Origin of the sequence: Bradyrhizobium genosp. SA-4 str. CB756, assembly GCF_000473125.1 — a bacterium.
Lineage (GTDB): Bacteria > Pseudomonadota > Alphaproteobacteria > Rhizobiales > Xanthobacteraceae > Bradyrhizobium > Bradyrhizobium arachidis.
The window spans coordinates 2,304,399-2,362,069 of record NZ_KI421499.1 but is presented as its reverse complement, the minus strand read 5'-3'; the positions used below and the strand labels follow the sequence as shown (position 1 = coordinate 2,362,069).

Here is a 57,671-nt window from a genome sequence, read left to right as displayed (position 1 = left end):
CCTGGGCCGACGCGGGAACGGAAAGCGCAAGCAGGATAGCTGCGGTTCCCGCGAGCTGTCGCTTTGTCATCTCTGCACGCCACATAACGTCAACCCTTCTTCACTCTCAAACCCGTTTGCGCGGACGGCTCTCCGTTCCGCGGTCTTCTCAGCCCGGACTGCGCGCCGTGACCTGCATCACGATCGGCATCGGCATTTCCCTCGGCGGCGGCTCGCGCAAGGTCATGCCGCTGAGGACTTGATCGCGGATCACCGCGTCGAGCTCGCTGTTGCCGGTCGAGGACACCAGCTGAACGCGGGTGATCCGGCCGGTCGCATCCGGCCATAGCCGGACCCTGACCCGCATCACGGCGTGACGCGTCTTGTCGTTCGCGCGCAGCGCGGCCTCGATCTGCGCCTGCACGATGCTGGCGTACCAGCCCCATTTGCTGCTTCCGCCGCCACCACCGCCGCCGCCTCCGATGAGGCCGCCCTTGCCACCCTTCAGCGTCCCTGGACCCGTGGTGTTGGCTTCGAGCGATGGCGGACTGTCGTTGGCATCGCTCGGCGCATCCGGCGGTGCTTCCTTGGGGATGTCGATCGGCTTCTCCTCGATCATCTCCTGCTTGACCGGCGTCTGCTCGACCATCTTCTGTTCGGGCTGTTGCTCCGGTGGAGGCGGCGGCGGAGGCGGAGGTGGCGGCGGCGGCAGGATCATCGTGACCTGAAGCTCGTTCACCTTGCGCGGCGGATTCTTGTCGCCGCTCATCAGCACCATGATGCCGCCGACCATGAGCGCAACGACGAGCAGACCGCCGCCGCCCAGCAGCGGATAGCGCCGCCAGGCCGGTCCCTCGCTCTCGTTGCTGTTGTCGCGCTGGTCCATCGGCGTCACATGCAACCGGGTTCACCGCGCCACCGGCTTCGTCGCCATGCCGACCTGGGTGAAGTTCAGGCGGCCGAGCATATCGAGCACGTCGACGACGTTCTGGTACTGGGTCTGGGCATCGCCGCGCACCACGATCGGAAACTCCGGCGTCAGCGCGCGCTGTTGCACCAGCCGTTGCTCGAGCTCGGGCAGCGTCACGGGGATGGTATCGAGGAACAGCTTGCCGTCATTGGCGACCGTGATCGCCTTGGTGGTCTGCTGCGCCAGTGACGGCGCTGCGCTCGCCTTCGGCAGGTTCACCTTCATGCCCTGCACCGTCGCCGTGGTCATGATGATGAAGATCACCAGCAGCACGTAAGCGAGATCGAGCATCGGCGTGATGTTGATGTCGTCGTACGGCTTGCTCTCGGATTGGACTTGCATGGTTTCACTCCGCCGCCTGCTTCACCGGCTCGTCCGGCAGTTCATAGGACTCCGCGATCCGCGTGATGAACTCGTCGACGAAGACCTGCATCTCGCTGGAGACGTCCTTGATGCGGATCGTCAGGTAGTTGTAGGCAAACAGCGATGGGATCGCGACGCCGAGGCCCGCGACGGTGGCGACCAGGGCGGCTGCGATGCCTGGCGCAATGGCGTTGACGTTGACGTCGCCGCTGGCCGCGATCGCCGCGAAGGTGATCATGACGCCGACGACGGTGCCGAGCAGGCCAAGGAACGGGCCGCCGGAGATCGCGATGGTGAGCATCACCATCAACCGGTTGAGGCGCTGACTCTCCCGCACGAAGCCGCTGTCGAGCACGGCGCGGATCGATTGGATCGCCTGCGGCGACAGCCGGCGGTAGCCACCACCCGCAAAGCGCTTGCGAATTTCCTGCGCGCCGGCCGCGAATATGCGATAGAGCGGCGCGGCATGCACCCATTTGCGCTGCTTCTTGCCGAGCTCGCCGCCGAAACTCGGATCATTCTCCTGGCTGTCGAGCTGAAGCAGACCGCTGATGTCGGTCGAGGTCTCGCGGAAGTGCTTGAGAAAGATCTCGTTGCCGCGCGCAACCCTGTTCAGGTACGAGACGCGGTCGACCATGACGTACCAGCTGATGAACGCCATGATCGCGAGCAGGCCGATGACGACCCAGCCGTCGAGCGTCACCGAGCGCAGGATCACGCCGAAATAGCCGCCGCTGAACCAGCCCGAGGTTTCCTCATCGACGCTGAACGAGATCAGCTTGGCCTGCTCCGGCCCCTGCCCGATCGCCGCGAGCTTGATGAAGCCGGCTGGGCGCGCAACCTTCGCGATCTGGAATTCATCGACGTCGCCGGCAAATCCGGCAGCCGCGCTGACCGGAGCCGGCGCCGGCGTCTGAGCAGCATCGCCTGCGGGCGCGGCCGGATTGGCCGCCGCATCCGCAGCGGGAGCCGCGCCCGCCGCGCTGGCGGCGGCACCGAGTTGCGCCACACCGGTCATGGTGGGCAGGCCAGCTGCGAGCGCTGCGGTCTGATTGCCGTCGACATAGAGCGTGATCTGGCCGCCCTTGGCCGTGAAGGCGACATGGTGCCAGGTCGCGGCCGCGATCGCGGCGCCGCCGGCGGCGCGCTGGGTGTTGCCGCCGTTCGCGACCTCGACGAACGCGACGCCGTTGTCCAGTCCGACCGTCAGCCCGTTCGCGCCCTCGGTGCGGGCGAACAACACGGCGCCCGGCTGCGGCGCGGTCATCTTGACCCAGATCGACCAGGTGAGCTCGCCGCCCTCGGCGACGACGAGCGACGGCGAGCCTGGAAGCGTGAGCGCAGTCTGACCGTCAAGGCGCGCGCCCTGCCCGATGATGGCACCGTCGGCCGCAAGCACCGCGTTCTGCGCGGAGTTCGCCCAGGCCGTGATGTCCTGCGCCGGCGTCGCGCGGTCGTTGAAGTGATAGACCAGCAGCGTGTCCGGATCGTAGGTCCCCTTGGCATCGACTGCGGCCGGCGCCTTCTGGTTTCCGTAGTAGAGCCAGATGTCGTTCTTGGTCCCCGGCTTCAGATCGGGAACGCTGACCCACACCAGTGCCTCGCCGAGCAGCGAGTCGTATTTCTCGACATGGTGCTTCAGCGGTGTCTTGTCGTCACCGGCGACGAAGCGGAGGTCGCCGCCGTCCTCCTTGGCCGCGCCAAAGCGGAAATTGCCGACGTGGAGCCGGACCAGGATCGGCGTCGTGCCGATCGCGTCGCTGACGCCGGCACCGGACTGACCGGTGTCGATGGTGATCTTCTTGCGCAGCGTCCACTGGTCGTTCCACCACGCCGATGCCGGGCTCGGCCACAGCGCCGCGAGGAAGACGAGAGCGAGCATCACCGGCGCGCTCAGGCGAAATCCGGGACGTGATCCAAAACGAAGGAGCGACATCTAGAATTCTCCCCAGACCCGAAAGCTGAACCGCGGATGATTGGCGACGGTGACCTGCTGGCTGGTCAGCGGAACGCCGACGAAAACGATGCTGTTGAGATAACGAAGCGTCTTCATGCGCATGCCGACGCCATAGCTCGCCAGATCGAAATGCGACTGCTGGTCCGTCAGCGGCTCGTGGATCCTGGCATTGCCGCCATCGACGAACGCAAAGAAGCGCCAATCGTCGAACGCGTTGTACTTGATGGGATCGCCGAGCGGATTGGGCAACTTCTGCTGCATGTACTGCGCGAGGTTAGGCGTGCGCAGCTCCAGCGTTCCGGCGACGCCATAGTCGCCGAGCACCTCGGATTCGAGATAGCCGCGCACTGTGTCCTGGCCGCCGAGGCTAAACTGCTCGCTGGATACCAGCGGCTGATCCGCCGCCTGGCCCTGGAGCTTGGCGTAGAGCTGGAAGCCGCCGGCGAAATCCTGGGTGTGCGAGATGTCGGCACGCAGCGTGATGAAGCTCGCGGTCGCGTCGAAGCGCTTGGCGTCGAACTCGTCGCGGTTCGAGCCGATGCCGCGCAAGCCGGTGGTAACCGTCGCATTGAGCTGCGTGAGATGCCCGTCGCCCTGCCAGGTCGCGCCGTAAGTGCCGACGAGCGGCACATAGGTCACGGGGGAGCTGAAGGCATCGCTGCCGAGCTGGAGCGTCTGCTTGAAGTCCTTGTAGTCGACGCCGAGCGACAGCGTCTGGAACAGATCGCCCCTCGACGGCAATGTCAGGACGGCGCGACCACCGACGACCTGGCCGGGACCAACGACGTTTGCGCCTCCGACCGTCGCCACCGAGCTGTCGGAAACGAGGCCATAGACGAGAACGCTGAGCCAATCGATCTCCGTGCGCGCCAGATACGAGCCGGAGACGACCATCGCGTCCTTCGGATTCATCGGAGCGACCTGGTAGGTCCAGGTCATGGAGTGGCCGAGCTGCCAAAGGTTGTCGTAGTGCATCGAGACGCTGGCCCGCAGCGGAGTGGTGCTCGGGCTCTGCTTGTTGTTGAGCTCGATGCTGCCATGCAGCGGATAGGTGTCCTCGATGTTGAGATCGACATCGACCGTTCCCGGCGCGACACCCGCCCGCAGCGCCGGCGTGACGCGCCGGTCCGACCAGCGATTGAGTGCGACGATGTCCTTGGTCACGTCCTGGAAGTTCGGCAACGTTCCTTCCTTCAGCGAAGGAGCGTTGTCCTTGATGTTCTTGAGGTCGAAATAGCGGGAGCCCTTCACGCGCAAACGTCCGACCCGGTTCTCGGCGACCTTGAGCACGATGAAGCCGCGCTGCGCATCCTGCTGGGGGACGGCCACGGTCACGGTCTGAAGACCCTTATCGTGATAGGCCTTCTCCACCGCGGCGCGCGCCTTCTCGACGTCCTGCGCACTCTTGTGCGGGCCGAGAAAAGGATAGACCGCGGCCTCGACCTCGATCTGCGGCAGATTGTCCGCTTCTTCGATGCGAAACTCGTCGATGTCGAAACGAGCTTCCGGAGCTGCCGGCTTTGCGGCATCGGCGGCACCTTTGGCCGGCGCGGTCTCTGCCGGCGCGGCCGCAGGCTTTGCTGCAGCAGGCTTCCCGGCATTGGCCTCGGGCTTCGCCGCCGCCGGTCTCGCACATGTCGCGCAGATCACCAGACCGCAGATTGAGAGCCGCAAGACGCATGCGACGACCGCCCGGCCTCTCCGTGCGGCGCGCAACCGAAGCGGCGTATGGCGGCGTGCGCGCCTCTCGTGCAGATCACGCGAATTCACCTAAGCCTCGATTTCATGCTCGCATTGCGGCCAGCTCGTCGCTGCCGCATAGATATTCGGACAGCCCGAACCAACCGGGACAGCCAGTCGGCCGGGCCTTACCCGATAGACGTCGCGCTCGCAGTCGCCGCGAAAAGATTCTCGCGCTCATCGCACGACGCTTCGCTTGATGTGATGATTCCTCGCAACATAACGCAACTATCGTGAGATGATCGATACTCAATAACAGCTCGTCACATTATCGTTGTGCGGCCTCACTACGGTCCCGCAAAAATTCGGGGCTTAATAAGTGGGGCGTAACATGACTAACGATAGCATCTCGAGCCTGCGCAGCTTGCTGCTCGCCGAATATGTCGATTTCGATCGGCGGCTGACGCGCCGTCTCGGCTCGCCCGACCTCGCCTCCGAGGCGCTCAACGAGACTTATCTCCGTCTCTCCGGCATGCGGGAAATCGGACCGGTGCGCAGCCCCAAGGCCTATCTGTTTCGCATCGCGCTCAACATCGCCACCGATCGCCGCCGCGCCGAAAAGCGCCGCCTCACCGCGGACGAGGTCGACAGCCTGCTCGAGATTCCCGATGACCGGCCGGACGCAGCTCGCGTGATCGAGGACCGCTCCGAGGTCGAACTGCTCAAGCGCGCGATTGCCGAGCTTCCGGAGCGCCGGCGCCGCGTCCTGATAATGTCGCGCATCGAGGGATTGCCGAACCGGGAGATCGCCGCACTTCTCGGTGTGACGGTTCGGACCGTCGAGACCGATCTCAAGCAGGCAGTCGAGCATTGCGCCGACCGCCTCAAACGTCCCGCCCGCAGCAAATTCGGTTTTCAGCGCGTTGCATCGTCTCACCTACAGAGATATGTCGATCGGGGCCATCCGCTCATGACCGGCATGGGCGGGAAAGCGCTGGATCGTGACGAAGCGAAACCATCAGGTCGATCACTTAGATCCCTTAATCCGTGAGGCACTGTCGTGGATCCTGCGCCTCAAGTCGGGCGAGGCCACGATTGCGGACGCCGAGCAACTGATGGATTGGCGCGGCAAGAGCTCTGCCCACGAGCACGCCTTCCGTGATGCCGTGAAATGCTGGCAGGCCATCGGCCAGGCGCTGGCGACCAGCCGCCCGGCCCCCGCCGCCGTGCGGCGTCGGCGTCCATCGCGAAGCAAGAAGCGCGCATGAGACGACAGGCCTGATTTCCAAGCCGCCGGTCGTCTTCAGCAAATATCCTGTTCGGCAAATATCCTGTCAGCGCAGATCGGACGGCGACTTTCGCTCGGCCGCGCTGCGCAGGCGCGTATTGAGCTCGGCGAAGTTGATAGCGCCTGTCCCCGACAGCATGCGACCGCGCGTGGCTGCCCTGGCGGGAGCCCGGCCGAGCGCAGGGGATCCGCCGAATGTCGGCTGCGGCACGGAGCCGGTGACCGGAACGCCGTTGGCGGTCAGATGAGCGCGGACACGCGTGCAGTACTCGACCGACAGAAACGAAAAGCGCGTCTCGCCATGGCCGGCGCGATACTTCATTGTCGCGGTGCAGAGATCGCCGTGAGCGAGACGCCAGGCTCCCGCGAGATAGCGGACGCCGTAATGCACATTGACGTCGGGCGTGGCAAGCTCCGCTGACGTTCCGGTAAAGCCCATCATCCGCGCGGTCGGCAGCATCACCTGCATCAATCCGACCTCGCCATCCATTCCGACCACGGCTGTATTGTAGCGGCTCTCGACCGCCATGACGGCATCCACGAGGGCGGGCGGAAGGCCGAAGGCGAGCGATTCACGCTCGATGAGCTGGCGGTATTGCGCCCGGCCGGCGCGCCAGTCGCGGCCGAACAGTGCGCTCGTCCGATACGTGGAATTGGCGTATGTGGAACCGGCGAGAAGCGGATTTACCGGCGGAAAATCGGCGGCCGTGAGCGGTCGCGGTGCAAACGGCTCGAGCATCAGGGGTTCGAGTACGCTCTCGTCCGTCTCCGTTGGGGAAGCCGTGACTTCGCTGATCTCCTGCTTGTGGCCACTTTCGTCGTCTTCCGCCCTCGCCTGCCCGTTCAGAGCGATGAGCAGACACAGCGCGGCCGACGACCACAATCGGCATGTGGCCCCAATCGACGTCGCGCGCGGAGACGGCTTCGACATCATCGATGCGGCAGCACGTTCGAAATCGGCGGCGGACGATAGGGAATGACGGAGCGACCGTAGTTCGAGCCGTATTGCTGGCGCACGGCTGCTTCATTCGCGTTGCCGACCCGCACGTCGGACGAGCGCGCGTCGATCGGCGGCAGGTTGAGCGTCGGATTGACCTTGTCCACCTCGCGCCGAAGCTTCTCGTTCAGACAGCCGAACGCGCTGTCGCCTCCGATCTGCACATCGACGCAGCGATGAAGCGTCGAGCCGCTCGGCTGGCCGCCGATGACCGTGCTCTCACGCCGTTCAGCCGGACCAGGCGACTGAGCCATCGCCGAGACCGTCATGACGGCGACGACATAGGCGACAAGCCCGCTACCGCTCGCAAATCTGAACCCTGACATAGCATCGCCCATGCTGCGAAGCCTCCGATAGCCAGCGCGCATTTCTCTCGTCGCCCCGCGTGGGGACAACATTGCCGACCAGCCGATACCGTATAAGAATCCCACATTATCATAACTCGTCGAAACCGACTTGTCTCGATATGAAACGAGGCACTCCCATCTGTACCCGCCGTCGCTCAGAGCTTGCTTCGAACCACCTTGATGTCATTGACGAGGGTCACTCCATCGTCGGCGGTCACGACGGCGGTGTTGATGAAGTTCAGGACCTTGGTGATGTCCACCGCCGGTGCATTGGCGGCGTAGAGCACGTCAAACGGACGCATCTGCATCTTGGTGGCGACAAAATACCCCGCCGGGTCCTGGAAATTGACGTTGAACACGACCGGGACGGTATCGCCGTCGTATTTCGAGCAGTCGATCCCGAGCTGCTTTGCCACGTCGCGCGGCTCGCGGCGGTAGAGGAAGACCGAGGCAGGGTCGGCCTGCAAGTCGAGCAGCCCGCCGGCCTTCGCGACCGCCTGGGTGAGATTGATGCGCCAGGCGTCGAAATTGAACTCGCCCTGCTGGCCGGTCGCGCCAAAGGCGACGAATTTCATCGGCTCGCGATAGAGATAAATTCGATCGCCCGGCTGCACGAAGATGTTGCTCGCGGGGAAATAGACCAGATTGCCGAATGGCACCGTGGCGCGCTTGCCGTTGCGCTCCAGGACCACCCAGGTCTCCCAGCCGGCGCCGCTGATGCCGCCGGCGCGGGTGATTGCGTCGGTGATCCGGTCCTGCGCACCGGCCGCCGGCATGGGGAAGCGCACCGGCGTCCTGACCTCGCCGAACACGCTGACCAGCGACGACCGCTGCTGGCTCGATGTGACGACGACCTGCGGATCGATTGCACGCTTCTTGATCTGCGCCAGGATGTCATCCTGGATCTGCACGTTGGTGCGTCCCGCCGCGCGTATCCGGCCGGCATAGGGCACCGTGATATTTCCGTCGTTATCGACGGCCTGATCGGGGAGGCTCACGAAATTGCCCGGTCGCACGCCGGCCTCGAGCGGCACGTACAAGCCGCCGGCGGAGGCTTCGAAGATCGTAACGCTGACGATGTCGCCGATGCCGAAGCGAATGCTCGAGGGAGGACGACTGTCGGACAGAGCTCCAGGCAATCCGCTGGGTTCGAACTTCTCGAGCAGATGCACGATGTCGGGCGTCAGCTTGACGACGGCGAACGGCAGCACGGTCGTATTCTCGGCCTTGACGTCGATGCTGGCCGGCCCTGACATCGAAATGAATCCGCAACCACCGAGCAGAGGGGAGCAGATGAGACAGCATGCGATCGCCAGGTAGTTTCTCAATCGCATGATCGTTTCGTACCCAGCCGAAGTACCGTTCGCCGCGCGTGCACGGCGCGACGGCACGCCCTCCGCAGAGAAGCGCGGATCAGAATGTGGTTCCTGCTTCATAGACGCCGCACGCGCAGCGACCACGAAAACAAGACGCACAACATTGTTCGAAGGGTGCGTGCGGGACGTCCCGCATGGAGCGGCCGCAAAGGAAGCCGCGAGCGCGGCACACAAGGACGCGGGCGGTTGGGCCCGCCTATCGGCGAGCGCCAATCCGATCAGGGTCGCTTGGCTGTCTTGCCTGCCGGTCGCCGCGGCGGCCCATGCGGCCGGCGGCGCGAATTAGCCGACCAGAAAAGTCTCGGCGGTCACACCGCAGACAGCAGCTCGCGCAGGCGTGCGATGTCGATCCGGGTTTCCTCGACCATGCGCATCAGTAGCGCGTTCTCGAGCTTGAGGTTTTCGATGCGGCGAAGTCTGCTGCTTTCGTCCTGCTTCAGACCGAGGCTGTATACGTTCTCGTTCGACTCTGAACACGCGGACTTTAGGCAAGCCAAATCGATCGCATTTGTCGCGCGCATTTCAACCCCCAAAAACTACAAACACAGACTCGGCTTTAAACGCCTGCACAAGCAGCAGCCCACTGCCCGTTACGCGATGCCTATTTCTCATCCTTGTAAGAATGTTTCTTATCGTTGCTGTGACCAACATTAAAAAAATGACTTCAAATTTAAGATGGAAAGCGGCCGTTATGTTGGGCGAAAGGCGGTCATTACGTGGCAAGCGCAACAATGTCGGACGAGCTGGCTTTCGCGTCCCGGCAGCATTACGCGGCCGTTGGTCGCACCAGCGGCGCAGCTTTCGATGGCTCCAGCATCGCAATCCTGCATTCGCCTGCGTCGAGCTGTTTCGTGCGCATCGCTCAAAGGCGCGGGTCTGCGCGTCAACCCGAGTTTCACCTAGCGAGGCCTCTGCTGCGTGCCCGGACTTCCAGGTGGTTGGGGCACCTGTAGTGCGCGTTGAACGCCAGCGCTCGTCAATGTTTGAAGCGAGCCTGTCGCTTTGATTGCGTTGACGAGAGCCGCTGGCGGCGACGATGCGGCGGACGCTGTCATTGCCGTTCCCGGAGCGGCCATTGGCGCGGCCGTCCCGGCAAGCATTGGTGCGGATGGCCCTGGTTTGAGATCGGGGGGGGCCAAATCGAGGATCGCATTATCCAGCCCCTTCGCCAGTTCGACCTGACGGGGGCGGACACTACGCAGCGTCCATCCCCGATGGTCTTCGCCCGCCTTGAGGCGCAGAACTTCCTTGCTTGCGGAATCGATGAACAGGCCAATCCGTTCGCGCGACCCTGCAACTGTGCCAAGCAAGGAGAGCTCGGGCTTCTCAGGTTCTGGCGGCTTGGGGGGTGGACCGACCGGCGCCGCCACGGACCGGATCATCTCCAGCGGCGGCGCCGGACGCCGCGACGGTGCAAACAATGGCTGGTCGCGCGAAGCCGTCAGACGTGCGAGAGGAATCGCCCATAGCGGATTGCCGCTCGTGATGTGCTCGACCGGAGGCGCAGTCGTAACAGCAATCGCACTCGGCTGCGACGCTGGCGGCGCAGTGCTGGCGGGTGCCGCCACAACCGGCCTCGGCGCGAACAAATCGCCGCCGCTCTGATCGGTGGTCTGGGCATCGACCGTCAGCGGCGCGTTCGTGGCCAGCGCTTCGGCGTTACCGATCAGCACCAAACCAATCAGCAAGGCCAGAGCGCGCATTTCCGCGCCTTTCTCCAGGGGGAACATGGAGGCGAGCAATAACGTTTGCATCTCTCGGAATTGTGACATTATCATCATAGCGCTAACATGACGATCCGATCAAGCGGCATCGAAATGCGACATCCGACAGATAACGAGCGCGCGCCGGGCGTCTGCTGAGCCCCGCATTATTCATTTCTGGCCCTGCCACTGTCCGGACACACCAAGCAGCACACGCAGCTTGCCGCCCTGCGTCGACGCTGATGACGCCTGCACGACCAGCTCGTCAACAAACAGAAACGGCATTCCCGCTTCGAGATCGTACAGAAGCGGCTGGAGCTGGGCGGGATCGATCTCAAAGTTCGAGGTCGCCGTAATGAAGCCTGCCTTGGATTTCGAGCCCTGAACATCGACCTGGGACGACAGCGTGTCGCCGTTCACCCGCTTCGTCGCCGTCACGAGGCGTTGCAGCAGCGCGGCGCCGGCAAGCGAGGCGGTCCCGCCCTCGATGAATGGCGAGCCCGGCGGGACACTGACGGCAGCCTGGGCCGCCGGGGCACGTCCCGGACCGCGCGCGTCCAGGCGCTCGAGGATTTCCAGGGCGGCCCCTGCCGCTCCACGTCGCTCCAGGACGTCGAGCGTCGTGCTGATCGTGATGAAGAGAAACATCACGATCAGGGCGACGTAGGCGGCCGCCGCCGCGATCGGAAATCGTACGAGAAGGGATTCAACCCGCGGCATGCTGATCATGTACCGGACCCGAAATAAGGCTTGAGCTTGGCTTCGATGTGAAAACGCTCGCCAGACTCGTTGGTGGCGTGCGTCGTCGGCGCGAAGAAACCCGCGCTGGAAAAGTGTGGTGACTGCTCCAGGATCGAAATCAGCGATGGCGCGTCGCGGGTGACGCCAACGATCTGCAGTTTGTCGCCCTCGATCCGGACCTCGGTCGCGTAAGTATCCTGAGGCAACAGCGCCGACAGCGCTTCGATGACGAGCACGCTGGAGGGCGAGCCCTGCTTGCGCCGGATCAACAGGTCGAGCGGGCTGCCGCCCGAGCCGGCCTGATTGCCGCGCATCACCGCGCGCCGTTCCGCGATCCGCTGCTGGGTTCGCTGCTGCTGCGCGTCGTAGGAGTCGGCGACGAAACCGCCGAACCCGAGCGACAGCATCGCCAGCAGAGCAGTCGCTGCGAGACCTGCGACCAGGGCGGTGCGGACCCGGCGATTTTCCGCCTGCTTGCCGCTCCGCTGATCGAGGACCGTAATCCGGCCGTGCTCGGGTGTCCCGGTCACGATCTCGACGCCTGCTGCTCCCAGGTCGGAGAATGCCTGCACGAGAGACGAGGCCGCGGCGCGTCCGGTGGCCACCACCGTCGTTTCGATGCGGTCGCCGGCAATGCCTTGAGGGGGCGTCCAGTGGAAGAGCGCCTCGCTGGGGGCCCAGGGCGTGATACGATCAATCTGAGCACGAATGATACCGTCGAGGAACTCGGCGGCGCGGCTCGGCAGCTCGATGGGGCGGAAAACAAAGCGGGACGGCTGCAGCCGCAACTCGACCACGCCCCCCCGCACCGCGGCCGCCCATTGCGGCGAAAGCGGACCGCTGACGGTGCCATCGCTGACGTCGACGCGGCAGGGGGAGAGATCGCCGTCTGCAACCTTCGTTCTCGGCGCAAGACGCATGGAGAAGGCGCCGGATTCGTCCTCGGCGACTTCGATCCGGCGAACCGGTTTCACATTGACGAGCCGCGCGCTTACGACAGCGGCAACAGAGTCGATCCATAACGACAACGCTGCCGTGATTTCACTGACGACGCTCATCTCTGCGCCCCTCCTGTCGACGGATCGATCTCGTCTCGCCATGTGAACACCCGGTAGGCGCTCTTCGTGCCCCGATCGGGAAGCATGATGACCCCTTCCGACCTGCTGTCCCGGCCGTCGGGAAGAATGATGCGCATGCGAATGCGGTAGGCATTGCCTACCGCCACCGTGGCGCCGGCCACCCTGCCGCCGAGAATACCCAGGACGAAATCCGGATCCTTCGAAGACAAGGAGTCGCGCTGATTGAGGAATGCATCGGCCTTCGCGGAGGTCATGTCGGGAAGCGCGGCGAGGACTTCCGGAGCGGCCTCCAGGACGTTGATTCCGGCAATGCCGCTGTACAATGTCAGGTACGGCCGCGCGCGCTCTACCAGCTCCGGAGGCATTCCCATGACGAGCGAGAGCTCGTCGATATTGCTGAAGGCTGCGTGGCGCGGCCGGTACTTCAAGCCGGCAGCGGCGTAGCGGGAGTCCTCTTCGTCCTGGAAATTTTGCCTTGGCGGATTCCGCCACGCCGCCACCCGATCGGCAAGCTGGCCGGCCGCGTCCGACCCGACGCCGAGGGCTGCAAACAGGCCCGCGATAAAGGATCGAGGCGCCATGTTCAGATTGATGCGCGCCGCCTCCGACTGGTACTCGACCGCTACCCTCGCGTTCGCGAGCCGGAAGGTGAAGCTGCCCCGAGATGGGCGTGCCTCCGGCGCAACACCGGAGAGCTGGTACGCAGCCAGCTCGACGCCTCCCGTCGATATCATTTGCAGCTGCGTGGCTGCATCGAACGCGCTGAGCGCGATCGCCGATTGCGTCATGTACAGCGAGCCCACCAGGATCAACCCGGCCAGGGCGGCGAGCAGCCAGAGCGTCGCCACCACGATGAAACCGCGCTCGCTCATCCTCGAGCCGACCTTTGAACGGTTCATGGTCACCTGACCCCGATGGCGCTGTTATTTGCCGCCTGGCTATCGCCAGGGCGAGCATCACTGACCGGCTCCGACTGAGGTGCCGCCGTGTTGGCGCGGACGCGCGTTGCGGTCGAAAGCACGATCGCTCCTTCGGCGTCATGAAGGTCGAAACGCACCGTCGTCGGCAGGCCTGCCCAGGCAGGCCAATTGGCGAACCAGTCACCACGAGGGCCGGCGTAGGCGAAGGTGATACGAAGCGGCGCGCGCAGCAACACGACGGGGTCCCTGAACGGTATCGGATCGACCGCAGGATCACCGCTCGGCAGCAAGACGAAGGGCGCTTGGGCCCGCACCAGCGCCCGCCCGGTGCGATCGGCCGTCTCGGCAATGCGCACGATCTCCAGGCCCGGACGGTTGTTCGGGCCAAGCGCCGAGCGCACGAACACGATCGAGGACTCATCGCCACGGAACAAGGCGGCGGTGCTGTCCCGGTTCGGCGTCACAAACTCGGCCGCAGACAGGTCCGCGGCCAGGCGATCGAGCGCGATCGTGACCTGCTCATTGCGCTGAGTCTGGAGCAGGCCACGATTCCAGGGTGGCAACCATCCTCCTGTCACGCTTGCCAGCACGCCGAGAACCAGCCCCATCAGCGCCAGGGCGACAAGAGCCTCGAACATGGTGAAGCCCGCATTCGACCTCCACATCCGAACAAGCGATCGGCTCATTGGCGCCCGTCCCGATATTGCAGGCGCACGGTCTCGAGCGCGACGATCGCCCCGGTTGGCGATTGCACGCGCAACTCGACTCGCTGCGGAACGAACGGCGAGTCCGGAATCGCCGTGTCCGCATCCACGAACGGCGATATCCGCATCTGCCAGCGATAGCCGGCTTCCCTGCCCGCCAGTTCAGTCGGAAGCGGTTGACCCTCCTGCGGCAGACGGGACGCGATCAGACGCGCCGTCTGCATCAGCGCGGTGTGCTGCTCGAGCTGCTGCGCGCCGCGTACGTTCCGGGCCACCAGCGAGCCGATTGCCGCCAGCACGATGGACAGCATCGCGAGCGCAACCACCGCCTCGATCATCGTGAAGCCGGCCTCACTGTGCCGCCTGGACGACATCCTGCGCGACAATGTCCACCCCTCCCGTCAACCAGTTCACCCGCACGTCGAACCCACTGCCGAACCGCGTCAGCCGTATGACTCCGCCGCAAGACATTCCGCTCGGCAGAAACGTAATGGCCGAGGCAACTTCCCGACCATTGCAGCGCTGCGGCAGCAGCGCATCGAACACGACGTCGTCCGGCACCTTGACAAATCCCGCACGCGAACCGGCCCGAACGGTTCGCCCGGGCGCATCGACCACGGCGCGGACCGAAAGCCGGCGTCCCATCGCCGCATTGCGGTCGGCCTTCAGCAACGTTGCGATCTGGATCGCGTAAGCTTCCAGCTTGGGACGCGACGTAGCCAGCGGCATTCGCGGAAGCGAGATCGCGACGAGCAGCGCCGTGATCGCGAGAACGCAAACCATCTCGAGCAGGGTGAACCCCGCTTCCCCGCTGTCGAAGCTACTTCGCCGCCGAGGAGATATCTCCAGCCGTTCCCGTGCCGCCTTCCTGGCCATCTGAGCCGAGCGAACGAATTTCGTAAGGGTCCCTCTCGGCGGGTTGCTTGTAGACATAAGGGTTGCCCCATGGATCATTGGGAACGCTGCCGCCCTTGACGTAAGGTCCATTCCAGGACGCCACGCCGCTCACCGGATGCGCGAGCGCGCCCAGCCCTTCCGAGCTGGTCGGGAAGCGGCCGGCGTCGAGGTAGAAGAGGTCGAGCGCGCTGCTGAAACTCTGGATCTGGATCTTGGCCGCCTTGACGCGTGACTCGCTGAGATAGTTGAGCACCCGCGGGCCGACCAGCGCCATGATCATGCCGATGATGGTGATGACGACCAGCATCTCGACCAGCGTAAAGCCCTCCTCACCGCGACGGCGCCGACGCCGCCTTGGAGGAGCGAACAGGCCCCTCCTCGAAAAGCCGATCATGCGCCTCCTCCCCTGCTCATCCGACAACTTGAGTGACCGACAGCAGCGCCGTCATGACCGACACGATCAATCCGCCGACGACGACGCTGATCAGGACGATCGCCGCGGGACCGATGATGGCGACGACGCGATCGAGCTGCCGCTGCAGCTTCTCTTCGTAGAATTCCGCGACGCGGCCCGAAAGCGTCGGCAGCTGGCCGGTCTCCTCGCCAAGCCGCAGCATGCGCACCGCGACCGGTGGCAGGACGGCCGAGGCGGCCAGTGCATCGGCGAGCCTGCCGCCGTGGCGGACACGGTCAGCCATCGCCGCCCATGCCGGCACGTCGCCCGTTGCTGTCATGATGTCGACCAGGATGCGAAGCGTTGCCGTCAGCGTCACGCCGCTGCCGAGCAGGATGCCGAGATTGCGCGAGAACAACGTGGCACGATGAAACTCCACGACGGTCGAGATGACCGGCAGTCGCGCCAGCTGGGTCACGACGCTGGCGCGGACGGCGGGCCTCCGCCACGCCAGCCATCCGCCGATGACGGCGATGCCGACCACCGCGCCGACCTCGAAACCATGGCCGCGCAAAATGTCGGAAAGCGCAAGGAAGACCTCGATCACGGGATCGGTCTTCGCGTTGAAGTCGCGCAGCACCGCGGAGAACTGCGGCAGCACGAAAGTGACGAAGAAGATCAGCACGCCGCCGGCCGCGAGCAGCACGAACGCGGGATATTGCAAGGCTCCCGTCACCTTGCGGCGCAAGGCTTCGGCGCGCGTGCGCTCGGCCCCGAGCGTCTCCAGGATGTGGTCGAGCCCGCCGGACATCTCGCCGACCCTGACCAGCGCGACATACATCGCCGGAAACAGCACCGGCTCGCGCGCGAGCGCTTCCGCAAAGCTCTCGCCGGAAAGGATGGAGTTCTTGATGTTATTGATGACCGGACGCAGCCGACCGACATCCATGTCGTTGGCGAGCAATTCGAGGGCGTCGTTGAGACGCGCCCCCGCCTTCAACAGCAGCGCGAGATCACGGGTGAAGATGGTGACGTCCGCAGGTCCCGGCTTCGAGAGTGACAGCGAGGCCAGCGACAGCGACCATCCCTTTGTTTCCTCCGCAGGGCCGGCATCGATCGCGACCAGACCGAGATATTCGATGCGCTGCGCGACCTCGGCGAGATCAGCCGCGGAGATCGAGCCGGAAACGACCTCGCCCTTCTGGGTCAATGCGCGATAGCGGAAGTTCGGCATCTCGTCACCTTACGGTGGTCACGCGCAGGATCTCGGCCGCCGAGGTCATGCCCGACAGGCATTTGGCAAGGCCATCCTCGATCATCGTCGTCATGCCGTTGCGGATGGCGACCTTGTCGATGGATTCCCAGTCGGACTTCTCATCGAGCAGCGAGCGCACTTCCTCGTTCATCTCCAGCACCTCGAACACACCGATACGGCCGCGGTAACCGACGCCGCCACAGCGTTCGCATCCGGCGGGCTCGAAGATAGTGTTGCCGACCGCAAGGCCGACCGCGGTGTAACGCGGGTCCGCCTCGACGTCGGCCTGGGTCAGCGGCCGGCTGGTCTTGCAACGGTCGCAGAGCTGGCGCACCAGGCGCTGCGCGATCACTGCGCGGAGCGTCGAGCGCAGCAGGAACGCCTCGACACCGAGATCGAGAAGGCGCGGCACAGCCGCCGCCGCGGTCTCGGTGTGCAACGTGGTCAGCACGAGATGGCCGGTGAGCCCGGCGTGGATGGCGACATGGGCCGTCTCGGAGTCGCGGACCTCGCCGACCATGATCACATCGGGGTCCTGGCGCACGAACGAGCGCAGCGCGGTGGCGAAGGTCAGCCCGATCGACGGCTTGGCCTGGGACTGGCAGATGCCCGGAATCTCGTATTCGACGGGATCCTCGATCGTCAGGATCTTGCGGGTGGGCTCATTGAGCAGCGACAGGACCGTTGCGAGCGTCGTCGTCTTGCCGCTGCCGGTCGGGCCGGTGACGATGATCATGCCGTGCGGCAGCGCCAGCATGCGCCGCAATTTGCTCTGGTCGCCGGCAAGAAAACCGAGCTTGTCGATCGACAACAGGGCCCGGTCCCGCGGCAAGAGACGGATGACGGCGGACTCGCCGTGCTGTGTCGGCATGATCGCCACGCGAACGTCGATCTCCGAGCGCGCGGCCCGGACCCGCGCGCCACCGTCCTGCGGCAGACGACGCTCGGCGATGTTGAGACCGGCAAGGATCTTGATGCGGGAGATCACCGCCTGCGGCGGAACACCGCTGGGCGTCGCCACGTTGCGCAGCAGCCCGTCGACGCGCATCCGCACGATCAGCGACGTGCGGCCCGGCTCGATGTGGATATCACTCGCGCGCAGCTCCACCGCAGTCTCGAACATGTCGTTGACGGCCCGGACGACAGGGGCGCCACTCGCCAGGTCGCGCAGATTGTCGATGTCGTCGTCCTGAACGGTGGCGCTGACGGCGCTCTCGGCGCTGGCACTCTCCTCCTCGCCAAGGCGCTGGTCGAGCACGGTGGCGATATCCTCGAACGAGGCCACCTTGATCGTGGGCGGCGCGCCCAGCACGATTCCGGCCGCTTGAATGGAGGCACGGTCGGTCGGGTCGGCCACCACGAGGACCGGCGATGCGCCGGCCGGCTGGCACGGGAACACGGCCATTTCCCGCAGGAAGCGGCGCGAGAACTGCTGCGACCTGGACTCCGCCGCCATCATGTCCTGAAGCGTCAGGCGCGGAAGCTCGAAGAAGAGCGCAACTTCGTCGGCAAACTCGCTGGCCGACAATTCGCTCATTTCCCACAGCTTGCGCAGGCCGCCTTCTGCAGGCCCGGACCCGTTCAGCCTGCCGAGCTTGTCCGCGTCCGCCTTCAGGCCGGCCGTTCGGCTGAAACGAGCTGCGAACTCATGCGCATTCGGGGAAGCCATGAACGTCTACCGGAAAACTCTGACAGCCGCTCGAAGCGGCGAGCGCGCCGTTTACCGTACTTATTCGATTGGAAATGTGACGTTATGATCATCCACATTATTGACGCCGACGATTCACAACATAGGCGCAGTCGACAGCCTTGAAATTTCAGCGCGATTTCCGCGGATCTCAAACGCCGATAACATTCAGATTACAATCATCGCGTGACCACGCAACGTTTATAACACATGGCTGTCACAGGAGAGAGTTAAGCAAACGGCATTCGGCTCGACCCACCTAGAAGTGGCAACGGGCGGCGCGTGAGTGAGGCAGTCGGTGAGCCGAACAGCATTCCAGATCGGCTTGTTTGTCCAATGCGCGATGATCTCGGTGCTGCTTGGATCTTGCAACACGGTGGGCAGCATCGCCGATGCTGACAACAACAGGGATCCTGACGTCTTCGACAAGGTGCGCTCGGTCGACCTGCTGCCGCGTTATCCGCAACAATTGCCGCAGCGACAGCTCAGCACCGGTCCCAAGGCCAAGACTGCGATCTACGCCGCGGACCCCGGTGAAGATGCCGCGACGGCCACCTCGGCGCAGGCCGCAACGACGAGTGCGGACAAGTTCGAGCTGAATTTCGACAATTCGCCGATCGCATCCGTCGCCAAGATCGTGCTCGGGGACATTCTCGGTGTCGGCTACGTCATCGATCCCCGCGTCCAGGGCAATATCAGCCTTTCGTCGGGGCGGCCGATCCCGAAAACCGACGTCGTGTTCGCGCTAGAGAACGCCCTTCGCCTCGTCGGCGTCGCGCTGGTTCGTGACGATACCGGTTACCGCCTGATGCCCCAGGCCGACGCGGTCGGGGTCGGCACGGCGGATGCGGCCGATCGCATGACGCCCGGCTACGGCATCACCGTGGTGCCGCTGCAATATGTCTCGGCACAGACGGTCATCAAGCTGGTCGACAGCTTTGCCACCAAGCAGGGCATGATCCGCGCCGATACCAGCCGCAACCTCATCATGATCCAGGGCACCGGCAGTGAGCGCCGCAACGCGGTCGATCTCGTGCTCAGCTTCGACGCGGATTTCCTCAAGGGACAATCTGTCGGCATCTTCCCGGTGCAGAACAGCAATCCAGGCCCCATCATCGTCGAGCTCGAGAAGATCGTGGACTCCGGCGAAGGCGGGATGACGCAGAACCTCATCAAGTTCCAGTCGATCGCGCGCATGAACGCGGTGCTCGCCGTGACACGCAAGCCGGAATTGCTCCAGCGCGTCGAGACCTGGGTTCGCCGCCTCGATACGACCAACACGGGGCGATCCGCGGTTCACGTTTATCGCGTGAAGTTCGGCGATGCCAAGCAGATTGCACGGGTGCTGAACGACGTCTTCGGCGGCAGCAGCTCGTCGGGAGCCTCGTCATCGCCGCTGGACAGTCCGGCTGGACAGGTCGCACCCGGCTCCGGCGCGTCGGCGAGTTCGAGCGGCGGCTCCGCGCTCAACCGGCTCTCGGCTTCCCCTACGGGCCAGTCGTCGGGGTCAGGAGGGTTCGGATCGAGCGGACGCGGCTCCGGCAGCTCCGGCAGCGCAATGACAGCAGATGCCTCGTCCGGCAATCAGGCGAGCTACGGCGCGGGCTCGAGCGCGCAAGGCGGCGGCAGCCTGTTCGACAATTCCGCCTCGAGCCAGAGCGGAGGACGAGGAGGACCCGGCGGAGCCGGTGTTCTCGACGGCGTTCGCATCACTGCCGACAGCGTCAACAACACGCTCCTGATCTATGCGAGCCAGGAGCAGTACCGCACCATCGAACAGACGATCAAGGAGGTCGACCAGCCCCAGCTTCAGGTGGCCATCGACGCCACCATCGCCGAGGTGACGCTGACCGACGATCTCCAATACGGCATCCAGTCCTACATCATGAGCCGCGATCTCGGTCTCAAGCCCAACACCGGATCGTTCGGCTACAACGGCGCAAGCGCAGTTGCCGCTGCGGCAACCGACGTGGTGCTTCAGCGCGCCATCCCCGGCTTCAACTTCCTGGTCGGCTCCGCGCAGACGCCGAGGGCGGTGCTCAATGCCCTGCACGCCATCACCGACGTCAAGGTGCTGTCGAATCCGTCCGTGGTCGTGATCGACAATCAGATTGCGACGCTCCAGGTCGGCGACGAGATTCCGATCCAGACCGGCAGCGCGACGGTCCTGACCGGCAGCAACACGATCGCCAACACGACGGACTATCGCAGCACCGGCATCATCCTGCGCGTCGTGCCGCGGATCAATGCCAACGGCAATGTCCGGCTCGACGTCGAGCAGGAGATCTCCAATCCCGTCAGCAATTCCTCGTCGGGCTCCTCCTCGACCTCGACCAACTCGCTGACACCGACGGTGTCGACCCGCAAGGTCCGCAGCTCCGTTGCGGTCGCCAGCGGCCAGACGGTGCTGCTTGCAGGCCTGATCAGCGACAGCCAGACCAAGTCCCGCTCCGGAATTCCGGGGCTGGACCAGATTCCCGGGCTCGGCGAGGTCGTGTTCGGGCAGACCGACAAGCAGGTCAAGCGTACCGAGCTGATCATCTTCATCCGCCCGCAGATCATCCGCGACGGCGCGGACGCTCACTTCGTCGCCGAGGAGCTGCGCACCAAGCTGCGCGGCACGATTAATGCGATCGGACCGAAGCAGACCGGCCCGACCACGTACCGCTGAGTCTCCGACGGCCCAACTACCCTCCGTTCTAGCCAGCGCGAGCGAGATCATGTCGCAGTCGACGCTGCCCCCACAGGGGTTTACCTCGCACATGCGTTAATGTATAACATTAAACTAACATAACGAGACGGTAGCAACGCTACACGCATCATTTCCGGTTTGATCCGGAACGGACGATCGCGGGGTAAGCGGAATTTTGGAGACGCGAACGAATGTCTCAGGCGGATCGAGCGAAGACCCCATCGAAAGCGATGACACGTCGCATGATTTTCGCCGCGGCGGCCGCACTTGCGGGCTGCGGGGTCGGGCCTGCCCGGGCCTATTACCACGGCAAGAACTGCTTCCTGAAAGGCACTGGGATCACGACGCTCACGGGCGTTCGCAGGATCGAGGACCTCAGCGTGGGCGATATCGTCCCGACCGCCTTCGGCGGAGCACGGCCGATCGAGTGGATCGGGCGATTTCGGCGGACCAGGCGCGATGCAAGCAGACCGTGGGACCAGCATGCGCGTCCCGTCCGCATCGCTCGGGGCGCGCTCGCGCCAAATGTCCCTTCGGCCGACCTGTTCGTGACCGGGGGGCATGCGTTGCTGATCGACGGCGTGTTGATCCCGGCGGAGTGCCTGATCAACGACACCACGATCTCGCGCTACCCGGCTCATGAGCATGACGAACTGGAATTCTTCCATATCAAGCTCGATAGCCATGATGTGATCTATGCCGAAGGCGCGCCCTGCGAGTCCCTGCTGCGCGTCGACGAATCCATGAGCAACGCGTCGAGCTATCTTCGCGAGCACGGGCAAACGCGGGACGAACACTGCGCGCCGATCGTCGGCAACGGCCTGCGGGCCCAGATCAAGACTGAGGTCAAAGGCCTGCTGTCGCCATCGCGGGGCGAGCGGCAATTGGACCTGGTCCGCGCCCGGCTGGACGCCCGTGCGGCCGCCCTCGCCGCACAGCTGCCGGAAGCGGTAGCCTGACATCGATCATAGACCGCCGGGGCCGCACTTTGCGGCCCCTGATCGCGATGTGAGAGCCGCCCTCCGGCTGGCCGCCCGCCTGTGATTCCATGCCGGCCGACCAAGGCCCTCGGCGACGCCCAAGACCAATGCAAGCTGTGAACCGACCCGGGATATCCTTGTGGATAGCCTGTGGAGAAGTCACGCCAAAGCGCACCCCGCCAACCCGGAAACATCAGTAATTTCAAATGTTGTGCGCTCGGAGGGCTGCTTCGCTCAGATGTGAGGGTGGTCAAAATGAAAAACTGGCCTGTAAACCAGCGCTATGTTTCGAGCAGCGCTCGAGCGACTTGCTCGTCAGTGATCAGAACGTGACAGAGCTTGGCACGGATTCCGGCGCGGATGATGGCGAGCTTCTGGCGGCCGCCGGCGGCAAGCACGATCTGGGGGACCTTGAGAAGCTCTTTCAGCGGAGGATTGACCACGCGCGCTGCCAGATCATGGACAATCAACCCGCCCTCCGCATCGAGATAATGTCCGCAAATGTCGCCGACCGCCCCCGCATCGAGAAGCGATCGCCAAACTTTGGGATCAATGAGGCCATACTCCAGCGCTTTCGAGCTTTCGGACAAATCGACGGCTGCGAGCAGCGCCATATCGAGATGAGGAACCATCCCCAGCACAGTCTGCACTGGCCCGCTGGCGACGAACGCGTCCCTGAGCACTGCCGTGTCGGCGAACATCGGCGCGGTCACGTAATAGCACACCGCATCCAGAGCCCGCGCCATCATCGCTGCATTGTCGTATGGGTTGATGCGGGTGCTCTCTGCCAGCCCGCCGCATAAGAGTACGACGCGATTGCCGCCGCCAGCCCGCCGCTGCAGGTTCTGCGCGGCCGCGTTGATCGTGCCGCCCCAGTTGATGCCGAGGGTGCCCGGCTCGGGCAAATGCTCGGACACATAGTGGCCGGCTGCTGCGCCGATGATGGGCCGCGCGTCTCCTCCGTCGATTGGCGATGGCACGACGATCGCGCGACGCAGACCAAATCTCTCCACCAGGCCGCTTTCGAGCGCTCCAAAAGCGCTCACCCCACTGTTGATGGTGATCTGCACGAACCCCGTGTCGCGCGCCTCCGCCAGGAGGCGATTCACACGCTTGCGGGTCAGCTGGAGGTGTTGGGCGATCGCATCCTGGGTTTGCCCCTCCTTGAAGTAGTGCCAGCAGACCCGCGCCATCAGCGCAGAGTCCGCGGTGTTCTCGTTTTCCGGTTTGTTGGATTGGTCCAGCACGTCCAGGCTCCCCGTTGCTCGATCCATATCGCAATTCTGCATTCGGCACAAATGTACCCACGGTGTCACAAAAGCGTCGCCGGCCGCCGTTAGGAGTCCGAAGCAGGACCCCGCCTCCTCTCAGGCACGATGGAACGACATGCAGCGTGGTGAACCGACGCCGATCCGGCCTGCTCAAAATACAAACCGAAAATTTTGCCGCTTGCGTCCCTTCGTGCCGCTCAACGTGAAAGCGTAAACATGCGCCGCGCCATCCTCGTTGTCCTTGACGGCCTGCGCCGGGACTTCGTCGCCCCCGAGACCACGCCGCATCTGGCCGCGTTCGCTGAACGCGCCGAGCAATTCTCGGCCTACAGCACGGTCTTTCCTTCATGCACGCGCGTGGTTTCGGCAAGTCTTGCCACCGGCTGCCTGCCGGCTCGCCACGGTCTCCAGGGCAACACCATGGTCCTCGTCGAGGACGACCATCTTGTGCGTCACGACGCCGGTCGGCCGGATTTTCTCCAGCACAAAAGGCGTGTCACCGGATGCAGCCTTGCCGTTCCGACGCTTGCCGAGCGCCTGCGTGAGCATGGCGGTGCAGTGATCTACAGCAACGTGTCTCCTGGAGCGGCCTATGCTCACGATCCCGACGGCCACGGACGCATCTATCATCGCGCCGGCTCCTTTGGGCGAGGCCGGATTCCGTTGCCCGAAGCCGAACAGCTTCGCGTGACCCTGGACGTGGCTGGCGATCGGGCCATGACCGAACGCTTCATTGCCGAGGCTGTGCTGGTCCGGAATCCTCCTGCCCTCGCTCTGATGTGGCTGGGCGAACCCGACTCCTCGCAGCACGCACTGCCGCTGGGCTCGCCCGAACATCTCGCCGTCGTGAAGGAAGCCGATCGGAACGCGAAGCGCGTCATGGACGCGGTGGCGCACCTGCCCGACCGCGATGACGTGCTCTTCCTGCTTGGATCCGACCACGGCCATCAGGTGGTGGGCGGCGTCATCCACATCGAGGCTGAGCTGGTCGCCGCAGGCCTCAAGGAAAGTCTTGATTCCGGCGACGTGGTGGTCGCCTCCAACGGCACCTCGGCACTTATCTACCTTCACCGCAACGCTGCCGGCCGCGAGGCGGCAATCACCGACTTTCTGGCGCGCCAGGACTGGGCCGGTGCTGTCCTGCCCAAGGCCGAGCTGCACCGTGTTGGGCAATCCGCCGATAACGGACTCGCCTGCGCCGTCGCCATGCGTGCGACCGAGGCTCCCAATCGCTTCGGCGCTGTCGGGACCAGCTTTGCCGCCAAGCGTTCCGAAGGCAAGGAAGACGTGATCGGCGCGGGTCAGCATGGCGGGCTCGGCGCAGCGGAGCAGTCTCCCTTCCTCATGATCTCAGGGCCGGACTTCTCGGCCGGAGCGGTGCGTTCCGAAGCAAGCTCGGTCATCGACATCGCGCCTACAATTCTTGCTCATCTTGGTCTGTCCGCCTCCGGGACGGACGGCAACGCGCTCCAGCGAGGCAGCCGTGGCTGAGATAGAGCTGCGCGGCATCGAAAAGCACTATGGCGAGACGCCGGTCCTGAAGGACGTCTCCCTGAAAATCGAGGACGGGGAATTCCTGACCCTGGTGGGACCGTCGGGCTGCGGCAAGTCGACCTTACTCCGGATCATCGCGGGGCTCGAGGATCAAGACGCCGGTGAGGTGAACGTGGGCGGCCGCCCCGTGGACGGAGCCCGTCCAAAGGACCGGGATGTCGCGATGGTGTTCCAGTCGTATGCGCTCTATCCCCATCTCACCGTATTCGACAACATCGCGCTGCCATTGCGCACGCGGCAGCTCTCATTCGCGCAGCGCCTGCCGCTGATCGGCCCGCTCGTGCCGGGCCGGGCCGCCATCGAACGGAGCATTCGCGTGGAGGTGGAGCAGGCCGCCGTCATGCTCGACGTGGCTCATCTGCTTCACCGCAAGCCCGGCCAGCTTTCCGGCGGGCAGCGCCAGCGAGTCGCCCTCGGGCGCGCGATGGTGCGACGCCCCACCGTCTTCCTGATGGACGAGCCGCTATCCAATCTCGATGCCAGGCTGCGTGTGCAGATGCGTACGGAAATCACCTCGCTGCACCGCCGCCTCGGCGTGACCTTCGTCTATGTGACGCACGATCAGTCAGAGGCCATGACGATGGCGGACCGCGTCGCCGTGATGATGGGCGGCGAGCTGCTCCAGGTCGGCCCTCCGGAAGAGCTCTATCGCGACCCGCAGGATCTCAGAGTGGCCGAGATGATCGGCAGCCCGAAGATCAACATCGTCACGCGCGCTCACTGGACGGACAATCGATCAGGTGTCTTGGCAGCCCTCGCGCCCCAGACCAGGCGCCTTGCATTTCGTCCCGAAGCGGCAATCCTGACCACGCCGGCCGATGAGCTCCTCAACGGCACGGTGACGAACCTTGAAAATCTCGGTTCCGACATCTTCGTGCATGTCGCTCTCCGTGACGGCTCGGAAACCGCGGTGGTCCGCACCTCGCCCGACGAACGGCGCTTTTCGCTCGGCTGCAAGGTTGGGCTCAAGGTCGACGCCGCGCGGCTGATGCAGTTCGACGAGGCCGGCAGGCGTTGCGGCAACATCGAGCGGGTGGCGGCGGCATGAGCCTGACGGCTTCGATCCAGACCCCCATCCGCTCGGCTGTCCGTCGTCGGCATCGGACTGAGGAGGCCGCTATTGGCTGGCTTGCAGTCTCCCCGGCGTTGATACTGCTCATCTGCCTGCTCTTTGGCCCCGCTGCCGCGGTGATCCTGTTCTCGTTCACCGACTGGCAATTGGGTGCCGCGACGTTCCGTTTCATCGGCACCGAGAATTTTGCTGCGTTGTGGGCGGACCCGCCATTTTGGAAGGCCCTGATCAACACGTGTCTCTACGTTGCGATCGTCGTGCCCGGAACGGTGGGACTTGGCCTTGCCACAGCTCTGCTCATCGAGGCGAGCCCTGCCCTGCGCGGCTTCTATCGCGCGGTGCACTTCCTGCCGGTGATGTCGACCATGTCAGCCATGGCGGTGGTGTGGGGCACCATGCTCCATCCCAGTATCGGCCTCGTCAACCGGGCACTCGCCGCGTTCGGCGTGACCGGGGTCAATTGGCTGCGGGACGAGCACACCGCCCTCCTCGCCCTCGCCCTCATCGGCATTTGGCAGGGTTTCGGCTTCGCCATGGTGCTGTTCGTCTCCGGCTTGAAAGCGGTCCCTCAGCAGCTCTACGACGCCGCCGCAGTCGACGGCGCGGACGGTGTCCTTGACCGGCTGCGCATCGTAACTCTCCCGATGCTGGGGCCGGTCACCATGTTCGTCATCATCCTCACCGCAAGCCGCGCCTTCGAGGTGTTCGACAGTGTGCGCGTCCTCACCCAGGGCGGCCCGAACTACGCCTCGGAGGTTCTGTTGAATCGGCTCTATTCCGAGAGCTTCGACTATCTGCGCACGGGTTACGGCGCGGCTCTCACGGTGGTTTACCTTGCGATCGTGATTGCCCTCACACTCGCCCAGGCGCGGTTCATCGAACGCCGCGTGCACTATTCATGAGCGCACACCGCCGATACCGGCTTGCGGGGCGCATCGCGCGCCATGCTTTGCTGGTCGTCTCCGCGACTTTCGCGCTGCTGCCTTTCGTGTGGATGATCAGCCTGTCGCTGAAACCGCCCGACGAAATCTTTCAACCCGACTTCCATCTCTGGCCCAAGACCTTCGTGGGAGTCGAGAATTATCGCGTTGCGCTGACCGCGGCGCCGATGCTCCGCTTCCTGCTCAATGGCGTGTTCGTCTGCGCGACGATCTTCGCGCTTCAGCTCATGGTTTGCGTGCCATGCGCCTACGCGCTCGCCAAGATGCGCTTCCGCGGCCGCGACACGCTGTTTTCCGCTGTGCTGGTCGCGCTTCTCGTCCCACCTCAGGCGCTGGCCATCCCCCATTTTGTCCTGCTCCATGTCTTCGGGCTGCTCGACACTTATGCGGCTCTCATCCTTCCGTGGATCATCTCGGCCTTCGGCATCTTCCTGCTGCGCCAGTTCTTCCGATCCATCCCGGACGAGATCATCCACGCTGCCCGTCTCGATGGGCTTGGCGAGTTCGAGATCATCTGGCGCATCATGATGCCCATGAGCGCGCCGGCGCTTGCCGCCTTCGGGGTCTTCTCGGTCGTCGCCCACTGGAACGACCTGTTCTGGCCACTCATCGCGGTTCGGACGGAAGACATCTCGACGCCGGCGCTCGGCATTCTCCTGTTCCGCGATGACGAGGCTGGTCAATTCCTCGGGCCGCTGATGGCCGGCGCCACCATCATCGTCGCTCCGCTGCTGCTCGCCTTCCTTCTTGCCCAGCGCCGTTTCATCGACGGGCTGGCAACCACCGCCATGAAGTGACCCAAGGGAGATCGTCATGATCGACAAACTGCTGCCGCGCCGCGTGTTGAGAGTTGTGGGTGCCGCGTTGCTGGCCGCTTGCGCGGTCACCCCCGTCCATGCCGAGGAGATTACGCTGGACGTCCTTTATACCACACCAGGGACCTTCAATGCTCTTCAGCAGGAACTGGCCAAGCGCTTCACCGAGGCCCATCCCGACATCAAGGTCAAGTTTCGCAATCCAGTCGCCGGATACGAAGAAGGGGCCCAGCAGATCCTGCGCGACCAGATCACCGGTCGCCTGCCGGATGTCGCCTTCAACGGCATCAATCAGATCGGCTTGTTCGTGGATCGCGGCCTCGGCGCGCCGTTCGATTCTTTCGTGGCGGCGGATGGTGGCCTCGACAAGCTTGGCTACTACCCGACGCTTGCGACGCTCGGCCGCTGGAAGGGAAAGCTCTATGGCCTCCCCTTCGCCGTCTCGACCCCAGTGCTGTACGTGAACGCCGACCTCGTGAAGAAGGCCGGCCTCGACCCGGCCGACCTGCCCAGAAGCTGGCCCGAACTTATCGCCGCCGGTCAGAAAATCCAGACGATCGCCGGAGCCGGCGTGACCGGATTCTATTATCAATGGGACCAGACCGGAAACTGGCTGCTCCAGTCGCTCATCACCAGCCGCGGCGGACGTATATTGAAAGCCGACGGCTGCACGGTTGCCTTCGATGATGCTGCCGGCATGTGGGCCCTCAAGATCCTGGAATCTTTTGGCAAGTCGGGAATGCCCAATCTCGGTATCAGCCAGGCGCGTCAGGCGTTCGTCGCGGGCGGGATCGCCATCCTCGTCGATTCCACATCCTACGTCGCTGCGGCGGACCGCCAGATCGGCAACCGCTTCGATTTCACGACCGTCGCATTTCCGCTATCGGCGCCGGAGGGCAAGTTGCCGGCGGGCGGCAATGTCGCCATGGTCTTCGCCAAGGACGCCGAGCGGCGGAAGGCTGCGTGGGAGTACGTGAAGTTCGTCACTGGCCCGAGCGGTCAGACGCTGATGGTGAACTATACCGGTTACATGCCCGGCAACGAGATCGCTGTGAAGTCGTCCGACCTCCTCGGCTCGTTCTATGCCAAGAACCCCAATCACATGACCAGCATTCAGCAACTGCCGGTGCTGACGGACTGGGCATCATTTCCGGGTGGGAATTCCCTGAAGATCATCGAGGTCATCAAGAACCACACGGAGAGCCTGGTGACGGGCAAACATCCGGCTGAGGAGGTGATGCCCAACCTGGTGCGGGATGTGAACAGCCTCATGCCCAAATGCAGCGGCTAGAGCATGATCCGGACCCGGAGGGCCGCGTTAGCGCAAAGTGTGCAGCGGTTTTCCGAAAAGATCATGCACAAACAACAAGCTAAAGCGCGATGACGATTCATCCCGATCTCATCGCGCTTTAGAGCTGGGTGTGCCAGGCAAGCCGCAGTGATCCGCGCAGTTGGCTCAGCCTTGGCCTCTCTCGCTGCCCCACCGACGAAACGTCAGCTTCAAATTCGACGAGCGAACTTGCATTCGAAAGATAGCCCGAAAAGCCAAGCCGCAAAACACCAACAACTATAGCTAGTTCCGAGGTGGTGCGCTCGGAGCGGCGGACTCATTTACTATCATTTCAACGGGTTACGGTAGCGGAAGGCGAGTTTTGGTGCATTTCACGCTCAAAAGTGCCCTTCGGCCTACTCGCTGTAGGGGAACCCTCCCCTATGCGAGGTCAGGTTGGCCCCCACCGCTCATAACGGCCTGGTTGCAGGTTCGAGTTCTGCCGGGCCCACCATTGAAATCAATCGCCACCACACCAGCGAGGCCAACGACACATCATTTGCATGCGCGACCGCCGGATATCCTGCAGGCAGAAAGCCGTGTTGAATTTCAAACAAGCTGCCGCGCGACCAGATCGGCGAACAAGCCCTTGACCGCCATCAGCTCGTCGTAACGGCCGGTTTGCACCACCTTACCGCGGTCGAGAACGATGATGCGGTCGGCGCTCTTCACGGTGGTGAGGCGGTGCGCGATGACGAGGCGCGTCACCGCCAGCCGGTGCAGGCTGTCGGTCAGGCGGGCTTGCGTCAAATTGTCGACGGCGCTCATGGCCTCGTCGAGCAGCAGAATGCGCGGCTTGCCGACGAGGGCGCGGGCGAGCGCAAACCGCTGGATCTGGCCGCCGGAAAACGCCGCTGCGGCTTCGGTCACGATTGTGTGCATGCCCATCGGCATGGCGTGGATGTCCTGGTCGACATTGGCCTGCCGCGCGGCCTCCCAGGCCTGCTCGAGCGTGCCCTCGTGGGTGCCCATGATGTTTTCATAGAGCGTGCCGGGAAACAGCGCGGTGTTCTGCAACACGCCACCGATCTGCCGCCGTACCATTTCGATGTCGAGATAGCGCAGATCCTGCCGGTCGTATTGCACCGTGCCGCTCGCCGGCATCTCAAACCCGAGCAGCAGCCGCATCAGGGTCGACTTGCCGGATCCCGACGGGCCGACCAGCGCGACGTGCTCGCCCGGCGCCAGCGATAACGAGACGCCCTGGAGCGCGAACGGCGCATCGGGGCCGTAACGGAAATAGACGTTGGTGACATCGATGTTGCCGGTCAGCACGCCCGGATCGCGCTTCGATCCGGCGACGTCAGGCGCGACGCGCAGCAGGGGCGCCACGCGCCCCCAGGAGGGTTGCGAATTCCAGGCGGCGACGACGCTGCGTGCCAGTTGCAACGAGGCGCCCATGTAGGCGCCATAGGCGGCGATGAAGGACACGAACGCGCCGGTCGAGAGTTCGTCGCGCGACAGCTGCGACAGGATCAACAGGATGAGCGCCAGCGCCAGCAGCTCGAAGACCACCAGCGCCGTTTCGAACAGGGTGCCGAAGGTCCGCGCCCGGTACATGCGGGAGCGCAGCTCGGCGAAATCCATGGCCCAGCGCGCAAAGCCGCGCTGCTCGGATCCGGTGGCGCGCAGAGTCGTGATGCCATGCACGAGCTGGAACACGATGCCGTAGATATCGGAGAGGATTTCCTCCCCGCGGCGCAGCGCATCGAGCTGATGATAGCCGCAGAACGCCGCAATCGCGGCGATCAGGGCGAACAGCCCGATCGCCGCCCCCGCCGCCGCGGGCGAGTAGTAGAACATCAGGCCAATGTTGCTGACGAAAAAGAACAGCGCCGAAATCGAGCCGAGCATCAGCGAATAGGCGCCGCGGCGCAATTGATCCGCCGCGACGAGGCGGCTCGTGATATTGCCGGGGCTCATGCGCAACGCACTGTCAGGCAGCCGCAAAAGCCGATCCATGAAGGCGGCCTGCAAGGCGCCCGCCCCGCGCCCGTCGAGCCGCAGGCTTGCGATGTCGAACACGAAACGAAAGCCGGCGGCGATGAACGCGGCCAGCACGAGGCCCATGCCGAGGGTGAACAGCGACAGCGTCTGGTGGCCCGGAATGAAGCGATCGAACGCCAGTTGCATCGCCATCGGCGTCGCGAGGCCGAGCAGCGCGGAGGCCAGCGCCATGGAGACGGCAAGCGCCGTATCCCACCGGTTGCGCAGCCAGCCGAAACCGATGAACTGCCGAAACCCGATCGGCCCATCCGGGAATGGCGGATAGAGCATGTGCGCCTGCGGCGCGAGCCGGGCCGCTAGCGTGGCGTCGACCGGCTTCGGCCTGGCGTGCTCCGCCTCGATCATCACCCAGCGCTTCGCGTCGGTCGGGATCAGCGCCACCGGGCGCCGCGCATCGTCGAGGAAACCGATCAGCGGACCGAGATCCTGCTGCAGCCAGTCGCCGCTCAGCACCACCTGCCGGTTGCGCAACCGCACCGCGCGCGCTGCGTCGTCGACATTGCGCGCCCGCGACAGCTGTTCGCGCTGCCGGTTGGTGAAGTCGAGCCCGAGCTTGCCCACAATGGTGACGAACGGCGCGACGAACGGCTCGTCGCCGACAGGCTCGGCGGCCGCTTGCGGCGCGACCTTGCCCAGCACCGCGTCGAATCGCGTGAAGGCGCGATTAACCGTGCGGGTGGTGCGCGCCATCCGGCCCTGGACCGCCTGGCGCAACGCGTCCTGGCGGGTGTCGTGTGCGCGCCGGACCAGCGAGAACAAGGTGGCGTGGGTGAACTCCAGCAGGCGCTGCCATTCCGACAGGCGAAGGATATCGGCGGTGCCGACCGCATGAACCTCGCAGGGCCGTGCCGGCGAGATCCAGATGCCGCCGGCCACCGCCGCCACCTGCCGACGATTCATGCCGGCGACCGGCACGCCGCCACAGCACGACAGGTCGGCGCCTAGCGCCGTCAACCAGACCACGCCGCCACGGGTCATGAGCGCGGCTTCGCCTGCGGCCTTCTCCTGTTCGCCGGGCGCGAACGTGACGATATCGAGCGGCGCCGGGCCGACCATGCGGCTCACGGCGGCGCTCAGATGACTAAGCCACCCGTCGATGGATGCGGCCACCGCGTTGTGCTGCTGCTCGGAGCCTTTGGCCTGGATGGCCAGCGTGTCGGTACGGATGGCGGCGATCGCGCTGGTCTCGACCGCCACCGCGGTCACCAGCAGATCGTCCTCCACCACGATCGGCGCGATGTACTCGCCGCCGCCGAGTTCGCACAGGAACATGCGTCCCGACAGCTCGTCGCCGCTCTTCACGGTGAGATAGATCTCGACCCGTCCGGCGGCGATGATGTGGCCTTGCCGGGTTGCGCTGAGCGCCAGGGCCTCGCCGGGCTCGAGATTGATGCTGGGCGCGGCCGCGAACGGCGCGGCCAGCATGCCGTCACTCGACGCCAGGGTCAGCACGGGTGGGCGGGGCGCCATCATGCCTCGACCTGCTTCTGGTATTGGCGATGCGCCGCCATCAGGGCGGTGTGGCGGCCGCGCTCGACAATGCGCCCCTCGTCCAGGACGATGATTTCGTCGCAATCGCGCAGGGTCGAAATGCGGTGCGAGATCAGGATGCAAGTGCAGCCACGGCGGCGGATATTGTCGATGATTCCCTGTTCGGCGATGGAATCCAGCGAACTCATGGCTTCGTCGAACACGATCAGCACCGGATCGACAGCAAGCGCCCGGGCGATGGCAAGGCGCTGACGTTCGCCCGCGCTGAAATTGCGGCCATTGTCGTCGACGCGCGTCTCGTAGGCCATCGGGCGCGACGCGATCATTTCGTGCACCATCGCGTCCCGGGCCGCCGCCACCACGCGATCCTCGCTGATGGTCAGATCCCACATGGTCAGGTTTTCGCGCACCGTACCGCCGAACAGCGTGGTGGTCTGGTCCACATAGGCCACCGCCGAGCGCAACACCGGCGCCGACAGCCGGGCGAGATCGATGCCATCGATCCGGATCACGCCGTCGCGCGGCGTCATCAGGCCAACCATCAGCCGGGCGAGCGTGGACTTTCCGCTGCCGGTGGCGCCCGTGATGGCGACGCGACCGCCGGCCGGCACTTTCAGCGAAATGTCGCGTAGGAACGGCGCCGTCACCGTCGTGTAGCCGAAGGTCAGGCCCTGGATATCCAGGGCGCCATGCAGCGCCGGAATGACGCCCGACTCATCAGGGGCCTCGAGAATTGGATCGACGCGCTGCCGGCCGACATCGCCGAGCCGGTCGATATGGCCCCGCGCCTGCTGCAATTGCGCGGTCAGCCCCATCACGCTGGTGACGGGCGCGTTGAAATTGGCCATCAGCGCCTGGAACGCCACCAGCATGCCGATGCTGATGGTGCCTTGCATCACGCCGACGCCGCCGATGAACACGATACAGGCACCGGCGATCGTGCCGAGCAGGATTGGCAGGCCGGCCAGAAGCCGCTGCCAGAACGCCATGGCCTGCTCGGCGCTGACGACTTTGGCGTGCTCGCCGGCCCAGCGCCGGAAGAACAGGTTGTCGGCGCCGCTGGCGCGGTAGGTATCAAGATTGGCGAAGCCGTGGATCATGGTGGATTGCATGCGGGCTTCGTCCTGCAGCATGCGCCGGTTGGCGTCCGACAGCCGGCGCGACAACCAGACCAGCAGCGCGAGGTTGAGTGCCGCGAATGCGATCACCACCAACGCCAGCGGCACGTTGTAGGCCAGCATGACGAGCGCGTAGATCACGATCGACAGCAGGCCGATGAACGTGACCGCGAGACTGCCCGAAAGCAGGCCGGTCAGGCGGTCGCTGACCATGAGACGATTGGTGATTTCGCCGCTGTTGCGCTGGGCGAAGAACGCCATCGGCAAGCGAAGGATGTGCCACAACACACGGCCACTGGTGTCGACTCCGAGCTTGACCTGGAACCGCGCCAGCGTGCGCTGTTGCAGAAAGGTCAGCAGTCCCTTCGCGAGCGCGATCGCCGCGATGCCACCGACCAGCCACCACAGCCAGCGCGACAATCCGGCAATCATGTAGTAGTCGACGAACGCGCGTTGCAGACCGGGGATCATCAGGCCCGGCACCACCAGCAGGAAGCCGCCGAGTACGGCGGCCAGGATCGGCGCCTTGAAGCCCGGCAGGGTCTGGCGGATGCTGCGCACCAGGTCAGGCGCTTCACCTCCCGCAGCAAAATCGGGGCCCGGCTTCAGGGCGAGTATCACCCCGGTGAACGCCCGATCGAAATCCTGCGTCGTGAGAACACAGGGACCGGTCGCCGGATCGTTGATCCAGACTTTCTCGCTGGTGCGGCGCTCCACCACGACGAAATGATTGAATTCCCAAAATACGATGCATGGCAGAACGTCGTCGGTCAGATCGTCTGGACCGACGGTATAGCCGCCGCCCTCAAGTCCGTAGCGCTCTGCGGTGAGCAGCAGATTCTTCGCATTGGTCCCGTCGCGGTTCACACCGGCGACCTCACGCAGCTCCTCGATCGGGACCCACCGGCCGAAATAAGCGAGCAGGATGGCGAGACACGCGACGCCGCATTCAGCTGCCTCGTACTGAAGGATCGTAGGTGTCCTGTGCACCGAAGCGTCGCCGATGCGTGCCCGCAGCGTTGGCCACGCGAAATACAACAGCAGCGCCGCGCGCGACGTCGCCTCGGCGATTTTGGTTTTCAGCGCAAGCAACGCCTTCACGAACCGCTTCCCAGAACCTGCCGCAGCGGCGGGATCAACAGGCTCAGGGCCGGCAACGACATGGTCTCGATGTCGCTGCCGACCGTCGTGCCGGCGTTGATGCTGAGATCGGGGCCGCGCGAGGAAGACCAGCGATAGCCGCTCGGCGTGTCCCTGGCGGCGAACAGGTCCACCACGACTTCGTAAGGGGCGCCGTCCTTGGCGAGCGACTGTCCCAGCTGCCGGTTCTTCAGCGTGCGGTACATGCCTTCCGCGGTCGCCGGCACCTCCGCCACGGTGCGGACGCGGCCTTCGATAAAGCCGAACTCTTCCCGCCGCACCGTCGAGGGCGACAGGCGCACGTTCATGCCGGGGCGGACCTTCTTGCCGTCGTTCGACGGCACATAGACAACCGCATAGAGCGGCCCGATCGGGTCTTTGTCAACCTTCGGCAGCGCCTCGGCGACCTTGTCGGGAATCAGCGAGAACAAAGCGGCGTTGCGATCGACGATTTCGCCCGGATTGACCTTGAGTTCGATGACAGTGCCGTCGTACGGGCTCAGCACCACGCTCTGGCGGTCGAGCTTCTCGCGCAGCGTGCGGATCTTGCGCTCGGCGGCCGCGACCTTCAGTTCGACGTTGAGGCGTTCGCGCTCATCGTCGGTCTGCGCCTTGGTGGCCTCGAAATCGAGGTTGCGAATGCCGTCCTGGGCCTGCGCGCGCTGCGCCTCCGCCTTGCCGATCTCGACGCGGGTCTCGAGCGCGCTCTTGCGCGTGAGGATCTGCTTGTCCATCAGCACGGCGTCGCCCTTGGCGATCTCGTCGAGCCAACCGAGTTGCTTTTCAAGAAACGCGATATCGTCCTTGTAGCCCTGCCGGCGCTGCGCGATCGAGGCGGCGAGTGCCGGCCCGCGGCGCTCCTGGAATTTCACGATCTGGTCGCGTTCACCGACGGCATCGCGGTATTCGGCTTCCGCGTTGATCAGGTCTTCGCGAATTTCCGGCTGATCGAGCCGGGCTACCGCCGTACCGGCCTTGATCTTGTCGCCGACCGCCACGCTGAAGCTCAACAGACGCCCGGGATTGTCGGCGGTCACGTCGAGCAGGCCGCCTGGCGATAGCAAAATCCCCTGCCCCGGCACCGTGACGGGCACCGTCAGGACGATGCTCCAGATCAGGCCGCCGACCACGAGACCCGCCAGCGCCAGCAGCGCGACCCAAGTCGGACGTCCGACAATGCGGAGCCCCTGGTCGAGCCGCTCCGGCGCCGACAACCTCTCGAGTGCTGCTTCGCGAAAAATGCCCTCGTTCGCCATGCCCGTTCGCTACGCCTGGCCGCGCCCGTCCTGATCGGGTGGCCCGCCATATTTACACCAATGGCCTTGCGGCGCTTCAGCTTTTTGCCGCGGATGGTGAATTCCGCGGCGGCTGACCTGACCAACGCCGTCAGTTGTCCTTTCGCGCGCTCTCGGCGGCGACCGCAGGCGCCTGAGCAGCCGCTTTTTTCGCCTCCTCCACCGCCGCAGGCAGCTTGCGGGCGATATTTACCATCAGGCTGACATACTGGGCGATCCGCGCCCGGTAGGCGTCGCCGTTGGGCTGGCCTTTGGTCAAAATCGCCAGCACGGCCCCGAGCTTGTCGGTCTCGATGGCCGCGGTCCCCGGCGACAGCGCCAGGACCGCAGTCATCGCCAGGATGGCAATCTGCTGCGCGTCGTTGGCGGCGGCCAATTGCTGGAGGGAGAGGCCCAGCGCCGTGCCCAAGGCCTCTGCCGCCTTTGGGTCTGCGGGATCGGCGGCCTTGCCGGACGCCGGCACTTCGGTCTGATCGGACACGTGAACTCCTAATCCCAAACCTGACGTCTGCCTCACAGCCAGCTGAAGGTCGACTGAAGGGTTTGATAGAACGTCGCCGAGTTGAGGCCCAGCGGCTGCACGGTGGTGTTCGGAGGCAGCGCACTGGCCTCGGCCAGCCAATCCCCCAGGCTCTCGAACGCATTGGCAACCCTGTTCAGGCCAAGATCGTCCTCCACCTGCGTGGCGTAGGTGTTGAGCACAGCGGCGGCAGCCTGCAGGTAGGGATTGCTCAGGATCAGCCGGATCGCGTCGCCACCAAGCGACAGCACGTCGCTGGCGAGGCTGAGCGGATGCCCGGTGAACAGATCCTGGAACGCGGCGCCGACATCCTGCGCGAGATTCTGCACGGCCGGGAACTGGAAGCCCACCGAATATTGGAACAACGCCTCACCCAGCGCCGCACCATCTGCAGCGATCTTCTGGGTGTTGCCGATGTCGGCGAAAATATTCACGATGTCCGTACCCATCGTATAGATCTGCCCCATGTAGGTGAGCGCCGTGGTGTTCAGGAGGTTGGTGACGAGGTTGCAAGTATTGGCGATGAGCCTAAACGCGCCCAGCAGAGGCCCCGAAATATTGACCCCGTCCGGATGGAGGTCGAAGTACTTCGCCGTGGCGTCCGCGGTCATCAACGAGACCATGCCGTTCGACGCCAGCTGAACCATCGTGAATGTCATGGCCGGGCTGAACTCGATAAGCCCGCCGCCACTGAGCTCCACCTCGAATTCGCCCGCCTCGCCGGCGCCGCTTCCGGTCAGACCCTTGCCATAGCCGAAGCTGATCTTTTCCCAGGCGTCCCTGAGCACATCGCCGAAGCCGTTGGCCATGTCCTCCGGATCGACGAACTCGCTGGTGGTGCCGAAGATCTGGTTGATCAGCGCCGACTGCATGGATTGGACGTTCTTGCCGAGCCCGAGAGCATTCAACAGCGGCCCCTGCCCGATCGGCAGGCCGCTCACCAGCAGATTTGACAGCAGATCCATGTAGCCTTGCGCGGCGGTCGCATTGCCGACGATCTCGCCGCCGATGATGTGCGACAGCGGGAAGTTGGTCCACGCCGTGGTCCAGGCCTGCTGGTACCAGGCCGCCGCTGTGTGAGCGGCCTGGGCCACGTCCGTAACGCTCGCATTGGCCGGCAATATCAAGGAGATCCACATCTGGCTGAGGTGACCAGCGAGATCGGTCTCAACGGAGTAATTGGCCGCATTGCTCTCGACGGCATTGACGGTCGCAATGCCGGTCAGCAACGACTGGATGGTCGTGAGGCCGCCGCTTTCGATCTGGCTCTGCACCGCCAGCGCGGCGTTGTGGATCGAGAGGGCGCCGGAGTTGGCAATGTTGTTGGCGACGATGTCGATCCAGGCATACGCCACGCTGTGCAGCGCGCTGTTTTCGGTCGTCGAGGCATGCACCAGCGCGGCCGTCAATTCGCTGTTCAGGAGCGCCATCGCCTGGGCGTACGACAGGTATCCGCCGGTGATCGCGCCCACCAGGCCGATTTCGGTGGTGCCGGTACCGAGGCGATGGCCCAGCGCCACCAGAATTGCGGCGTTCGCCGCGGTGAGGGCGTTGTAGGCGTTCTGGACGGCCTGGAGATCTGCCGGGGTGTAACCGCCCAGCTGCTGCAGAAGCGTCAGGTTCGGCGCCGGGCCGACGCCGGCATTCACCAGCATCGACAGATGCATCAGCGCCACGTCGACCACATAGGGGAAGGACCCGCTGTAGGCTTCGACGTTGGCGATCGCCGTCGCAGCGGTCATCGTTCCGGCGATGACAGCGGGGGCGTCCGTATAGGCGATGACATCCTGGTTCAGCAGATCGATCGCGGGAACGAGAGCCTGCTGCAAGGTCATCGGCGCGGTGATGCCGCCGGTGACGCTGGCCGAATAAGGTCCGGTCGCCGGCACGTTTGGCAGATTGAGGACCGGCGTCGGAATGTTCGACCACGCGGCGGTCAAGGCCTGCGTGACGATCTGTTGGGCCATCGTCAGGGAGAGAATGCCCTGCGAGACCAGCTGGGCGAGGCCACTCTCCGCGGCATCGTTGTTGATGCGGTTGTAGATCTCGGTCGCAAGCGCGTTGGCGGCCGTCGTCAGGCCGGCGCCCTGGCTTTCGATCAGCGCCACGCTCAGCAGCACGTCCGCCGGAACGCTGGCGGTCGAATAGGTTTCAAGATCGGTGATCACCTGCGCGGCGGTCTTCTGGCCGCTGGCGAGCGCGACGAACTCACCCGCGGCGTACGTGATGGCGGCCTGGAATTGCGTGGTGCCGAGGACGGCGCCTTCGAGGCTTGCGACTTCGTTGGCGACACCGGTCAGCAGCGCGGCATTGCCATGCGCGTTCGCCGCAATGCCACCAAGGACCGCGATCGCCTGGCTGGCGGACAACAGATTGCCCGTGACGGCGGCATCGAGATCGCTGATCGCCTGCGCGGCGGTGATGCGGCCGCTGGTCACCAGCGTGGCGATTTCGGCACCGATCAGCGGACTGGTCACGTGAGCGGCGAGGCCCGAGAGCAACCAGATCGCCCGGTCGGCCCCGAGCACGTTGTTGCTGACGTCGTTGTTCACCTGCGTCACGATCTGCGCGACGGTGGCCAGGGGCTGACCCTGGCTGTTCAACCGCGTGAGAAGATCGGCGAACGCCCCGGCGAGCGCGCCACAGGCGGTCATCGACGCCGACGACGCACCGACAAAGGCGTCGATCTCGCCGATCGCCGCGACACCTGCCAGAGCGGCGATGTAGTTGGCGAGGTTGTTGATCGCGTTGACGCCCGGCTGTCCGGCGATGCCGACGGACTCGATGGCCGATGACGGAAGGTTGGCGATGGTCGCCGCGAGCACATTGACGCCCTGGGCCTGGGTCAGGGCGCCGCTCGTAATCAGCGGCGTGATGTTGAACGTGTAGACCGTGAGCTGCTGCTGTACGACCATCGAGGCGAGCGCGGCGCCGGCCAGCATCGTGTTGGCGGCGCCGGTGGTGGCAACGCCGGCCAACAGCTGGGCCATGAATTGCGCCACCTTGGAGTTTACAAAGTAGATCGACCCTTCGAGGTCGGAGAAGATGGTCTGGACCTGGCTCGAGGTAAGCGTCGCCTGGATTTGCGCGATGATCTGGCCCCCACCGACGAGATTGGCCAGCGCGCCGATCTCGTTGAGGATGGCCGGATAGGAAGTCGTCGGCGCCAACGACTGCAAAGCGCCGAGCAGGATGACGGCCTGAGAGCTGGGCAACGAATTCGACGTGACGGCCGTCGTGATGTCAGCCATCAGCGCGGCCGGCGTCATCAAGGCACCCGACCCGTTGCCGGCCAGAAGCGCGGTCAGTTCCTTGACCACGGTCGCTTGCAGCAACGTACTGTTCTGCCCCCAGAGCGGCAGCAGCGCTCCAACCGCCTGCTCGGCGGTGATAAGGTTTGTGGCGACGAGATTGTTGGTGACCCACGCGGCGAAGAGCGCGGAGTTGCCCTGCCCCGTTTGGACCTCGTAGTTGAAGACAGTCATCTCCATGCTGGCGAGCACCGCGACGGCCTGGTTGGCGCTCAAGGTATGCGAGGTCACGGCCGCGACGACCGCGGCGACGCCGTTGATGCTGAGATAATTGGGGCTGTAAGAGCCGCCAACCCACGGATCCATCGCGGCGCCGACGGCGAGCGCAAGCGCGGTATTGCCACCTGCGGCCACGCCAATCAGCATCGACAGCACCTGGCCGTTCGACATCGTTCCGGCTGCGAACGCAAAAAGGAGCGCGCCCGTCACCTGGCTGGGCGTGATCTGGTTGCCACTGACGAGGGCATCGAGTTTGGCCGTGACGGCGCTCTGGGCCGCGGTGTTTTGCGCCGCGACTAACACCAGCATGCTGGCCGCCTGGTCGCCGTTGAGGCCCGCGCCGACAGCATTGCCGATGCCGGAGACGACCTGCGTCACGGTGAGCTGATTGCCCGTAAGCAACGTGACGATCTCGCTGACCACCGCCGCCTGCACGGTACCGTTGCCGTCACCCGCAATGGTGATGAGCGTCGGCAGCGCCTGCGTTGCCGTGAGCTGATGGCCCGTGATCAGCGTTGCGATCTCGCTGACGGCCGCCGTCTGCACGGCGGTCGGGCCTTCGCCCGCGACGGTCGCCAACAGCGACAGCGCCTGCGAGAACGTGATCTTGCTTTCAACGAGCAATGCACCGACCTCGCCGATCACTGCGGTCTGCTCGCTGGCATTGCCTCCGGCCGCAACGGCATTGAGCACCGTGAGCGCAGCGCCGGCCGGCAGAGCCGACGCGGCGACCGCGTGGTCGATATCGGTCATCGCCTGCGTGGGCGTGATCTTGCCGGCGGTCACCAGCGCGAGGATTTCATTACCCACCGCCGTCGCGGTTGAACTGCCGGTGGCGGCGATGCCCGCCAGCATCGCCATCACCTGGTCGGCGGTCATGCCATTGCCGATCGCGCCGCCGATGGCGGTCGCCGCCTGCGTCGCGGTGATCTGATTTTGCCCGATCAGTGTGGAGATTTCGGTGCCGGCCGCAGACTGCACCGCCGTTGTGCCGATTTCCGCAAGGCCGACCAGCAGCGACAACACGTGGCTGGCGTTAGCGGGCGCGGTCGTGGCGTTCACCCCGACGCTATCGATGCTGTAGGTGTAGATGTAGCTAGGCCCTTGATACTGGGTGGTCGTGACGCTGCCGAACTGCGTCCGATAAATCCAGTATTGTGTCGCCTGATCGGTAAAGCCGAGCGTGGGGAGGCCCGCGATGGTTGCGACATCCGCCATGGCGGCGGCCGCGCTCAACGCATTGTTGGCAATCAGCGTGGTGATTCCGCCGAGGAAGACCGACTGGGTCGGCGCGACGTAGTTCGCGGGGATACCGTTGCTGAAGATCGTATAGTAGCCCGATTGCAGGATATTGGCGGCGAATTCGGCGCCCGCAGCCAGCATGACCACCGCAGGTCCTGCGCCAAGCGCTCCCGACGTGACCGCGGCGGTGATGTCGCCGACCGCCTGCGCAGCCGAGATCCAGTTCAACTGTGTGAACACGAAGATCGTGTCGCCGGCCGCGACCTGGACGGCGGCGCCCGAATGCGACGAGATCGCGGTCAGCAGCGCAATCGCCTGATCCGGCGATATGGTCCGAATATCGGCTCCCGTGCGCGCCCAGGGGTCGAGACCCGCGGTCCACTGCGAATCGACCGCGCCCAACATGTCCGACATCACCTGAGCGATGCTGGCCTGGTTGCTGGTGATCAGCGACGCGATCTCCGCGCCGCAGCTGGCTTGCAGCGCGGCGTTGCCCTGCGCGCCGACAACGATGAGCAGATTGATTGCCTGATCGGCACTGAAATTTTGTCCGATGGCTGCGGCGATATCCGACGCGATCAGCGGAACAACGCTGGGCGTCTCTCCGGCGAGCTTGAGAAGTTCGGTCGTGACCGCCGACTGCTGCGACGGATCGCCGGCGAGCAGATTCAGAAGCGCCGGAATGGCGGCGGCGGCCGTGATGCCGTGACTGGTGACCTGCGCATCGATGCCCGCGACGCCCTGCAGGTTCGCAACCTCGATGGCCACCGCGGTCTGCACGGTCGACGATCCGGCGCTCGAGAGCGCGCTGAACAGCGCTGTGACCTGGGTGTTGGTCAGCGTGCCGGCAGCGAGCGTGTTGCCGATATCGGTCATCGCCTGCACGGCGGTGATCTGGCCTCCGGAAATCAGTGCGAGAATTTCACTGACGACGGCGCCTTGCAGCGTCGCATCGTTCTCTGTCCACAGCACCGCCAGCATTGCGACGGCCTGGTCGATCGTGATGCCGTTGCCGACCGCATTGGCGATGTCGGCCATCGCCTGGCTGGCCGAAATGACCGGATCCATCAGGACCTCGATCTCGTCAGCGACCGCGGTCTGCACTGCCGTGCTGCCGTTCGCCGACATGCCGGACAGGACCGTGACGCCCTGGTCCGGCGTGAGCACGCCGTTGGCGATGGCGGTGTTGATGTCGCTGATCGCCGCCGTGACGGTGATCTGGTTGCCGGCGATCAGCGCCGCAATGCCGGCGCCGATGGCGGTCTGAATCTGGGTCGTGCCGTCGCTGGCGACCACGGCCATCAGGGCGATAACCTGATCGGCCGTCAGCGCGCCCGCAGTAATCGCAGCACCGAACTGCGCGGCCGTGACGTTGCCGTTGGTGATGAGTGTGACCAGCTCCTGAGCGACAGCGCCCCGGACCGTCGTGCCGCCCTGCAGCCACAGGTTCGCCAGCAACGTCACATCCTGATTGGCGGTGAGCACGCCGCCCACCATGCCGCCGATATCGGTCGCAGCCTGAGCGGCGCTGAGCCTGGCCTCGGTGACCAGCGCGAGGATTTCGCTGACCACGGTGGCGGGCACGCCGGTGCCGCCGGCAAGCCAGACGCCGGCCAGCACGGTGATGCCGCGATCGGCAGTGATTGCACCCGCTGCGACCGCGCTATCGAGATCCGTCATCGCCCGCGAGGCGGTGATGCGGTTCGCCGCGATCAGCGCCGCGATCTCGGTGCCGACCGCCTGCTGCTGCGCCGCGCTGCCGGCATTGGCGAGAGCCGCCAGCAGGCCGACGGCCTGATCGCCCGTGAGGGTGCCGGCCGCGACGGTGCCGCCGACGTCGGTGAGCGCCTGCGCGATGGTGATCTGGCTGTTCTGGACCAGCGTGAGAATGTTGCTGATGGCAGCGGCTTGCAGCGCCACCCCGCTTTGGCCGCCAACGCCGGCCAGCAGAGCGACTGCCTGGTCGATCGTGAGAGACGCACCGATGGTGCCGACGATATCGGTCGCAACAGAGGCGGCCGAAATCCTGTTCGCGCCGACCAACGCGGCGATTTCGGTGACGACGGCACCCACCACCGTGGAGCTGCCGGCAGTCGCGAGATTGGCGAGCACGGCGACCGCATGGTCGGCGGTCAACGTACTGGAGGTGATCGCCGTGTTGATATCGGTCGTGACCTGCGTGGCGGTAATCGTGGCCGCGGCGATCAGCGTCGCCAGTTCGGCCCCGATGGTGGCCTGTTCGGCCGCGGTGCCGGAATTCGCCAGCAGGGCGAACACACCGATGGCCTGGTCGCCGGTCAGCGTTCCGGCGGTGATGGCGTTTCCGATATCGGTCATCGCCTGCGCGGCGGTGACCTGATGGCCAGCGATCAAGGCGAGAATTTCCGTCGCGGCAGCGCCCTGCAGGGCCGCATTGCCCTGGGCCGCGATACTGGCCAGCAGCGCGACCGCCTGATCGGCCGTGAAGCCGGTGCCGATGGCGCTGCCGATATCAGCGCCGACCTGGGCGGCCGTGATCTGGTTGCCGCTGACCAGCGCCGAGAGCTCGCCAATGGCCGCAGTGCGCACCGCGGCGCTGCCCGCAAGGGCTTCGCTGCCGAGCACGACAACCGCCTGGTCGACCGTCAGCGCGTTGGCGGTGATCGCAGTGGCGAGATCGGTGTTGACCTGGCTCGCCGTCAGCTTGGCGGCGCCGATGAGGCTTGCGATTTCGCTACCGATCGCGGCCTGTACCGCCGCATTGCCGCTTCCGGCAAGGCTCGCCAGCAGCGCCATCGCCTGGTCGCCGGTCAGCGTGCCGGCCGCGATGGTGTTGCCGATATCTGTCATCGCCTGCGCGGCCGGGATCTGATTGCCGGTGACGAGCGAGAGAATCTCGGCATCCGCCGCGGATTGCAGCGTCGCATTCCCCTGGACCGACAGGACCGCCAGCAGCGTGACCGCCTGGTCGACGGTGGCGCCGCCGGAGCTGACGGCAGTGATGATGTCGGTCATCACCTGCGCGGCGGTCGTGGCGTTGTTGTGCACCAGGGTCGCGATTTCGCTGGCGACCAGGCTGTTCGAGCCAGTGCCGTTGCCAACGAGGCTCAGCAACAGGGCGACGCCATGATCCGCGGTGATGATCTGATCGCTGATCAGCTCGACGATGCCGGCGGTGGCGTTGGGGCCGAGCCCCGAAATCGCGCCCTGAAGGGCCGTCTGTAGCGAATCCGTATATCCGCCATAAGCGCTGCCGACGTTGGCGCCGAGCTGATAGAATACGACCGCTGCCTGCGCGGGCGTGAGTGCGCCGCTGGCGACCAACACATCGATGTCGCCGACGACCTGCCCTCCGGAGAGGGAGAGCGGCGTATAGCTGGCGATCCAGCCCGCCACCGTGGCTTGCAACGACGGGCTGGCGCTGGGCGCACCGATCACGCCCGCGTACAGCTGGACCTGCTGATCGAGGTTGTACTGCGAAGGAATGAAATACGTGTAGTCGCCTGCGTACAGCTTGGTGAAGACGAGCGAAGATTGCGCGATCGCGGCCACCATGCCTGCGCCGGCGGCAGCCTGCGTCACGTAGCCCGAGCTCGCCAGATACGTCATCATGTAGGCGGCCTGATCGGCCGAGATCAGCCCGGCATTCAGGCCGTTGACGATATCGGCGACCGCGCTTGCGCCGGTCACCTGGCCATGGCCGATGATCGCTTCGATTCCGTTGATCACGGCGGCGCCCAAGATCCGCCCGACGTCGCCCGCGTTCGCGCCGAATTGGGCGCCGAGGCCCGCCATGGCGACCAGCGCCGTCACGGCCTGATCGCACGGCTGCGTGACGATGGCATTGGCGGCGATTTGCGGGTCCTGATTGGCTTGAGCCTGCGTCGTCGCAGGGGTCTGATAGGCAGTCCAGAGGATCGCCTTTCCGATCTCTGCAGCGACCGCGGAATTCGCTGCCGGCAGCAGCGCTGCGAGAGACGGGAGATCGGGCACGGTGCCGGTGAAGAGCTGGGTCCTCAGCGCGGCGTCGAGCGCCGAATTCCCCCCCGCCGCATTGACCAGCAGGGCGTAGGCCTGATCGAGTGTGACACCCTGCGACGTCGCGCTCATCACATCCGCGACGGCCTGGGCGGCCGTGGCCAGACCGGAGTTGACGAAGTTCGCGATGCCGAGTCCGGCCTGATACACCTGCGCCTGCGACGATGAGGCCACCAGGATCGCTGTCAGCGTGATCACTTCGTCCACGCCGAGCAGACCAGTGGCGACCGCAGTGCCAAGATTGGCGATGATCCGCGCTGCGGTGGTCTGGTTGGCGGCAATCAGGGTGTTGATTTCGGCGACGACGGCCGCCTGCAATGCCGCAGAGCCCGTCGCGGCAACGCCCACAAGGTCGATGACTGCCCGGTCGGCGGTGATCTGGCCGCCGGTGATCAGCGTGGAGATCTCCGCGCGGACGGCGGTCTGCACGGCGGCCGGCGCCGAAGTGGCAAGATTGATCAGCAGCGTGACGGCTTCGTCCGCCGTCAGCACCGACGGCACCGCAGCGCCGATATCGGCCGCCGCCTGCGCAGCGGTGAGGAGGTTGCCTGAAATCAGCGTGTTGATTTCGCTCGCCACCGCGCCCTGCACGGTCAGGCCGTTGGCGGCGATGGCGAGCAGTTCATTCATCGCCTGCGTGACGGTGAGCCCGCCGATCAGGGTGTTGATCTCGGTCACCGCCGCGGTCTGCATCGCGGTCGATCCGGTCGCCGCCAGCGTGGCAAGCACGCTCAAGGCCTGGGTCGCGGTGAGCTGGGACGCCGTCACCGCGTTGTTGATGTCGGCGATGAGCTGCGCGGGCGTGACGAGAATCTGCAGTTCGTGCGCTGCCGCCGAGGCCGCGGCCGCATTGGTGCCGACCGACATACCAAGCAGGATCGCGACCGCTTGATCGGACGCGAGGCTCGACGATGTGACCGCATTGCCGATGTCGGTCGCCGCACTGGTGGCCGCAAGCTGGCCGGCCGCGATCAGCCCGACGATCGATCCGCCGGCCGCGAATTGCACACTGAGCGTGCCTTGCGCGGCAATGCCCACCAGCAGCGCCACCGCCTGATCGCCAGTCAGCGACGCACCGTGCACCGCCGTGGCGATGTCGGTCATCGCCTGCGACGTGGTGATGATCGAATCCGCGATCATCAGATTGATGTCGCCGACAACCGCCGACTGGATGCTGCTGTTGCCGACGTGTGCGAGCTGCGCCAGCACCGCGAACGCCTGATCCGCTGTCGCCGCGGTGATGGTCGCGTTGCCGACCAGCAGATTGATCTCGCCGGCCACCGCCGACTGCATGGCGCTGCTGCCGCTCGCGAGCTGCGCCAGCAAGGCGAGCGCCTGAGTGATCGTGATCGACGACGCGCCCAGCGCGCCGTTGATGTTGGTCATGACCTGTGCGGGCGTCAGGGTTGTCTGCAGCGCCGGGTCGCCGCTCAACGCCATCCCGATCTGGATATTGAAGGACTGGCTGGCCGTGATGATCGATGGAACCGCGGCCGCGATGTCGGCCGTCGCCGCATTGGCGCTCAGAGCGTTCGCCGTCACCAGCGCGGCGAATTCGCCGCCGACGGCGACTTGCGTCGTCACACTCCCTTGGCTCGCGAGGCCGAGCAGGATGTTGGCCGCCTGGGCGCCGCTCAGGACCGTCGACGTGACGGCAGCGCCGATGTCGGTGATCGCACCGGTCAACGTGATGGTGCTGTTGCCGATCAGCGCAGCAATCTCCGCACCGACCGAAATCTGGGTCGAGGCGTTGCCGGCCGCGGCGAACGCCGCCAGCACCGCAAGGCCCTGATCCGCCGTGATGGCGCCGGCGTAGATCGCGGTGTTGATGTCGTTGAAGGCCGACGCGGGGAATTGGATCTGAGTAAGGCTCAGCATCTCCTGCGCAACAGTGCTGATGTTTGCGCTGTTGCCGCTGACCAGCATGCCGATCAGCACGCCGAACGACGCGTCGGCAGCGCCGAGCGCGGCGACGAGCGCGACGGCATCGGACACACTGACACTGCCGGCCTGGATCAGCGCGTCGATCTGGCCGCCGACCACGATCTGGGCGGCGATGCTGATGGATCCGGCGCCGACCAGCACCTGAACCGCTTGGCCGCCGGTCAATTGATGGGCGTTGACCGCGGCAGTGATATCGGCTGTCACCTGGGTGAGCGGGAGCCCGTGGGCGGCCGTCAGAGAGGCGAAGACGCTGCCAATGGTGTTGAGGTAGACGGTGCTGTTCGCGCCGCTGGGCGCGTCGGCCGCCAGCGCCAGCAACAGCGCCGCTTGCTGCGTGACATTGAGCGTGGCGTTGCCGTTGACGGCAGGGTTCAGCACGACATTGAACGACGCGAACTGGCCGCCACTGACCATGGACCAGATGGTGCTGGCGACAAGCGAATTGACCGTCGGGTTGTTGTACGCGGCGAGCGCTCCGAGCGCTGTCGCCATCTGGGGTTGGGTGATCGGCGTATTGGGCCACGCAGAACCGAGCTGAGCCGCGAGCGCCTGCTGGACCGCGATCGCCTGGCTCACCGTCAGCGCTCCGCTCGCAACGGCGCTGACGATGTCAGCGTTCACCTCGGCCGCCGAAACGTTTAGCCCCGGGAAATCGCGCATCATATGCACGATGCTCGGGACATTGCTGACCGCGAAGGCGCCGTTCAGCGCCGAGACGACGTTCTGATCGAGACTGCTGGCGCTGTAGAACGGCGCGACCAGCGACGACAATTGTGCAACGATGGCGCTCTGCAAGCTCGCATTGCCGCTTGCGGCCGCGAACATCATCACCGGGATGGCGGGCAGGATACTGGTCGGCGTAATGGTGTCGGTGGTACCGAAGATGTCGGCGACCGCCTGGGTGGCGGTCACGGTACCGGCCGTGACCATCGCGGCGATATCGGCGCCGACGGCGGCCAGCACCGCCCCGGACCCGGACTCGGCCAGATACGTCAGCAACGAGATCGTCTGGTCCGCGGTCAGCGCATTGGCGGCGCCAGCGGCGGCGACGTCGGCCACCACCTGCGTGGCGGCGACCTGGTTCGCGGCAATAAGCGCGTTGATGGCGGAGAGCGCGAAGACCTGCATCGCCGCCGTGCCGCCGGTGAGGAGACCAATCAGCGTCGTGGCCGCCTGATGGCCGGTGATGTAGCCGCCGCTCACCAGCGCGGTGATTTCCGCTGCGGCAGCGTTTTGCACCGCCAACGAGGCCGGCGCCGCGAGATCCGCCAGCACGTCCACGGCCTGCGTCGCCGTGAGAACCGACGCCGCCACCGCGTTGCCGATATCGGTCATCACCAGCGCCGTGGTGATCTGGTTGTTCGAGATGAATGTGCCGAGTTCGGCGCCGACAGCCGCCTGCATGCCGGTGACGGCCGCGAGCTCGAGCAGGATGCTGACCGCCTGCGGGACCGTCATCGCCGCGCTGTTGACGGCCGTGGTGATGTATTGGGTCGCCTGCCCCGGCACGCCGAGGCCAGCCATGACGACGGCGGCGGCGCTTGCGGTCGCGCTGCTGCCATTGAGCGCGATGCCGGCGAGGATATAGAACGCTTCGTTGCTGTTAATGGTGCCCGGGGCGAGGCTGCCGACCTGTGCAATGGCGGCGCTGGCGGTGATGGCCCCGGACTGGATCATCGCGGCGATGTCCTGGCCCGCGGCGAATTGCGCCGCGATGGAGCTCGCCACATAGGCGAACGCGTTGATCGCTTCCACCGCCGTCAGCTGGCCGTTGCCGACCGCCGTGACGATGTCCGCCACGGCCGCCGTCGCGGTGATCTGCGAGGGAACCAGCGCCGCGAGCGCCTGATAGATTCCGGTCGGGCCGAGCGGCGAATTCGGATTGACATTGCCGGTGATGCCGAGCATCGCCGCCAGCAAGGTGATGCCTTGGTCAGCGGTAATCGCGCCGTTGCTCACCGCGGTGGAGACGCCACGGGCGGCCTGAGTCATGCTGAATGTCTGGGCGTTCAGCAGGGACACGATGGCGGCCGCCACCGCATTGTCGAGCGTCAGGCTGTTGTTCGACGCAAATCCGGCTAGCACGACCACCGCCGTCGCCGGCGTGAATCTCGACGAGATCAGCCCAACGATGTCGTTGATCGCGGCCGTGTTGGAGACCTGCCCGGCCGCAACCAGCGCGCCGATGGTATGCGACACGAAGTTCGTCGTGAACGACGCCACGCTGCCGCCTTCGCTGCCACCAGACCCGGTGAAGACGCTGGTCAGCCCCGCGATCGCCTGCACGGCCGTGATCTTGCCCCCGGTGATCAGCGCGACGATCTCTGCCGACATCGCGGTCTGCGTGCTCGTCGACCCCAACGAGCCGAGATTGGTCAGCAGGTTCACGGCCGCGGCTGCGGTGATAGCTGAGGCCCTAACGGCGCCGTCGACCGCAGCGGTGATCTGCGTCGCCGAGACCTGGCTAGCGCTCAGCAATGTCGAGATTTCCTGGGACATCATCGTTTGCCAGGAAAACCCGTCGCCGGGTGACGACGGGATGACGGAGAGGTCTACCAGAATGGGCAGCGCCTGCGGCGCCGTGACGGCGGACGCGTTCAGCACCGCGATGATGTCGAGGCGCGCCTGCCCCGGCGACACCAGCGTGCTGATGTCCGCGACGGCCGCACTCGTGGTCGCGGCATTGCCGCTGACCGCCATGCCGATCAGGATGTTGAAGGTTTCGGCCGAGGCGAGGCCACCGATCGCCGTAATCGCAGCGCTGGCGGTGATCGCGCCGGTCTGGATCAGCGCGGCAATCTCGGTCCCGGCGGCGACCTGGACGCCGATGGACCCGCCGGCAATCAGGCTGATAAAGGCCGAGATGGCCTGCGCCGCCGTCAACTGACCACCACCCACGGCCGTGACGATGTCCGCCATGACGGCCGACAGGGTGAGCGAACCGGAGACCAGTTGACCGAGCGCCGTGACGATCGCGGCCTGGTTGATGGCGTTGCTCCCGACGGCGCCAAGCATCGACGCGAACAGCGCCACGGCCTGGTCGGCGCTGATGGCCTGGGTGCTGACCGCCTGCGTCACGTCCGCGATCGCGGAGGTGATCGACAACGCGCCGCCTCCGACCAGAGACAGAATCGTGCCGGCGACCGCATTGTCGAGCGCGGCGTTGTTGCTCGCGGCGAGGCTAGCGAGGAAGGTCACCGCGGTATCGGCCGGGAAGGTCGCCGAAATCAACGCCGCGATGTCCGCGTTGATCTCCGCGCGCACCGACGCATTGCCGCTCGCCGCGACGTTCATCAGCTGCACGATCGCGAGTTCGATCGAGGCGACACTGCTCGTGTTGGTCGAGTGGGTGATGGCGGCGACGGCATTGGTGGTGGAAATCGAGGCCGAGCCGATCAGCGCCGCGATCTCGGCGCCGGCCGCGGCCTGCATGGCGGTCGATCCGGTGGCGGACAGCATGTTCAGCAAGGAGACGGCCTGGTCGGCGGTCAGGACATGCGCGGTCACGGCGGCCGCAATGTCGCTGACGGCCTGAATGGCCGTGATCTGGTTCGCGCCAACCAGCCCGTTGATCTCCGCGACCACGAATGCCTGCATCGCTGTGGTGCCGCCAGCAAAGACACTGGCCAGCGCACCGACCACCTGATCGGCCGTGATCGCGCGGCTCGTCAGCAGTGTCGTAATTTCGGCGGTGGCCGCATTTTGCACGGCCGTCGGAGCCGGGACCGCGACATAGGCCAGCAAAGTCACGGCTTGCGCCGCCGTGAGGACGGACGACGTCACCGCCGCGCCAATTGCGCTCATCGCCGCACTGGCGGTGATCTGATTACTCGCGATCAGTGAATCGATTTCGACGGCGACCGCCGGCGTCATGCTCGCACTGCTGGCGAGGTCCATCAGCAGACCCACTCCCTGTGCAGCGGTAATCGTGAATGTGGCAATAGCGGAATCGATGTCGCTGACCAACTGCGTTGGCGACAGCAGGCTCGCCATTCCCGCGGTGGCGGCCCTTGCGGTCGCTGTGTCGCCGCTGGTGGCCAGGCCGAGCAGTATATTGAATGCCTCCGACGCCGACAGGTTGAGGCCGGCGATGTCGGTAACCGCCGCACTTGCCGTGATCGCACCCGACCCGATCATCGTGGCGATGTCGGACCCCAAGGTGAATTGCAGAGGCGTTGAGTTGGAAGCCAAAGACGCCAGCAGGGCAATGGTCTGACCGGGGTTCAGAACATGTGAAGCACCTGCGGCCGCGATGTCGGCGAACGCTTGCACCGTCGTGATCTGGTTCGCCGCGACAAGCGCGCCGATCTCCGTCGCAACGAATGACTGCATCGCAGCCCCGCCGCCCGCGACAAGACCAGCCAGCGCCGTGACCACCTGATCGGCGGTCAGATTGCCAGCGGTCACCAGAGACGCAATTTCCGCTGTGACGGCGGTCTGCACGGCAGTGGACGCCGGCGCCGCGATGTCTGCCAGCAAGGTCACGGCTTCCGTCGCGGTCAGGGCCGATGAGGTCACCGCGCTGCCGATGGCGGTCATGACCTGCGACGTGGTCAGCTGGTGGTTCGAGATCAGGGAATCGATCTCACCGGCGACAGCCGCTTGCGTACCGGTCGAACCGGCGAGATCAACCAGGATACCAAGCGCCTGCGTCGGCGTGATCGCGGTCAGGCCAATGGCGGAATTGATGGCGGCGATCGCCTGCGACGGCGAGCTTACGCTCGGCATTTCCGCAATCGCGGCGCCCGCGATCGCGGTGTTGCCGCTGCTCGCCATGCCGAGCAGGAAATTGAACGTCTCCGTAGTGGACCAGTTGGAGCTGACGATGTCAGCAATGGCCGCATTGGTGGTAATATAGCCCGACTGGATGAATCCGGCGATGTCGGCACCTGCCGTGATCTGCGCGACCGTGGAGCCGGCGGCAAGGCCGCCAAGCGCGGCGATGGCCTGCCCCACTGCCAACCGACCGGAATTCACTGCGGCGACGACGTCGGAAAGACTCCCCGTCTGCGCGCTCGCCGGCGCCAATTGATTGAGTACGGCATCGACCGAGAGCGGACTACCGACGTTGTTCGCAAGATTGGAGTAGTTCGGCGCGAGGTTCACCAGCGAATTCAGCAGCGCAAAGCCCTGATCGCCGCTGATGGCGTGGCTGTTGATCTGTTGCACCAGATCCGCAACGGCCGTCGTCAGCGTGAGGCCGCCGGCATTCACCAGCGACAGCACACTATTGGCCACTGCGTTGTCGAGAACGGACTCGTTGCCGTTGGCGACGGCGTTCTGCATCGTGGCCAACAACGGCTGGAAACCCGCCAGAGCGCCATAATCGCCAGCGATCACCGCATCCATGGTCAGGGTTTTCGCGACCATGATCATGTTCATGTCGGCGGTCGAATCGTGGCTGATTCCCGAATAGGAATGCGCCGCTGCGGCACCGATATCGGCGGTGATGTGGTTGCCCGTGGTCAGACCGCTCGCCATCAGGCTGTTGTACTCGCTCGCGACCGCGGCGTGCATCGCCGGCGTACCGGCTGCATCGTTCAGGACATTGATAACTTGATCGAGGGTCAGCGCACCCGCCGCACCATTTGCGTTGACGATGTCGGTTACGGCCTGTGTTGCGGTGAGGCTGCCCGCGGTCACCAGCGCCGCGATTTCCGTTCCAGCCGCGGCCTGAACGCTCGCGGAAACCGGTCCGCTCATACCCGCGAGCATGGTGACCGCCACATGGCCGGTCGACTGCCCTGCGGTAACCGCTCCCGCAATGTCCGATATCGCCTGCGTGGCACTCACCTGCCCCGCGGCGATCAGATGGCCGATCTCGGCGCCGACCGCATACCCATCATTGCTGTGGCCCGAAGTCTGCGTGATCGCGCCGGCAAAGTCAGCAAGCGCCTGAGTGGCGTGAGTCTGATCGTAGGCAGCCACCGCCTCGATCAAATGCATGGCCTGAGTTTCGGTCGTCTGGTGATTGACGACGGCCTGCGCGATCTCCTGGGAAGAGACGCCGGCGAGCATCGAGTTCGCATCGAGATTCAGATGGGACGTATCGAAGCCCGCAATCGAATTGAATTGACCGGGAGGCGGCGTGATATTTCCACCAACAATGCCGTTGAGGTCGTCCGCGCTCAGGGGCTGGAATTTGGCGGTCGTGTCGCTCGACGATTTGCCTGTGCGTTTACCCTTCGCCTTCACCGCCATCCTCCCGGTTACCGTCGGCTGAATCACCTATCGTTTACGTCAGTCTCGAGCGCAAGGCAGTTCAGTCGTCATGCGTGGGGCAAAGCACATTTCAGCAGGCCGAAGCCCAAAAATGAGCAGATGCAGGACCTTGTTTGTGAATGCACGTTCGCAATGACGCTCCGCAATAATCGGCGTCCTGCAATATCCGCGCGGCGTGGACGAATCGTCTGAATCGACTCCCTGAAATGCGCATGCCGAGAACGCCACTAACTTTCACATAGTAGTGGTGTGCGCTATTTTCGGATGCTAGGGTCAACCACTAATTGCTTTCATTCGTCCGTTGCCGACGAAGCGTTTTCTGGAGGGGGCATTGAACAAAGTCGCGCTCAGTATTCTTGGCCTTGCGGCTCTCGTCGCGACGCCGGCGATTGCGGCGGACATGGCCGTCAAGGCGCCCGTGGTCGCCGCACCGCCGGCGCTCGGCTGGACCGGCTTTTATATCGGCGGCAACATTGGTGGCGTCAGCAATTCGAATTCGGGAACATCGAATTTTACGGATACGCTCGCCAACCTCTCATTTCCGGCCGGCAATCGTATCAACGCGACCGGATTTATCGGTGGCGCTCAAGCAGGCTACAATTGGCAATTCGCTCCGCGCTGGCTTGTCGGCATCGAAGCCGATGGCGATTTCACCAATGCCAAATACAGCTTCTGCCGTGGGACCATTGCGCCGGGTGTCTGCGGCGATACCGGCTTCGGCACCGACTCGCTGAGCAGCAAGACGGCCTGGCTCTCGACGGTGCGCGGCCGGTTTGGCACCATCGCCATGGACAAATTCCTGATCTACGTCACCGGCGGCGCTGCTTGGGGACGCGTTGATACAACGGCAACACAAAGCTGTCTTGTCGGCGGCTGTGGCGTGTCGCCCTTAGCGACCGCGGGAACGTCGAGCAGTTCGGTGACGCGGTCTGGTTGGGCGGCGGGCCTCGGCGGCGAATGGAATATCGACGGCAATTGGTTTGCGCGCGCCGAATGGCTTCATGTCGATCTCGGCAACGTCACCAGTTCGGTATCCACTGCCGGATTTGCGGGCAGCACCCAGACCTTCAGCTGGTCGCGCGGCGAGCGGTTCGACCAGTTTCGTATCGGTCTTGACTATCGGTTCTGGCACGGCTGATCCTCGCGACTTTCGCGATGAGCGGCATCATCGGGATGCCGCTACGCTGCGCGCCTGATCGCCAGCGCCATACGCGCGACAGGCTTCGAAAGCCGACTCGATGATGGCGAGCTTCACCGCTTGGGCGGCGTGATATTCGCGCCAGAATTCGGCCGAGACCCACAACGCGGATTTGCCGCGGGCGCCCGACCAGCCAAGACTGCCCATCGTCTCGGCGACGACGAATTTGCGGGCGAGCTGGCTCCGCGACAAATTGAGGCCCTGCGCCAACCGCGAAACCGACGTCACGTCGGTCGGAATGCGTGACAGAGCGATCGAATCCTGCTGACACCCGACGATCAGGCGATCCATCACGACGCCGCCATCGTCGATCCAGGTAAACAGCGAGAAGGTTCCGTTCGGCTCCCGAACCGCGCGCGATGCCAGCAGGCCATCGGCGATCAGCGGCTGAATCGCGCCGAGCAGAGCCGGCCGCTCACGCAGTTCAGCCGACCTGTTGCCGCCATCGAGCCCGTCCAGCGCCGTCAGATGCGCCGCCAGCCAATGCGACAACACTGCAAGCGCCAGCGGCGACGGCTCGATCGGCCGATAGCGCCGGCCTTCGCTCCCCGCAACATGGCGCACGGTGCCGTATTTCAGCATCTCGTTGACGAAGGCTGACGCAGTGTTGCGGCTTGCGAGTCCGTGGGCGACGATCGGATCGACCAGTCGTGCGGGCAGAATTCCGGAATCGGTCTGCTGTGCCTCGTTGCGAAAATAAGCCGCCAGCATCGCCTGACTCATCAGCCAGCGCTGCTGGGTCGCGAACGGCGACGAAGTTCGCGGGCTGGCCTCCTGTATCGCCAGCATTGCCTGAGCCTGGCCGCGAACGCAGCTCTCAAACGCCGGATGCGACAGGATATCGTCTGCAGTCATCACCATCGGCGTCGCGACAATCCGGCGGAAGGTCCGAAACCGTCAATCGCAAGAGGTCCCAAGCCCCCCTCCCTCGGCTCACGGACCGCCAACGGCGCGTGACAGCCATCTCAAACGCATTCTTAAAAACGAGCAGCGCGGCGGCTCCGATCCGAAACCTGAACCTATCGACTACCACCCCGCGCGCGCGGCACTGCGCCCGCTCATGCATCTCATGGAGTCGGGCCGACGTCTGCAAAATTTTTCTGAAGTCCCGCTGAGAGAGACAATCCCAGGAGCAATGGGGAGCTACCGGCCCCCGCTAAGGGTCTGGATTAACGGGAGAAAGAAGCAGGCAGCGCATGCTCCTCCTTGAAGGCTAATGACACGATCTGAAACCTGATGAAACGAGCGGCCCGGATGCCGAGGCGATCGGGCTCCGGCGTCGACCACCTCCGAAAAGGTTGTCCAGCTAATGCCCTTCGCCTCCTTCAGGCCTTCGCACATGAAGCGGTACTCAATGGTCTCGCCCGAACTCAGGATGACCGCGGCGCCATCACGCATAAGACAGGCGTAGCGGTCTCACACGCCTTTCTGAGTGCTTCGCATGGGCGGCCAAACTGAAGAAATACGCGGTCCTGGCCGCCGTGAACGAACCGAAAAAGAGCGGCCATGGCGTCCGCAAGGCTAGAGCCGAAGTGGCTGCCTATGCAGACTGCACCGAAAGCCAGATGATGCCGATGGTCGGCTGCACCGACCCCAAAATGCCCGCTCACTACACCGCGCAAGCCAATCGAGAGAGCCTTGGAATCAGTGGGATTGAGAAGATCGTCACGTTCGATCAGAGCCAGTCACTCGATGACTGGCCGGCAGCGCCTCGGGCCAACGGCACGCGAACGCCTAGCGAGAACGGAGTCATAACATTTCCGGGCAGACCCCAGAAAAAGCCTAATGATTTCAACGTGAAATATGGGCTTATGGTGCGCTCGGAGGGACTCGAACCCCCACGGTGTTACCCACTGCCACCTCAAGGCAGCGCGTCTACCAGTTCCGCCACGAGCGCTAGGAGATGCCGGCCTGAGGTTGTTCGGGTGGCCGGATCAGCGGCCGCCGATCTAACAAATCCATCAGGGGGATACAAGCCTGCAAAGGCCCCGAATTCCACAGCTTAGCGGGAAAAATCCCTATTCCCTGCCCGGATCGGCCCTATCGGGTGCCAAAGCCTTATCAAGTACTTGGCTGCTGCCGTGTGCCCCGAGCCCTACCGGGTCCCGGGCGAGCGGGGCAGCATCTGCTTGACCTCGACCGCGATCCGGTTGCGGTCGACCAGCACGACGCCGGAGGCCACCGGCAGATTGTTGGCGAGGACCTTGACCTCGTCGGCCTCGGTTGCATCGAGCTCGATGATGGCGCCGCGGGAAAGACGTAATACTTGATGGATTGGCATGGTGGTCGTCCCGAGGACGACCATGAGATCCACGGTGACTTTATCGAGAGTGGGCACTGTCAGGACCGCCGCAACCTGGGACTCAACGCCAAAGGACTTGGCATTTGCGCCTGCAATCATCACCACGTTATGGTTAGCCAATGGTTAATTCGCCTCAAGACCCCCGCCAAAGCCAACGTCAAGAGCTCGATTTGACGTCGTTTTCCGCCTCCGGCGGCACGCCCGTCGAATGGCGAATCTCGGATGCGCCGGTGCCCTACCCGGACGCCGTCGCCGAAATGGAAGCGCGCGTCGCCGCCATCGCGGCGGGCGAGGCGCCGGAGCTGGTCTGGCTGCTCGAGCACCCCCCGCTATACACCTCCGGCACCTCGGGCAAGGAAAGCGACCTGCTTGATGCCCGATTCCCGACCTTCGCCACGGGGCGCGGCGGGCAGCTGACCTATCACGGGCCCGGCCAGCGAGTTGCCTACATCATGCTCGACCTCAAGCGCCGCCGGCCGGACGTGCGGGCCTATGTCGCGAGCCTGGAGGAGCTGATCCTGAAGACGCTCGCCGCCTTCAACGTCCGCGGCGAGCGGCGCGAGGACCGGGTCGGCGTCTGGGTGAAGCGGCCCGACAAGGGGCCTGAGCACGAAGACAAGATCGCGGCGATCGGTGTGCGGCTGAAGCGCTGG

General features: G+C 64.9%; 38 protein-coding genes and 1 tRNA gene (2 of these 39 cut by a window edge). 11 read left to right on the top strand and 28 right to left on the bottom strand.

The window, feature by feature from the left end:
• From BRAGE_RS0111705 to BRAGE_RS0111685, 5 genes are all read right to left on the bottom strand, one after another.
• On the bottom strand, positions 1 to 70 hold the beginning of the coding sequence (locus BRAGE_RS0111705) for a putative porin (RefSeq protein WP_231164050.1). 1,730 nt of this gene lie to the left of the window's left edge; only the first 70 of its 1,800 coding nucleotides appear in the window; its start codon is at positions 68 to 70; its stop codon lies beyond the left edge, outside the window.
• Between the two features lie 78 nt (positions 71 to 148).
• Positions 149 to 865, bottom strand: a complete 717-nt coding sequence (locus BRAGE_RS0111700) for an energy transducer TonB family protein (protein WP_051377836.1) — start codon at positions 863 to 865, stop codon at positions 149 to 151.
• A gap of 21 nt (positions 866 to 886) precedes the next feature.
• The gene (locus tag BRAGE_RS0111695) at positions 887 to 1,291 is read right to left on the bottom strand and encodes an ExbD/TolR family protein (protein ID WP_027559757.1); all 405 of its coding nucleotides are present in this window, start codon (positions 1,289 to 1,291) and stop codon (positions 887 to 889) included.
• A gap of 4 nt (positions 1,292 to 1,295) precedes the next feature.
• Positions 1,296 to 3,248, bottom strand: coding sequence for a DUF2341 domain-containing protein (locus BRAGE_RS0111690; protein ID WP_027559758.1), 1,953 nt, complete (start codon positions 3,246 to 3,248; stop codon positions 1,296 to 1,298).
• A complete protein-coding gene (locus BRAGE_RS0111685; RefSeq protein ID WP_051377834.1) occupies positions 3,249 to 4,943 on the bottom strand; it encodes a ShlB/FhaC/HecB family hemolysin secretion/activation protein in 1,695 nt (564 codons plus the stop codon).
• A gap of 397 nt (positions 4,944 to 5,340) precedes the next feature.
• Here BRAGE_RS0111685 and BRAGE_RS48405 point away from each other — a divergent pair, with 397 nt between their 5' ends.
• Together BRAGE_RS48405 and BRAGE_RS52695 are read left to right on the top strand one after the other, a co-directional pair.
• Positions 5,341 to 6,000, top strand: a complete 660-nt coding sequence (locus tag BRAGE_RS48405) for an RNA polymerase sigma factor (RefSeq protein WP_063617179.1) — start codon at positions 5,341 to 5,343, stop codon at positions 5,998 to 6,000.
• On the top strand, positions 5,951 to 6,217 hold the full coding sequence (locus BRAGE_RS52695; protein ID WP_159073930.1) for a FecR/PupR family sigma factor regulator: 267 nt from the start codon (positions 5,951 to 5,953) through the stop codon (positions 6,215 to 6,217). The genes BRAGE_RS48405 and BRAGE_RS52695 overlap by 50 nt, the downstream gene beginning before the upstream one ends.
• 66 nt (positions 6,218 to 6,283) lie before the next feature.
• Here the strand turns inward: BRAGE_RS52695 and BRAGE_RS48400 are convergent, their stop codons facing one another.
• The 14 genes from BRAGE_RS48400 to BRAGE_RS0111600 all read right to left on the bottom strand — a co-directional run bounded on the left by BRAGE_RS48400 (position 6,284) and on the right by BRAGE_RS0111600 (position 18,319).
• Positions 6,284 to 6,976 carry a lytic transglycosylase domain-containing protein gene (locus BRAGE_RS48400; protein ID WP_084334399.1) on the bottom strand — a complete coding sequence of 231 codons (693 nt, stop codon included), beginning with the start codon at positions 6,974 to 6,976 and terminating at the stop codon, positions 6,284 to 6,286.
• Between the two features lie 191 nt (positions 6,977 to 7,167).
• Positions 7,168 to 7,560 (bottom strand): hypothetical protein, encoded by a 393-nt coding sequence (locus BRAGE_RS56780; RefSeq protein ID WP_231164051.1) that lies wholly within the window; start codon positions 7,558 to 7,560, stop codon positions 7,168 to 7,170.
• 176 nt (positions 7,561 to 7,736) lie between these two features.
• Positions 7,737 to 8,837 carry a polysaccharide biosynthesis/export family protein gene (locus BRAGE_RS0111660; protein ID WP_027559760.1) on the bottom strand — a complete coding sequence of 367 codons (1,101 nt, stop codon included), beginning with the start codon at positions 8,835 to 8,837 and terminating at the stop codon, positions 7,737 to 7,739.
• A gap of 428 nt (positions 8,838 to 9,265) precedes the next feature.
• Positions 9,266 to 9,478, bottom strand: coding sequence for a hypothetical protein (locus BRAGE_RS0111650; protein ID WP_027559761.1), 213 nt, complete (start codon positions 9,476 to 9,478; stop codon positions 9,266 to 9,268).
• A 378-nt stretch (positions 9,479 to 9,856) separates the two neighbouring features.
• Positions 9,857 to 10,711 carry a hypothetical protein gene (locus tag BRAGE_RS51630; protein WP_141263009.1) on the bottom strand — a complete coding sequence of 285 codons (855 nt, stop codon included), beginning with the start codon at positions 10,709 to 10,711 and terminating at the stop codon, positions 9,857 to 9,859.
• Between the two features lie 120 nt (positions 10,712 to 10,831).
• Complete coding sequence (gene gspM / locus BRAGE_RS0111640) at positions 10,832 to 11,389, bottom strand: type II secretion system protein GspM (RefSeq protein ID WP_027559762.1); 558 nt, start codon at positions 11,387 to 11,389, stop codon at positions 10,832 to 10,834.
• A complete protein-coding gene (locus BRAGE_RS0111635) occupies positions 11,386 to 12,459 on the bottom strand; it encodes a PilN domain-containing protein (protein ID WP_027559763.1) in 1,074 nt (357 codons plus the stop codon). The genes gspM and BRAGE_RS0111635 overlap by 4 nt, the downstream gene beginning before the upstream one ends.
• The gene (locus tag BRAGE_RS0111630) at positions 12,456 to 13,379 is read right to left on the bottom strand and encodes a general secretion pathway protein GspK (RefSeq protein ID WP_027559764.1); all 924 of its coding nucleotides are present in this window, start codon (positions 13,377 to 13,379) and stop codon (positions 12,456 to 12,458) included. The genes BRAGE_RS0111635 and BRAGE_RS0111630 overlap by 4 nt, the downstream gene beginning before the upstream one ends.
• Before the next feature lie 2 nt (positions 13,380 to 13,381).
• On the bottom strand, positions 13,382 to 14,086 hold the full coding sequence (locus BRAGE_RS0111625) for a PulJ/GspJ family protein (protein WP_027559765.1): 705 nt from the start codon (positions 14,084 to 14,086) through the stop codon (positions 13,382 to 13,384).
• Positions 14,083 to 14,442 carry a general secretion pathway protein GspI gene (locus BRAGE_RS0111620; RefSeq protein WP_231164052.1) on the bottom strand — a complete coding sequence of 120 codons (360 nt, stop codon included), beginning with the start codon at positions 14,440 to 14,442 and terminating at the stop codon, positions 14,083 to 14,085. Before BRAGE_RS0111620 ends, BRAGE_RS0111625 begins: the two co-directional genes overlap by 4 nt.
• 13 nt (positions 14,443 to 14,455) lie before the next feature.
• Positions 14,456 to 14,980, bottom strand: coding sequence for a prepilin-type N-terminal cleavage/methylation domain-containing protein (locus BRAGE_RS0111615; RefSeq protein WP_084334373.1), 525 nt, complete (start codon positions 14,978 to 14,980; stop codon positions 14,456 to 14,458).
• Positions 14,925 to 15,395 carry a type II secretion system major pseudopilin GspG gene (gspG, locus tag BRAGE_RS0111610; RefSeq protein ID WP_051377831.1) on the bottom strand — a complete coding sequence of 157 codons (471 nt, stop codon included), beginning with the start codon at positions 15,393 to 15,395 and terminating at the stop codon, positions 14,925 to 14,927. Before gspG ends, BRAGE_RS0111615 begins: the two co-directional genes overlap by 56 nt.
• Positions 15,396 to 15,411: 16 nt before the next feature.
• Positions 15,412 to 16,629, bottom strand: a complete 1,218-nt coding sequence (locus tag BRAGE_RS0111605; protein ID WP_027559769.1) for a type II secretion system F family protein — start codon at positions 16,627 to 16,629, stop codon at positions 15,412 to 15,414.
• A 4-nt stretch (positions 16,630 to 16,633) separates the two neighbouring features.
• Positions 16,634 to 18,319: a GspE/PulE family protein gene (locus BRAGE_RS0111600; RefSeq protein WP_027559770.1), complete on the bottom strand. Its 1,686-nt coding sequence runs from the start codon at positions 18,317 to 18,319 to the stop codon at positions 16,634 to 16,636.
• A gap of 316 nt (positions 18,320 to 18,635) precedes the next feature.
• On the opposite strand from BRAGE_RS0111600, the gene gspD reads away from it, so the two are divergent.
• Entirely contained in the window at positions 18,636 to 21,008 is a 2,373-nt protein-coding gene (gene gspD / locus BRAGE_RS0111595) for a type II secretion system secretin GspD (RefSeq protein ID WP_028146257.1), read from the top strand.
• A 263-nt stretch (positions 21,009 to 21,271) separates the two neighbouring features.
• Positions 21,272 to 21,988 carry a Hint domain-containing protein gene (locus tag BRAGE_RS0111590; RefSeq protein ID WP_051377827.1) on the top strand — a complete coding sequence of 239 codons (717 nt, stop codon included), beginning with the start codon at positions 21,272 to 21,274 and terminating at the stop codon, positions 21,986 to 21,988.
• A gap of 302 nt (positions 21,989 to 22,290) precedes the next feature.
• Here BRAGE_RS0111590 and BRAGE_RS48385 read toward each other — a convergent pair whose 3' ends face one another.
• Positions 22,291 to 23,256: a sugar-binding transcriptional regulator gene (locus tag BRAGE_RS48385; RefSeq protein WP_231164053.1), complete on the bottom strand. Its 966-nt coding sequence runs from the start codon at positions 23,254 to 23,256 to the stop codon at positions 22,291 to 22,293.
• A gap of 240 nt (positions 23,257 to 23,496) precedes the next feature.
• Here BRAGE_RS48385 and BRAGE_RS0111580 point away from each other — a divergent pair, with 240 nt between their 5' ends.
• From BRAGE_RS0111580 to BRAGE_RS0111560, 5 genes are read left to right on the top strand one after another with little or no spacing between them, the layout of a single operon-like run.
• A complete protein-coding gene (locus BRAGE_RS0111580) occupies positions 23,497 to 24,771 on the top strand; it encodes an alkaline phosphatase family protein (RefSeq protein WP_027559771.1) in 1,275 nt (424 codons plus the stop codon).
• Entirely contained in the window at positions 24,764 to 25,882 is a 1,119-nt protein-coding gene (locus BRAGE_RS0111575; RefSeq protein WP_027559772.1) for an ABC transporter ATP-binding protein, read from the top strand. The genes BRAGE_RS0111580 and BRAGE_RS0111575 overlap by 8 nt, the downstream gene beginning before the upstream one ends.
• A complete protein-coding gene (locus BRAGE_RS0111570; RefSeq protein WP_027559773.1) occupies positions 25,879 to 26,808 on the top strand; it encodes a carbohydrate ABC transporter permease in 930 nt (309 codons plus the stop codon). Before BRAGE_RS0111575 ends, BRAGE_RS0111570 begins: the two co-directional genes overlap by 4 nt.
• Positions 26,805 to 27,644: a carbohydrate ABC transporter permease gene (locus tag BRAGE_RS0111565; protein WP_027559774.1), complete on the top strand. Its 840-nt coding sequence runs from the start codon at positions 26,805 to 26,807 to the stop codon at positions 27,642 to 27,644. Before BRAGE_RS0111570 ends, BRAGE_RS0111565 begins: the two co-directional genes overlap by 4 nt.
• Before the next feature lie 16 nt (positions 27,645 to 27,660).
• Complete coding sequence (locus BRAGE_RS0111560; RefSeq protein ID WP_084334379.1) at positions 27,661 to 28,953, top strand: ABC transporter substrate-binding protein; 1,293 nt, start codon at positions 27,661 to 27,663, stop codon at positions 28,951 to 28,953.
• A 588-nt stretch (positions 28,954 to 29,541) separates the two neighbouring features.
• Here the strand turns inward: BRAGE_RS0111560 and BRAGE_RS0111555 are convergent.
• The 5 genes from BRAGE_RS0111555 to BRAGE_RS0111535 form a co-directional block, all read right to left on the bottom strand.
• Positions 29,542 to 32,472 (bottom strand): NHLP bacteriocin export ABC transporter permease/ATPase subunit, encoded by a 2,931-nt coding sequence (locus BRAGE_RS0111555; protein ID WP_084334381.1) that lies wholly within the window; start codon positions 32,470 to 32,472, stop codon positions 29,542 to 29,544.
• Positions 32,469 to 34,709 carry a cysteine peptidase family C39 domain-containing protein gene (locus tag BRAGE_RS48380; RefSeq protein WP_051377825.1) on the bottom strand — a complete coding sequence of 747 codons (2,241 nt, stop codon included), beginning with the start codon at positions 34,707 to 34,709 and terminating at the stop codon, positions 32,469 to 32,471. The genes BRAGE_RS0111555 and BRAGE_RS48380 overlap by 4 nt, the downstream gene beginning before the upstream one ends.
• A complete protein-coding gene (locus tag BRAGE_RS0111545) occupies positions 34,706 to 36,004 on the bottom strand; it encodes an NHLP bacteriocin system secretion protein (RefSeq protein WP_027559777.1) in 1,299 nt (432 codons plus the stop codon). The genes BRAGE_RS48380 and BRAGE_RS0111545 overlap by 4 nt, the downstream gene beginning before the upstream one ends.
• A 130-nt stretch (positions 36,005 to 36,134) precedes the next feature.
• The gene (locus BRAGE_RS0111540) at positions 36,135 to 36,524 is read right to left on the bottom strand and encodes a hypothetical protein (protein ID WP_027559778.1); all 390 of its coding nucleotides are present in this window, start codon (positions 36,522 to 36,524) and stop codon (positions 36,135 to 36,137) included.
• 32 nt (positions 36,525 to 36,556) lie between these two features.
• Positions 36,557 to 53,491 (bottom strand): beta strand repeat-containing protein, encoded by a 16,935-nt coding sequence (locus tag BRAGE_RS0111535; protein WP_141263006.1) that lies wholly within the window; start codon positions 53,489 to 53,491, stop codon positions 36,557 to 36,559.
• Between the two features lie 358 nt (positions 53,492 to 53,849).
• Here BRAGE_RS0111535 and BRAGE_RS48375 point away from each other — a divergent pair, with 358 nt between their 5' ends.
• Positions 53,850 to 54,656, top strand: coding sequence for an outer membrane protein (locus BRAGE_RS48375; RefSeq protein WP_141263003.1), 807 nt, complete (start codon positions 53,850 to 53,852; stop codon positions 54,654 to 54,656).
• A gap of 27 nt (positions 54,657 to 54,683) precedes the next feature.
• Here BRAGE_RS48375 and BRAGE_RS0111525 read toward each other — a convergent pair whose 3' ends face one another.
• The 3 genes from BRAGE_RS0111525 to BRAGE_RS0111510 form a co-directional block, all read right to left on the bottom strand.
• Positions 54,684 to 55,577 carry a hypothetical protein gene (locus BRAGE_RS0111525; RefSeq protein WP_027559780.1) on the bottom strand — a complete coding sequence of 298 codons (894 nt, stop codon included), beginning with the start codon at positions 55,575 to 55,577 and terminating at the stop codon, positions 54,684 to 54,686.
• A 951-nt stretch (positions 55,578 to 56,528) separates the two neighbouring features.
• Positions 56,529 to 56,613: transfer RNA gene (locus BRAGE_RS0111515), tRNA-Leu, on the bottom strand.
• A 198-nt stretch (positions 56,614 to 56,811) separates the two neighbouring features.
• Entirely contained in the window at positions 56,812 to 57,054 is a 243-nt protein-coding gene (locus BRAGE_RS0111510; protein ID WP_018647371.1) for a FliM/FliN family flagellar motor switch protein, read from the bottom strand.
• A gap of 83 nt (positions 57,055 to 57,137) precedes the next feature.
• On the opposite strand from BRAGE_RS0111510, the gene lipB reads away from it, so the two are divergent.
• Positions 57,138 to 57,671, top strand: the 5' portion of a protein-coding gene (gene lipB / locus BRAGE_RS0111505; protein ID WP_027559781.1) for a lipoyl(octanoyl) transferase LipB. 216 nt of this gene lie beyond the right edge of the window; only the first 534 of its 750 coding nucleotides appear in the window; its start codon is at positions 57,138 to 57,140; the stop codon falls past the right edge of the window.

What these genes read in the sequence shown, in the direction of transcription:
- BRAGE_RS0111700 (WP_051377836.1), bottom strand. Translation starts at nt 865, where the DNA reads ATGGACCAGCGCGACAACAGCAACGAGAGCGAGGGACCGGCCTGGCGG.
- BRAGE_RS0111695 (WP_027559757.1), bottom strand. Translation starts at nt 1,291, where the DNA reads ATGCAAGTCCAATCCGAGAGCAAGCCGTACGACGACATCAACATCACG.
- BRAGE_RS0111690 (WP_027559758.1), bottom strand. Translation starts at nt 3,248, where the DNA reads ATGTCGCTCCTTCGTTTTGGATCACGTCCCGGATTTCGCCTGAGCGCG.
- BRAGE_RS48405 (WP_063617179.1), top strand. Translation starts at nt 5,341, where the DNA reads ATGACTAACGATAGCATCTCGAGCCTGCGCAGCTTGCTGCTCGCCGAA.
- BRAGE_RS48400 (WP_084334399.1), bottom strand. Translation starts at nt 6,976, where the DNA reads ATGCTCGAGCCGTTTGCACCGCGACCGCTCACGGCCGCCGATTTTCCG.
- BRAGE_RS56780 (WP_231164051.1), bottom strand. Translation starts at nt 7,560, where the DNA reads ATGTCAGGGTTCAGATTTGCGAGCGGTAGCGGGCTTGTCGCCTATGTC.
- BRAGE_RS0111660 (WP_027559760.1), bottom strand. Translation starts at nt 8,837, where the DNA reads ATGTCAGGGCCGGCCAGCATCGACGTCAAGGCCGAGAATACGACCGTG.
- BRAGE_RS0111650 (WP_027559761.1), bottom strand. Translation starts at nt 9,478, where the DNA reads ATGCGCGCGACAAATGCGATCGATTTGGCTTGCCTAAAGTCCGCGTGT.
- BRAGE_RS51630 (WP_141263009.1), bottom strand. Translation starts at nt 10,711, where the DNA reads ATGCAAACGTTATTGCTCGCCTCCATGTTCCCCCTGGAGAAAGGCGCG.
- gspM (WP_027559762.1), bottom strand. Translation starts at nt 11,389, where the DNA reads ATGATCAGCATGCCGCGGGTTGAATCCCTTCTCGTACGATTTCCGATC.
- BRAGE_RS0111635 (WP_027559763.1), bottom strand. Translation starts at nt 12,459, where the DNA reads ATGAGCGTCGTCAGTGAAATCACGGCAGCGTTGTCGTTATGGATCGAC.
- BRAGE_RS0111630 (WP_027559764.1), bottom strand. Translation starts at nt 13,379, where the DNA reads ATGAACCGTTCAAAGGTCGGCTCGAGGATGAGCGAGCGCGGTTTCATC.
- BRAGE_RS0111625 (WP_027559765.1), bottom strand. Translation starts at nt 14,086, where the DNA reads ATGAGCCGATCGCTTGTTCGGATGTGGAGGTCGAATGCGGGCTTCACC.
- BRAGE_RS0111620 (WP_231164052.1), bottom strand. Translation starts at nt 14,442, where the DNA reads ATGATCGAGGCGGTGGTTGCGCTCGCGATGCTGTCCATCGTGCTGGCG.
- BRAGE_RS0111615 (WP_084334373.1), bottom strand. Translation starts at nt 14,980, where the DNA reads ATGGCCAGGAAGGCGGCACGGGAACGGCTGGAGATATCTCCTCGGCGG.
- gspG (WP_051377831.1), bottom strand. Translation starts at nt 15,395, where the DNA reads ATGATCGGCTTTTCGAGGAGGGGCCTGTTCGCTCCTCCAAGGCGGCGT.
- BRAGE_RS0111605 (WP_027559769.1), bottom strand. Translation starts at nt 16,629, where the DNA reads ATGCCGAACTTCCGCTATCGCGCATTGACCCAGAAGGGCGAGGTCGTT.
- BRAGE_RS0111600 (WP_027559770.1), bottom strand. Translation starts at nt 18,319, where the DNA reads ATGGCTTCCCCGAATGCGCATGAGTTCGCAGCTCGTTTCAGCCGAACG.
- BRAGE_RS0111590 (WP_051377827.1), top strand. Translation starts at nt 21,272, where the DNA reads ATGATTTTCGCCGCGGCGGCCGCACTTGCGGGCTGCGGGGTCGGGCCT.
- BRAGE_RS0111580 (WP_027559771.1), top strand. Translation starts at nt 23,497, where the DNA reads ATGCGCCGCGCCATCCTCGTTGTCCTTGACGGCCTGCGCCGGGACTTC.
- BRAGE_RS0111570 (WP_027559773.1), top strand. Translation starts at nt 25,879, where the DNA reads ATGAGCCTGACGGCTTCGATCCAGACCCCCATCCGCTCGGCTGTCCGT.
- BRAGE_RS0111565 (WP_027559774.1), top strand. Translation starts at nt 26,805, where the DNA reads ATGAGCGCACACCGCCGATACCGGCTTGCGGGGCGCATCGCGCGCCAT.
- BRAGE_RS0111560 (WP_084334379.1), top strand. Translation starts at nt 27,661, where the DNA reads ATGATCGACAAACTGCTGCCGCGCCGCGTGTTGAGAGTTGTGGGTGCC.
- BRAGE_RS0111555 (WP_084334381.1), bottom strand. Translation starts at nt 32,472, where the DNA reads ATGATGGCGCCCCGCCCACCCGTGCTGACCCTGGCGTCGAGTGACGGC.
- BRAGE_RS0111545 (WP_027559777.1), bottom strand. Translation starts at nt 36,004, where the DNA reads ATGGCGAACGAGGGCATTTTTCGCGAAGCAGCACTCGAGAGGTTGTCG.
- BRAGE_RS0111525 (WP_027559780.1), bottom strand. Translation starts at nt 55,577, where the DNA reads ATGGTGATGACTGCAGACGATATCCTGTCGCATCCGGCGTTTGAGAGC.